We start from the raw sequence: 50,097 nt of genomic DNA, 5'->3' as shown, positions 1-50,097 counted from the left end.
CGGCCCCACTTATTTACATTACTGCTCATCAGCCCCTTCAACAATAACTTTCAGCTGCGTTTTGACGTCAATCCATTGAGACATGTACTGCGTACTTTTATGATGATGATGATTAAGCATGCTACCAATAAAGTTGGCTTGTCTGTGTGAAGTTAACGTATCGGTTAGTTGACTAATACACTGTGACAATGCGCTATTGATACTTTCTTGTTGATACATAAATTTTGCATTTTTAGGGCCTAAATCACTCACCGTTTTCCAAATACTTTCCTCTTGGTACAATTTTACCGCAGCATCTGCAATTGCTTGTGGATCATTCGCTATTGCGCCCGCCCAGGGGCGTTCAGTTTGCATGCTTTCAGCGCCAATATCTGTTGTTACTGACGGGGTTGCACAGTACATCGCTTCGGCTAGTTTTCCCTTCATGCCGGCACCAAAACGTAATGGTGCTAAACACACCTTTGCGCTTTGCATAGCAAGTACTGCATCATCTACCCAACCTTTGACTAAAAACCCTGACTTTTCATCATGTAAGTCGGTCGCCTTCGGCGGCGGATACGCACCATAAATATTCAGTACTACGTTAGGTAACTGTTTACGGATAAGTGGCCATATTTGTTGTTTTAGCCACAACACGGCGTCCCAATTAGGGGCATGCCTAAAATTACCAATAACCATAAAGTCTTGTCGTTGTTGATAATGAGGGTTTACTTGTGTTAATTGCGCTTCATTGAGCATGAATGGGCAATAGTGCAATAATTTGGCATCGACTTTAAACAGTCGCTGTAATAACTCAATCTCGACGTTTGAAATCATTAAGCTGATGTCTGAACGAAATATGGCTGCAACTTCGCGTTTGGCTAAATCGCTCGTTAGTAGGTTTTCGTCGGTGATACTGCGCTTTTCTTTATACGCTTGATGCCGTGCATGGCGTAAACAAAAGAGATCTTCAGTATCTAGAATACGTAATGCTTGCGGACAATGCTCACTGACTCGCCAACCGAATTGCTCTTCCATCATAAAGCGATCAAACATCACCGCATCTGGTGCTAATTTGACAATAAAATCGTTGAAACTGGTGCAATTAAGATTGATATTTTCAACTGCGATATTCAGAGCGTTTAAATCAGCCATGTGCTCCGTTTGTTGTGCGGGGCTGGCAAAAGTAATTTGATAGTGTTGCAGTTGAAAAGAGTTAATTAACTGCATCATACGACTACCTGCTGCAGAAGAGTTAGGCTCTGGCCAAACATAACCAATAATTAGAAGTTTTTTCATGATATATAACCGAAGAATTTAGAGTTGTAGGGTATGGCGTTATTAGTTTAGCGACCATAAAACGGTATTATACCATGGTACAAGTGCCATTCGTGCCAGGTCTTTAATCTTGAATTTCCGTTAACGGTAAGATTATATCCTAACTCGGTTTGTGCCCCTTTGCGACTCAGAAAGCTAAGGCGCAAACGCCCCCATAGCGCATTAGAATAGAGACAAATTATTCTGTATTACAACAAAAAATATTGAAGATATTGTTTTAAGTCGCTTTGAGCAACGTCAGGTGATGTTTCTATATATTGATTTTCACCAAAATTAGGGGAACAAGTTGTCTTGCTTCGATCATCGGGTTAAACCAAACAAGTGACAGGCTTATGAGTAATGGCATGTCACACACGTAAAGGATGGCATCCCCCTAACAACAACTTTTTGCTTCTGAGAAAACTTACTTAGCCCTGACTCATTTCAATCAGGCGACTATACGTGCGGCGAAATTCAAATATCAGTGCGCCTTCTAAATAAAGTTCGGCCAATGGCACATCACAGATTAAATAGGGCCTTACTTTTTGGTCATATAACTCATCAATTAGGCTGATAAAACGCCGGGCCATATCGTCATTAGCCGCATAAGATAATATACGCTCACCGGTGCTGGCAGCCTGGTTGTCACCTATGCCATCTTCGGTGCCACGGGCCTTAATCCATCCCCGTACCTGGCCACCTAATTGCGGTACACCACTTATCATCACAGTATTAAAGCGAGTGGCAATTTCCATGTAGTCGAGTTGCGAACGGGGGCCATCACACAAAGCGTAAAAGTCGAACCACACAATTGAGTTTGGAATATTACTGTCAGTGGCGCAAACCACAGTGATCTCACGGTGGCAGATGTTGATGCTGCTATGGTTGGTTTTTGCCGAGGGAGTGGCTTGCGTTAGTTCAGAAAAAATAGCCGAAAAATCCATTTCCCCGGTCATGCCCACATGCCTGGATAGGGTGATAAACCGGGTTTCATTTTGTTGTGCATCTAGTTGATGTAAACGGTGATCTTGTTTACCGTCCAGATGCAACATTTGCGTATGTTGTTGTAGCAGGGCAATACAGGGTAAAAATTTATGCCGGGCTAAGCCATTTTCATATAAACGCTCGATGGGTATATTCGACGTGGCGACTAACACCACCCCTTGTTTAAACAAAGATGCAAACAAACCTGCCAGTATCATGGCATCGCCAATGTCGGAAACAAAAAACTCATCAAAACACAATATATGGCATTCTTTAGCCAGGTCTTTGGCAATGAGCACCAAGGGATCTTGTTGACCTGCGTGCTCATTGAGGGCGTGATGAATGCGTGCCATAAAATGATGAAAGTGCAGTCTCAGTTTGCCTTCCTGTGGCAAGCAATCATAAAACAAGTCCATTAAAAATGTTTTACCCCGTCCCACGTCACCCCACAGGTAAAGCCCTTTAATGGGCCCAGGTGACGTTGTACTTTGCTGACTTAATTGGCTAAACAGTGCATCCAGAGCCGTTATTGCTTGTAGTTGTGAGGGATCGTCAACAAGCTTGCTACCCAATTGCGCTTGATATACGCCAAGGGGGGAGTTAACTGTCAGTGTACTGCTTGACCCATCAGGCATAGTGAACATTTCCAACCAATAACTAAATTCAGACGCGAACTATAGCTGTTTTTAGCGCCGCAGCCAAATGTGATTTACTGTTGTCGCACGCTGTATAAGTAATCGCCCAAAATAATCACGGAATAAACGTCTGTAAAGCAGGATGCGACTATGCGCAGCCCTGTTTTCTGCAAAACAAGTATCCCCCTGCGGTTGTGTAAATCTGTTATTTTGATAGGTAGTGACTTGATGGGCCCCCAATTAAAAGATCCACATAAACGATAAAATCGGGCATGATTTTAACGTTATGTGGGTAGCATAATGAAAGTAAAACGCTTTTCTGTAGAGCAAATAGTCGCTGCCATTAAACTCAGGCCATTTTTTTGCAATCTGATTAGCCACTTTTGCCAGAGTAAGTGTTTTACCAACACAAACGGGTTTCTTTTCATACTGCCTGGCGGATTTTTTATTTTTTGAGCGTGAAGCACTAAATCAGGTATCGCTTCATTACAGTTTAAGAAAGATTCATCAATGGAGGAAATATACAGTGAAGGGCCAAACCGCCCTATTACTTGCATCATTTTATGGGATAAATCTGCGTATATTTCGTAATTTGAAGAGCAAGCAATCAAACCCTGAGACGTTTTAATAAGCCCTCTGTATAAGACCAATCCACATAAATATCTGACCTATCTTACTTGTTAAAATTAATGCTAGCTTCGTTGTTTTCAATCTCAATAGCCAGCTATTACTCAATTAAACGTCTTGCTATCATTATTTTTTCCTGCGCAATTTTAGACCATTTACTTATGCGGATTGGTCTAATTGATGACTCATCTCAGATAGCTGCTATATAATTATTTTAATAATTAGCCAGAAGGAGGGATTAAAGCAATATTTACAATGAGTTACACTGTGACTTTTTGTAAATCAGTAAATGTAAAGGCACATAACTGTGTCGTTAATAGCTTATAAAAGCTTAGGCAATACACCCTTTATCAGAAACCTGTCGATATCAAATGATATCGGTGTACTTTCATGTGCATTAAAACTGATTTTTTTAGCGGTTGTGTGACAAATCCAGTTAATATTATTTTCTGGTTTCTTTGAAATAATCACCTCTGGCTTGGAAACCGCAATGTTAATACCTTTATTTTCGTTTGCTCTGGCAGAATAAAATCTTAATGCTGTAGCGCCACCTTTCTCTGTTAAATATTTTCCTAACTGTTGTGTGAAAATATAGTTTACGGGGGAAGCAAGTGCGGCGACAATATCCTTTGATTCGACTTTGGTTAAATCAGCCGTTGCTAGCGCATCTATATTTACACTAAATGACATATGCTCTGATTTAATTGGTTTGTTGTATGGTACAGACATATCATCAAGAAAAACAAAGCGATAAAACGCGCATTCCGATAAAGCGGTTTTTACATCTTCACTGGCGTAAAAATAGCTGGGCATGGTTACATCGCCAAACCGAGAACCATGTTTCAGTGGTGGGTATCTAAAAGGTGTGGATATTAGATAATGCAGGCACTCCGCTCCCTTCCGGTGATTGGGCTTAACTTCATCGAGCAGTTCTTCTAATAATGATTGCTCGTCTAAATCATCAACGAGACTTGTTGTTGCTGCATATTCTTGTGTCTCAACGATGCGAGTCACATCAGCATTGAACCGTTGTAACTCACCAATTTCTAACAGTACACGCTCTATCATAGTTAAACTTTACCTCGCATAGCGTCTAAATATTGATTGGTTCTAAATAGACCGTCTATTTTCAAAATAATCGCTGCCGGCACGCCATTTAAAGCCGTGTTGTCCGTCTGAAACCAATGATACATAAACGCTGAATCTCCACCTGCAATGGCATATAATGAACGATAAAGTCTAATAAAGTGAAGCTGAAGCTCCCATGTTTTTGACTCTGGAGAAAACCCACGCTGAGCATGACGATTTAAAGTCGCTCTGTTTACACCCAGTAATTGAGATCTTTCTTTAATACCCAGTTTTAAAGCGTCGCAAGCATTGTTAAAAGCTTTCATTAACACTTCTGACTGGTTAGGTTTAAGTAATGCATTCATAAAAAGATCTCCATTTTTAATATAATTATAATTTAAGCTTAGCATTTAGCGGTGCAAATGCAATAAAACACAATCTAAAGCCGCATTTGCCTCATATTTTTTGCCGTTATATTAACATTAGCGCAAAAAGGCAGGACGCTCATACCCGGTTTTGATACAACCTTGCCTTGCTTGTATCAAAGAAGGTGGCGTTATTAATTGTCGCTCACCAATGCCGCTGTTTACATCATGCGTTAAACATAATCGTAACTTTATAAATAGCTGCCCTGCTTGTGGCCATCTATTCGCCTGGCAAACATTTATCTTCGATGGGTGTAGAAGATGTGGACTATTATAGAGTGACCTTGATAATGAAAATGTGAATATCGCTTCTTAACTTGAGAAAAATATGTGCTTTGAAGTGATTAAACCTTCGAAAAAAACGCAGAAAGTATCCTATATTATTGAAAAAATTTTTGCCATAGTACTGCCCTTTGATATGTTTCCTGACAGGTTTTATACTTTACCTGCTTGCTTTGCAATCAATCATTATATTCGACAGGCTTACTCTGTATTGGAATATCAAAACGAGTATAAATCATAGGCAACGGCTTGTTTTGAAAACCGGTCATCTTAACAACGCTGTTCTCGCCCTGATCCTAAAACTAGAAAACCGCCTGTCTTTTTTTAATCTGGGGAGCAAGATAGAAAGCAGCAGCACCTATAACAACTCCTCCACCAAACGAAATGAATTCATCGAGTCTTATGATTTTATTCGCCCCTCTCGTGTGACAATTTTGTCTTCTTGTGAAGATAAATCTGCAAGATATCACGTAAATCGTAAGCAGCTCGAATCATTTCTAGGCTTCAAAGACAAAGACTTACTTTGTTCAATTCAGTTAAATACCTTACATGCGGCTAATGGATCCGCTATCGCCCGAGAGCAAATATTTAACCTCAAATGCTGTACTAAATCAAATAGCGAGTACAGCCGGTGATAAGCCTCTCCTAAAAGAGGATGGGGCAACCGCGAGTGCTGCACCTAGATATAAAAAACCAGCCAATTGGAATGGGGTTAATCCAGCCAAAAACCACTTACTTGCGGGGGTAGCGGCTCCAAATAGAGCCGCAGAAAGTAAGGCAAAAAAAATCGTGTGCTTATACATGCAGAAGGCTAATCTTATGAGAGAGATCCCCCCAAGCGACCACTAATCCCCAAAAAGCGAGTTAAGATCAACATTTTTCCTGCACGAGTAAAATATTTAATATAACCTTCCTAGATACTTAAATTAGTGCATTACTTTTTCATCAAATAACGCGTTTACTTGATGCCTATAATTTTATAGTTCCCTTCAATTTCCAGTGCTATCGTAATAGGCGAACTCCCGTTGTTCTTCCAATACCAGCCATGTGCGCCATCAAAGGGAGCTGTCAGTGAACCTTTGATAGCATCGGTGGTACTTACCGTATAGCTTTCAAAATAACCGGTCGTATCACCTTTGGGTTCACCGTGAAAATCAAAAAAGAGTTTTCCACCTGACGATTTCCAGGAATAACGAATGGCATTACCTTTCAGCAGACTGAGCTTATATTCCAAGCCCGCTCCAGCGGGGACCGTAATTTCAGTATTATGCTCTTGAAATTCAGCCGCCTGCCCTGACATTGTCTGTTTAATGGGATTAACCGACGCCGCATTTGCCAACTTGGTTAACCCCAAAGCGGCCCCTATACCCGTCGGGTCAATATCATATTCGGCAGGTAATATTGCTACCATTAATATGAGCGCCCCAAAAAGTCCGGCAAAGGCACTTACTTTTACTAACGTTTGAGTTGATTGCACGGAGTGCTGTGGCTCATGCTGAGCACTTCCTTTCTGTTCTAGTTGAGACATATATTCACCTTAAACCGTTGTAAAAAAACCTGTGAGTTGAAAGCCAACCAGCATCACCCCGCTACTCATAAGCAGCGCGTTCGTTGCCGTTGAAAAACGTAAGAAACTGGGATACTTTCGCCAAAAACTGAGTGCTAAGAGAACTAAGATCAAGGCTGAAAATTGGCCTAGTTCAACACCGACGTTAAAGGCAATAAGGTTTTCTATTAAGCCAGCCTGTGGAATGTCGAACTCCTGTATTTTGGTCGCTAAACCAAATCCATGAAACAAGCCAAAAATCATCACCGCCGCTTTAGTATTAGGCTGAAAGCCAAATATCCGTTTAAAACCGCCCAGATTATCAAAGCCTTTATAGATGATAGAGAATCCAATAATTGCATCGATCAAATAGGGATTTACCGACATATTATACAAGACACCGAACATCAGCGTTAAACTATGACCAATAGTAAAGAGTGTCACATAGACCATGACGTCTTTTGCTCTATAGAGGAAAAAGATAACCCCTACGAGAAACAGTAAATGATCGTAACCGGTCACCATGTGCTTAGCGCCAATATACATATATGGGATGATCGAAACGCCCTCATTCACCAGTAAAAACTGTTTGGTACTCTCGTCTACACCGTGGGCAAAAAGCGTTGCCGAAAAGCTGCAAGCAAAGAGCAGCAAGAGGAGGCGAATTGGTGATATTGACTTAAACAGCATAGCGGTTAGTTTCCTTATCGTCTTTAATGGTGATAGCTAAAGAAAATGTCAGTGCTATAATTTTTCAAATTTCCCATTAAAATTTACTCCCATATAAGTGCCTTTACTATTCAATAGGATATAGAGTGTTTTTTTCTCAACAGTATTTGTAAAAGCAACGATATAGTATCTTAATGATTTTTCCTGAATTTTTTTATCAGTTACCTCTTTCCAGCTTTCGTTCAATGCTTGACCTTCCACTAGTTCAGACTTATTAACAATGGTGGATAAATCCTGAAACGCTTTTGATATTATTTGTTCATTGCTAGGGGCGGTTGAAGGGCCGTGGCTATGACCTGCACTGCTGTAGGCGGCAGTCGATAGAAACATGGTGATCGTAATAACAACGGTTGTAATAATACTTTTAAACATGGTATAAGTTTCCTCGTAAATCTTATCGTTAGTATTTATATCAACACGAATGTGTTGTATTCATAATTTAGCGAAGGGAGTATGTCCTAATAAAAACCGAGCGTCGATAGGTTTTTATTAGGGCATGTAGAAAGCGAACAGCATGTTTATAATGTGATTAAGGCCTCAATGGTATTGTGAAGGGGAGCTGATCCACAAACAGTGAGAGCAAAAAAGGAAATTAAACCCCATAGAATAGAGTGCCTGGGTAAAGAATTGCCAGGTGCTTGTTCTAATAGAGAGTGAACACGTTGCTCGAGATCAGAATCTAAGAATTGACATAGCGATTCTTCGTCGCAGGCAGAACCCATGAGCTGTTTCACTCGGACAATCGTTTCCGCAACGATAATATTACTTTGGGCCGAGTTGGCAACTTGCTGATCTGCCGGTTGCTCCAATGAAAGGCAGATATAAACCTCAAAGCCCACTTATAGAACCCATCTCTATACTGTGCATGCACCTCTTCATGAAGACATACTATATGTAATTGTTGGGAGGAAATATTTTTGGCAAGCCCTGTTGATAGTACCGAGATAGGTTTAAAAATGACTAACGAAAATGCCAACAGCAATTCAGTTTCAATCAGCCTAGCGTTCGACGCCAATAGGGAATGTGAAGTAGCATTAATACGCCTAAGTAGTTTGTTAGAACGCCACCATTGCACGACGGCAGATAGGAACGCCCATAAAAAAACATAATATAATGCCAATGATAGCTAATTCGCCTAGGTTCACCATATGAGGTTGTAATATAACCTCAACGATTCGTTGGTGTTGTCTCGGTCGTTTGTTTACCAGAGCTTAATAACACCACATAAAAAATAAACTAATGATGATTTCGTTATGGCAAGGCTTTCAGAAGTTACTGAAGAAGAGATAATTAGTGCAGGCCTAGAAATTGAACAATTAGGCAAGGCTGTAAACCCGGGTTCAATAAGAACCAAGCTGGGTGACCGAGGTGGTATCCAAGGATCCGGACTGTGTGGAATAAATATAAAAAAGGATCTGCCTCTAATGGCGAAGACGAACATGAAATAGTATTACCGACTGAGATTGAAGATTATTTAGATCGACTTAGTAAACAAGTCATCACTCACTTAACTCAATAACTAAATCAAGTTATGACATTGCCCAGCAGCTAGCTGAAAAAAGGGTTTCTTCAACAATTGATGAATATAAATACAGAATTTGAATAATTCGAACAAGATGCAAGTGATTCGATTAAAAATCGTGAAAGTAAAATCGATAAATTACAAGAAATGAATGCTATTCAAGAGCAACAGCTCAATGACTTAAAAACTGAAGACATAAAGGTTCAAGCTAAACTAGAATTTTCAAAAGTACAGATTAATAAATTAGAAAAGAAAAAAGAAGAGCTCGATAGCTTGCAACGAGAGCACGCAAAACTGCAAGGTAAATATAAAATTCTGTCACAAACAGGATAATAAATAGCCTAACTATTTTAAATTCGTAAAAGTTAAATTTTTCATCCTTTAGAATAGGAAGACATAGCGCGAAGGTCAGCTAACAGGTCGATTAAGTCGCAAGATATTAGCGCATGTATTGGGCATGCTTGCCAATATCTTACTTAAAAAATAAGCCACTGCAACTCGAACATGTAATTTGTATTTAAAGTTGCGCATGGCGTTAAGCTAAGCTATTCGGGCCCTAAAATCGATGATAACACAGCGGTAATAGTTAAAATCACCACTGCAATTAGCATTTCATTCTTTATTGATTTTTGTAGTTTTTTGATACCTGCTTGTTGTTGTATTTCTTCTACAAGTCGGAATTTATGGTAAGCGGCAATTAACAAAATACTACCGACAAAAATCAGTTTTAGGAGCATGGCCAGACCATAGGTTGTGGTCAATAACGCCAGTGGATTTTCTAAAAATAAATATAACAAACCTATGCCACAAGCGATTAAAATGCCCACCATAAACATCGCAATTTTACCAAATAAGCACATCAACTTATACAGCGCAGGTGGCTGCAATAATTTGCAACTAAGCCATAAAGGGTATAGTGCACCTACCCACCAAGACACAGTGATAATATGAAAAGCCAGCAACCACTTTGCGGCGCCACCTATAACGGCACTATGGCCTATAAAGGTAAATGAATATGCAAAGCTAACAATAGCCGCCACATATAAAAATGTGAAAGTTGCATCTTTGAAGCTAAAGGTTCCGTATTTTGCATTAAGATTGTCCCACAATAATGCAAAGCCTAAAACGGTAAAGGCGAGCAAACGCCATAAAACAGAATCACCCACCGCACTTTGCCAAAGAAAGCTTATCAATCCAGCATCAAACATACCTGATAAGCCAGTTTCAGAAAAGGCACCAACCTGAATGAAAAAGTTTATGATGACTGCGGCAAAACCTAACACACTACTTATCACAATATAATTAAGAAGTGACTTTTTATTAACGGGGGTATTTATTAAAGCAGCAATAAAAGGGCCGCCAATCGCGGCGGCTATCCCAATATACATCAACCACTTGGATATTATATTACTATAATCCCAAAGAGTAATTTCCATCATAGACACTCTAACTAAGTCTCATTGTCTGCGTCTGAAATAGCAGGTATTTTTGCCATACCAGCGTCCTTAACCGTGAAGGGAATGTTTCCTTGCAGTTTATGAGCATCTTTCCCCATCGCCAACCACTTAACCTTATAAGTGCCCGTCTCAAGTACAGGCAATGCGATACTAAATGCAGCTTTAAAGTCGTTACTTGGTTTAGCGTTAAGTTTAATTGAATTTCCAGATTGATCTATTAATTGCAATCTGACCAATTTAACTTGTGTAGTAAATTCAAGGGTCAAGTCTTCAGGAGGCTGAATTAACATAGCGCCATTTTCTGGTGTTGAGTGTTTCAGCCCTGAATGAGCGCTCACTAAATTACTGACTACAACCAAACTTAATATGGCTATCATTTTAAATATTTTCATTTTTATCTCATTACTCTTTTAGTTAAAAACAAGTTGATCATTCTAGAACCCACTGTGTTTGTGTATTTCTTGCCCCTGGCATAGCAGCACTGTTGCCCAAATTTTTCCAGCCGTTAATCCCCAATGCTCAGGTAAAGACCTCACTGAAAAAGAATGAATCATATTAAAGGCATGACTGTAACATAATAAAACACACTATTAATCTTTCGCGCTTTATGTTGGCTGTTTATGCTTTATTTATGACTATATTAACAACATTTTAAATAAATCCTCTGCATATGGAGATAGACAATGGCAATAACGGGAACGACTACTAAAAGTAGTTAAGACCCTAGCACCGAAAAGTCCTGTGCTGAAATATATTGACATAGGCGCCCTTTTTTCACTCCTCAAACGGTTCCCAATCGCTAGTGGCACATTTTGAAAGCCCCTCATAGCAATTTTCGTCATGAAAATTGCTATGAGGTTTTCTCCCTATTCTATGTGCACTTGACTGCACTTCTTCTTTTTTAAATAGCTTTAATGTGCAAAATTCTTGAGCAGTACGGTCTTTTTTGGGTATGATATGATTGACTTTAACTTGGAGAGTTATGCACAAGGCATGAGCCTCTGAAGAATCGGCTGTGCTAAATTGACAGACATTAATAAACGAGGGCGCAGGCGTCTGCCGTTCAACAAATTTAATTAACGAAAGATTCGCTTTGACTGACATTCAATAATCAAAAAATAGGGAAAAATCATGAACAAAGTTATTTTATTCGCGCTTATTTCCACCTTGAGTGCTTCACCGGTATGGGCTGAGCATTTTAAGGGGCATGTTGACGTCAAAGTAGGGGAATTGTCACCGCGTGCGGCGGCAGGACAGCAGATTTTTAATGAAAGCTGCGGTGCCTGCCACGGCATCGACGGTCAAGGAACACACTCTGGGCCACCGTTGATTCATCAGACTTATAACTCTGGTCATCATGGTAATGGCGCTTTTTCCAGAGCGGTAACCAAGGGTGTTCAGCAACATCATTGGCCATACGGAAATATGCCAGCACAACCTGAGATTGGATTCTCAGATATGCCTCGAATTGTATCTTTCATCAGAGAGGTTCAGAAGCAAAATGGCATCGTAAAGAAAGTGCACAATATGTAATTGGGGTCACAGCGTTAGAAACCGCGCTGTCACCTGCCTTGAATCACTGCTCAGCCAGGCGGCTATTTTTGGCAGTCAGCCGCTCTGCCGGGTGGTAACCGGGTGAAAATCAACGCTGGATTTCCGGTGACATTGAACTGTTGGCCTAACTGATACTACTTGGCAATCGGATTATCACACGCCTTGGATTCTACCGGGTGGCCAAGCTCTGCATCGGTCATCCCCTTTTGAGGTTAAATATAATGACAGACCTGATCAATACGAAATTGAAGTCAACCTTATGATACCCATGGGAACCATTATTACCGCCTGCATGATCGTAGGTTTAATCGTCGCAGCACCACCGCTGGCAAAAGCATGCCCTCGGCCCATTCGCTATACCATTGGGGTTATTCTGCTTGCAGCGGGGTTGTGGAATATATTCTGGTACGCGAGCCAGCACTTCAGAGAATTTTGGGGGATTGCGGCGTTCTGTTCCGGTGTGTTAATGGTACTGACTGCGAGCTATATCCTGAAAGCAAACTGGCTACCGGTATTTTTACGTCAGGCAAAACCCGTTGTGCTGTTGATGCTGCTAGGTTTTGCAGCGCTCTACGCAATAACGATTTATCGCCTGTAACCTGTTTTTTCGATACCAATCAAAGCCTGCATTTATAACGACTAATCAGGATGAAGTACCATCGATAAATGACAAGAAATGAATGCTCTTCAGGAGCAACAGAATAATGACTTAAAAACTGAAAACATAAAGATTTAAACGGAACTAGCGTTTTCAAAAGAATACATTGTTAAATTAGAAAAAAAGAAGAGTTCGATAGCTTGCAACGAGAGCACGCAAAACTGCAAGGTAAATATGAAATTCTGTCACAAGCAGAATAATAAATACCCTAAACTATTTTAATTTTTTCAAGGTTATTTGTCATCTACTAGAATGGAGATACATTATGAGATAACTGGCCTTGAGAGCAATCTTTACATTTTCTAATAAGGTCTGTTGCCTCTGTTCAATAAAAAATTGGCAAAGATCGTCGCCATCGCGGTAAGTTTCAATTAATTTTTCCGTGCTCGTTCCGACTTGTGCTAATCTTTTTTGGTTGATAGATCAGATTTTGTAACAAGCAATCAGTACCCTTCTTATTGAATATTCTTATCCAAAACTGAGGTTAATAATAACTTAACAGAATAGAGATAAGTTTTATTAACCATCCCTTTATAAACAATTTCGCCTATATGTAGAATACTGCCGCAGGAAAATAGAATTGTTAATAAAATAACTTTGTGTATTTAGTTATTCTCTGGTTCGATTATTTTAAATTCATCTTCTTGAACAGCATGTTTAGTGTGTATCCAAAACAATTCATCGACAGAAGTGATACTCACTAAACCTTCGTCTTCTGTATTGGTATATGCCGCATTAATAATTATCTTGGCTACTTTAGCGGCGTATTTATCACTGGTGTAAATGTCCATTTGAATATGAGGAGAAAGTTTATTTTTATTGTAGGTATCAACATAAGCGCCTCGCCCCTCTGTTTTATGAATGGTGTATCCTATTATTGAGTGCTTACGCAGAGTATCCTCTACATTACTCAGTCTTAATTCATCAAAAATTGCTGTTACTTTTTTTAATGACATTAGTTATCCTCTCAATTTTTAAAGTACAGGGATATATTTTACACGTTGCTGAAATGGTTATAGTGACGCGGCCAACTAAATTAACACACTCTACTTAAGCTACTTTTTTCAAATGCCGTTCATCATTTAAAAATCATTTGGACTACAATATTCCAAGAAATAGTGAAGTCGATCACCGTTGTACTACATGGTTATGTCATTCAATATATCTTGTTGTGCATCGTAGCTGTTCCAGTACACTCTTTTTTCTTGCTTCAGGGGGAAAAAAGCTTTCTGCTACTACGTTATCCCAACAACAGCTTTTTTACTCATACTCCCAATGAGCTCGTAAGTATTAAAATTTGAGGGGATATTTGAGGCCGTAACCTTAAATAAAAGAATCAATCAAATTTCACCTCGCCCTTAATTTGCAAATTCATCAATAATTGGACAGTTTGGCTTGTCATTTCCACAACATTTTAGGGTGATGTTTTTTAAACTCTTTAGTAGTGCTTGTTCCCTCTTTATTTTTATTTGTAATTCTTCAATTTTTTGAGACAGAAGTGCTTTGACATCGGCACTTCTTCTTCCACTATTTTCAGCTAATGCTAATAATTTTTTACTTTCTTTTAAACTAAAACCTGCGTCTTTGGTTTTTTTTATAAAATGCAGTCGTTTGATTAAAGCACTTGGATAATAGCGGTAATCATTTTCACCACGAGGAGGTGGATAGGTTAAACCTATCTGTTCGTAATAACGGATAGATTTTACAGATAAACCCGTTTCTTTGGCTGCTTGGCTGATAGTTAGCATGACTGGGCTCCTTTATATTGTTGTTTTTTAACTATCGATTTTTTAGATCGTTAACGAAACACAATTAACTTATTCGCTATTTGTGTTTCGTGCTTCCAGGCGGTGGTCGACTGCAACAAGATGGCTTATGTTTGATATTGTCCTTCATATTTTGATCGACGAAATTATAATATCCTTCTTTAAAATGGTTCCACCACCCCTCAGAGAACGCTGCACCATGCTTAACTACGACGAGTTTTATTGCATCTAAATTTATATGAGTCACATCATAAGCTATGTGCAGTAGGCCGTCTTTAATATCAAGCGTTACGCTCTCAATGCCAACAGTTTGATCTATTTCAGAGATGATTTTAGCTAGGTTAAATTCAGTTAGCCCTTTTAGTTGAAGTTTTCGAATAACTAAATTAACTTCTGTCACACCTACTCGGTGCTCGAAATCATTCATGATTTCCTCCTTCTCTTTTATGTTTTACTTAGAAAATGGTGAAAATATTTTCTATTTATTATCTTTATTATGATGGCCTCCATGCATAAACAGGTGCATGACAGGACATAATATTGACATACTCCCCTACTAAATTTACTCGCTTCTGCTCGCAAGACTTAGATGGAGTACTTCGCCCGATGGATAGAATTGCAAAAGGTAAATACTCGAAAAAATGCTGATTATGTTTAGTCAGTAAATAGTAAACAAGGCTTATTACTGCCGTTAAAATTAGCCAGCCTTTAGGCGTGGATAAAAATATCTTAAATTTATTGATCATAGTAATTACCTCAATATTTATGTTGACCGCATTTAAAAAACATTGGCAATTTTATTTATTCAACTATTAGATAACCTTTGTACATTTGCATTTGACAGTGAAATACATATTTCCCTTTTTTCATCATAGGGAGTGAAATTTCAATGGTTTTGTTTAAGGGTAATTCCTCACTTATTTCAAAATCAGGAAAGATGACCGTTGCTGCACAGGGGCTGGGATCTTTACGTGTAAATTTAAGTGTCGTGCCAGTGCTCGTGCTTAGTGCTATTGTTGATGGTTGATAAACACCATCTTGCACAACAATACTGATCTCTCCATTGGTTTTATTTGCTGACATTTTTTGCTCGTTCTTCGAAGAGTAAAGCCAAAACCACCAGACTATTAAAAGAATTAAACCAATTCCAACCAAGTTAATAATGAACATAATTTTCTCCTAATGATCTTGTGGTTTAAAAAACCGTAAACGGTTAGCATTACTGACCACGGTTAAAGATGAAAATGCCATTGCCGCGCCTGCAATAACAGGATTAAGTAACAGTCCAAAGAAGGGGAATAAAATTCCCGCGGCGAGCGGTACACCTGCCGCGTTATAAATAAAGGCACCCACTAGATTTTGTTTAATATTACGCAAGGTGGCTTTACTCACGGAAATGGCATCGGCAAGGCCATGTAAAGAGCCGCGCATTAATGTTATATCTGCACTTTCTATTGCCACATCGGTCCCTGTACCAATTGCAAAACCAACATTAGCCAGCGCAAGTGCCGGCGCATCGTTAATGCCGTCGCCTGTCATACCGACTATTTCACCTTGAGCTTGTAATTCAGCCACTTTTTTTGATTTTTCATCCGGTAGTACTTCAGCAAAAAAATCTGTTATACCTACTTTTTGTGCCACCGCTTTTGCCGTCGCCTGATTATCTCCGGTGAGCATAACCACCCGAATACCATTTTTTTGTAAGCGTTTGATAGCCGAAATAGAATCTTCTTTGATCGGATCGGCAACGGCGATAACCGCGGCTAACTCACCATCAATAGCGAAAAACATGGGGGTTTTAGCCTCGCCTGCCATTTTCAGGCTCACATCCTGAGCTTCTTTATTAACACTGATACCTTGCTCAACCATTAGTTTTTGATTGCCAAAAAATAAACCTTTATCGCCAACGATCCCCTCTACGCCTTGGCCAGCAATGGCGTTAAAATGTTCGACTTTATCTGTTTGTAAACCTCGTTCATTTGCGGATTCCACAATGGCTTCTGCCAGTGGATGTTCAGAGCCGATTTCTAAACTTGCGACTAATTGCAAGATCTGGTTTTCGTCCATTGAATTAACGCGATAAATATCCGTTACTTTAGGCTGACCTAAGGTAATAGTGCCGGTTTTATCCAGGATCATAGTGGTGATTTTTGAAGCATTTTGTAGGGCTTCGCCATTGCGAATAAGGACGCCAGCTTCCGCGGCTTTACCCACCCCAACCATCACCGACATAGGTGTTGCCAGCCCTAATGCACATGGACAGGCAATAATAAGTATTGTTGTTGCTGATACAACGGCAAAAGCAATACTGGGTTCCGGGCCAAAGTTTAACCAGACCAATGCACTGGTAATTGAAATAATCATAATAACGGGGACAAAATAAGAAGCGATAATATCAGCTAATCGTCCGATCGGCGGTTTAGAGTTTTGTGCTCGTTTAACCATCTTAATTATTTGTGCGAGCGCTGTATCTTTACCGACGCGAGTGGCCTTAAAAATAATAGATCCACTTTTATTGATGGAGCCGGCAACAATCTCATCACCTTGTGATTTTTTGACCGGCATTGGCTCGCCAGTTAGCATCGACTCATCAATGGTTGTTTTTCCTTCGTTAACTATGCCATCAACAGGGATACATTCACCGGGGCGAACGCGAACCAGATCATTTAATAAGACTTGTTCAATGGCTATATCAATATCGTTGCCATCACGAATAACGCGTGCTGTTTTTGGCTGTAAGCCAATTAATCGCTGTATCGCTTCGCTAGTACGACCACGTGCTTTGACTTCAAGCGCTAGACCTAAATTAATTAAACCAATGATCATTGCGGTCGCTTCAAAATAGACATGTCTTGCCATTTCAGGTAAAGCCAGCGGATAAATAACGACAATCATTGAATATAACCATGCAGTGCCAGTCCCTAACGCAATTAAAGTATCCATATTCGCATTGTGATTAACAAAAGATTTCCATGCACCGAGATAAAAATGTTTACCTGCAAAATACATTACGGCCGCACAGATAAGGCCTATGACCAACCAAACACCCCGCTCTATAGGTGAATTGACTGTCATCGGTCCTCCTAAAAGACCATACGCCATTAATGGGATCCCTAAACCTAAACCGATCCACACCTGTAATATTAGTTGTCGATAATACTTTTGATCGGCTTTCTCTTTTTCATCGAGTAGCGTCTCGTCACTGGCATTGTCTGTACTTTTAGCATTATACCCAGCCGCTTCAATGGTTTTTATTAGCGTTTCTGTCTCAACATCACCGGTAATAGAGGCGGTTCTGAGAGCAAAGTTTATTTGCGCCTGTTGAACATCAGGCAGTGCATTTAAGGCTTTTTCTATTTTGCTGACGCAGCTTGCGCAGGTCACCCCCTCTAAAAGTAACTCTTGTGTTTTTGTTTGGGAGTCATGAGGCGCTTTATTTGTCGGAGAGGGGGCGACTGACTGACTGTTATTCAATACATCGTCTTCCGGTGAAGATGCTGTTTTGTAGCCTTTTTGTTCAATCAACATCAGAATAGATTTTAAAGTGCCATCATAATCGACACTGCCATCAATAGTGAATTCTGCACTCTTGGCTGCAAAACTCACTTCAGCATTAATTCCTTCTATTGCATTGAGTGCGGTTTGTAATCGACTCGCACAACCCGTGCAGGTCATCCCCTCTATAGGTAATTTTAAGCTTGCGGATAAAGACATACAACCTCCTTAATTCAGTTTCGACTGTCACCTTAAGAACAAGCTTAGTCATTACTCTTAGGGGAAGGTCAAGCTGAGAAGATAATATTTAAATTATTTATAACGTTTTTTTTAATTTGTCTAAATGGCAAAATTTTTCTAAAAATAAATTCACAGAGTCGCCTATCGTTATTGTTTGGGCTTTATAAATTATCTTTTTCAGCCAATAAATTTGATACTAATTTAAAAAAAAATTCCAGCGTCTCTTTGTGTTGATAGTCAAAATCATATGAACCGTGAAACATGAGCGTGACAGTCAAATCTCGATAGGCTAACCAGCAGGTATATCCGTCGAAATCATAAGATGCACGTACACCTGAAAGCTCATAAACGCCATCAGTCTTACTGCCCTTAGTGCTGACTAAATTAAATATGTGTAACAGGTTTTGTTTTTTTTCTTGATCTAAATACATAACGCCCTCCTTAATTCAGTTTCGACTGTAATCTTAAAAACAAGCTTAGTCATTACTCTTAGGGGAAGGTCAAGCTGAGAATGAAATATTAATAGTGAATTATGGTTATTAGAGTGCCTAGATACAAGCGACAAAGCATAAGGGGAATTGATCGGGAAGTGACAAATTTGTCAGGAACAAATTTGAACGTTGGAATTTACGACAATGACCTGACAGGCGTAGGAAAGGACGCCCTGAGTCATTTACGGCAGTTCAATGTTATGAACGGGCTAAGTTCTGCGTGCCCTCTCCAGTGCACATTTCGCATAGCAGCTCAGTGCCTAAAAACACAAAAATACCACTGTTAAGTGGCACGCCAAATTGGAATCCCGCCTTCAGGCGGGCAAAAGCGAGACTAGTGGTAATCGACATAAGTCCTAGAAATTAGCAAGCGCCGAACCCGAAGGCCCAGTTCCGAAAATACGTCAGGCACGCTTAGCCCCGACAAAACACCTCGATGATGACGGATAATAGGGCCGCGTTATTTCTAAATAACCCGATCTCAGGTTACTTATTAAAGCTAAAGTTAATATTGCTACAATTTTAAAAAATTTCATTGTTTCGCATATCTGCTTTTATATCTCATTCACTTAAACCTTTTAGTGAGAGTGAGCGAAATAAAAAGCAGCTGTTAAATAGAGACCTTCAGGATTAATTACAATCTCAAGCGAATAATTATTGATTCTTTTTAAGCTGCGCTTTAACTTTACCCAAAATAAATTTGATTTCAGTTTTATCCTGCGCTTTCTCTAACTGCTTAAACAGATCATTAAGCCCGGCAATACCCTGCATATAGAGCATATGCTGATGTTGTGCAGGACTCATGCCTTCCATAGTCGACATATCATGGGAGGCACCGTCCATTTTCATATCGCTATCAGCCATATTAGAATGATCCATCGCCATATCGCTATCAGTCATATTAGAATGATCCATGCCCATATCATCCTGACCCATATTGGCATGCTCCATTTCAGACATCCCCATCTGCTCATGACCCATACTTGCAGCAGGCATGTTGTTCATTTTATCTGCTGTTTGATTAGCTGGCATTGTACTTAAGGTTAAGAGCTTATTAAGATGCTGCTGCATTTTCTGCGCATCATCACTTTTAACTCCTTTTACATAACCGCGCAGTTCACTTTTAATAAACTCCATAGTGTCTCCCCTCTGCGCCACTTTAACGTCATTGTGATTTTGATCAGCCAATGCGCTTGAAAGCGGCACAGATAAAAATAATAAAGCACCCAGTGCTAATGCTATTTTACTTTTTTTAATGTTCATCTTTGTTTTCCTTTTAAATTATTTTTTTTGTAGTGTTAATGATTGATAAGATGAATCACCCTTTTTGATAAAAGATGATTCAACATATTACTGTTATTTCATATTAAATTGCTTACGCAGACTGATTTTTTTCCATTGGAAATACACCGCAGGTAAAATAAGCAGGGTCAAAATAATGGCACTGATCATACCGCCGATCATAGGTGTCGCTATCCGCTGCATGACCGATGATCCAGTACCATCGCCATACATAATAGGGACTAAGCCCATTACTACTACGGCCACTGTCATCATCACCGGCCGTACACGTAACCCGGCACCTTCAATTACTGCTTCTTTTAAATCATTAACATTAAAATGCTCAAGACATTGAAGTTTTTTAGCTTCTAATGATTGGTTTAAATACAAAAGCATAATCACGCCAATTTCTATCGACACCCCTGCCAGTGCGATAAATCCCACCCCGACTGCAACGGAAAAGTTAAAACCAAGGAAGAACATCAACCAAATCCCCCCCATTAATGCAAAGGGCAATGTGGATAAAATCAGCAAGACTTCTCCGACTCGGCGGAAGGCCATATACAGCAGAATAACGATAATAACCAGCGTCACAGGAATGACTTTTGCCAAACGCGCATTGGCCTTTTCCATATATTCATATTGTCCGGACCAAACCAGTGAATATCCTCCCGGTAAGATTACTTGCTCATTCACAATCCGCTGTGCATCTTTAACGTATGAGCCCAAATCAACATTTTCTATATCGACAAAAATCCAACCATTAAGACGCGCATTTTCTGTTTTAATCATAGGCGCCCCCGCCTCTATATAAACATTAGCCACGTCGCTTAAGCTGATATTCATTTTGCTTGGGGTCACAATCGGCAGGCGTTTTAGTGCACTGAGCGAATCGCGATAATCATTCGGGTAACGTAAGTTAACCGGATAACGCTCTAACCCTTCAATGGTTTCGGTGATATTTTTACCACCAATAGCCACGGCAACTAGCTGTTGTATTTCAGCAATGTTAAGCCCATAACGTCCAGCCTTTTGACGGTCTATATCCACTTTGACATAACGCCCTCCCGTTACCCGCTCTGCGTACACCGATGCAGTGCCTTCGACATCTTTTAGAATAGTCTCAATCTGCTTGCCAATTTTTTCAATCTCACCTAAATCTGCACCGGCTATTTTGATGCCAATCGGTGTTTTAATGCCCGTGGCCAACATATCGATACGCGTTTTAATCGGCATTACCCAAGCGTTGGTTAAACCGGGGAACTGAATCAGGCTATCCAGCTCATCGATGATCATTTTTTTTGTCATGCCCGCGCGCCATTGATCTTTAGGTATAAATTGGATAGTCGTTTCAATCATGGTTAAGGGCGCTGGATCGGTCGCAGTTTCCGCTCGTCCTATTTTCCCCCACACGGTTTTCACTTCCGGCACAGTTTTAATCAGCTTGTTGGTTTGCTGTAATAACTCGCGCGCTTTACCGATAGAAATACCCGGATAAGTGGTCGGCATATACATGAGATCGCCTTCATCAAGCGGTGGAATAAACTCGCTGCCAATTTTACTCACCGGATAGAATCCAACCAATAACACCAGAAATGCAAAGCTGATTGCTAATAACGGAAAGCGTAAACTAAAGGCCAACACAGGTTTATATAAAGCCACCAGAAAACGGTTTAAGGGGTTTTTGTGTTCAGGTAATACTTTACCGCGAATGAAATAGCCCATTAATACTGGAATTAAAGTGATTGCTAAACCTGCAGAAGCGGCCATCGCATAGGTTTTGGTGAATGCCAATGGTGAGAACATCTTGCCCGACTGTCCCTCTAAGGCAAAAACGGGTAAGAAACTAAAAGTAATAATCAGCAATGAGAAAAACAGCGCCGGGCCAACCTCAAGTGTCGCTTTGCTGATAACCTGCCAGCGATTTTCATCGGTCAGCTCGGTTTTTTCCATGTGTTTATGCACGTTTTCGATCATTACAATGGCGCCATCCACCATTGCGCCAATGGCAATCGCTATTCCCCCTAATGACATGATATTGGCGTTAATGCCCTGCCACGACATAATAATAAAGGCGACAAAGATCCCCACCGGTAGGCTTAACAGCACCACTAATGATGAACGAAAGTGAAACAAGAAAGCGGCACAAACCAGAATCACCACAATAAACTCTTCGAGTAATTTATAGTAAAGGTTCTGTACTGCACTATTAATTAATTCAGAACGATCATAGGTAGGTATAATTTCCACCCCCTCCGGCAAACTTTTTTGCAGCGTTTTGAGTTTGTCTTTAACCGCTGCAATGACGCCTTGTGCATTTTCGCCAAAGCGCATCACAATCACGCCACTGACTACTTCACCTTCACCGTTCAGTTCGGTAATACCGCGGCGCATTTGCGGACCTAAATTGATGGTCGCCACATCACCTAATAAAAGTGGTGTACCTTGTGCATTTACTTGTAACGGAATAGCTTTAAGATCAGCAATGGATGAAATATAACCGGAAGTGCGCACCATATACTCAGCTTCCCCCATCTCAATGACACTGGCGCCACTTTCCTGGTTGGCTTGCTGAATGGCACTAGTGATTTTGTTAAGGGGCAGGTTATAAGCACGTAATTTATTAGGATCAACACGTACTTGATACTGCTTGACCATACCACCGACGGTCGCCACTTCCGAGACACCAGGGACAGTCTGTAGCTCAAACTTTAAAAACCAATTCTGTAAACTAGTTAGTTCACTTAAATCATGTTTTCCGCTTTTATCAACTAACACATAACTAAATACCCAGCCCACGCCTGTGGCATCAGGCCCTAACGCTGAGCGTGCCGCCTCAGGCAAATCTGGCGCAACTTGCGACAAATATTCCAAAACACGTGAACGCGCCCAATACATGTCGGTATTATCATCAAAGATGATATAGACGTAAGAGTCACCAAAAAATGAATAACCACGCACGGTTTTTGCGCCCGGCACCGATAACATAGCAGTCGTTAACGGGTAAGTAACCTGATCTTCAACCACCTGCGGCGCTTGTCCGGGATAGCTGGTTTTAATAATAACCTGCACATCACTAAGATCCGGAATGGCGTCAATCGGTGTTTTCTGAACAGAGAACACCCCGTAAGCGACAATCGCTGCGGTTATCAATAAAACCAGAATACGGTTTTTAATTGACCAATTTATAATTTTACCAATCATAATGTCACCTTCCGAGCAACGGGTCCTGAAGTGTTGTTTCCTGATAAACCGAAATCAGACTGCTCACCTAAATCGAGCCAATCTAAATCATCATCTTCATTGCTTGAATCGGACTCAGGCTGACTTTTTTTGTTTTTATCAAGCTCTAACATTCGCCCAAAATCTGCACTGATGCTGGATTCTGAATCTAATAGAAATTGCGCCGAGGTAACTATTTCCTGCCCTTCACTTAAACCCGACAAAACTTCCACGGATTGTTTGTTTTCCAGCCCTAAATTAACCAGCACAGACTTAAAATTACCCTCACCTAAGGCTAATACGACGCGATTCATGTTACCGGCATAAATTACCGCTTCCCGAGGAATTTGCAGTGTTCTTTGCTTCATTTGCGGGATCAGCGTGACACTGGCAAACATATTCAGTTTTAATAACGCAGTGGGATTATCAAATTGCAGACGAACCCTCAGGGTACGATTACTGGCGTTCATTTCAGGGTAGATAAAATCAACCTGCCCTTCCCATTTCTGCCCCGGAAAATAATCTAAGGTCATAGAGGCTAAATCGCCGAGCTTAACTAATGATACTTGTGCGGCAAACACTTCAACGTCCACCCAAACCGTATCTAAATTAACCGCGGTGATAACCACAGTAGAAGGCGAAATAAACGCTCCTTCATTTAATTTAAGCTTCGAAATAGTGCCTTTTTGCGGTGCGAAAACGGTGATATTTTGTAATACTTTTTTATTTTTTATTATATTTTCAATTTGATCTTTATTTACCCCTAATGCCTGTAAACGCGCTTTTGACGAAGTAATTAAATTGTTACGATTTAAGTTCATCGCATTAAATAATGATTCCTGTGCTTTCACCAACTCCGGGGAATAAAGATCAAACAGGGGCTGCCCTTTTTTAACTTCAACGCCCACGGATTTAACATACAGTTTTTCAATCCATCCCGAGACTCGGCTATTGATTTGCCACAGCCCATTCTCATTGGCCTGCACTGTCCCTAATGTATTGATGGAGATATTTAACGGTGCATTAACTACCTTTCCTGTACGTACGCCAAGATTATTTTCAACCGCCGGTGAGATTTTAACTAAGCCCGCTTCAGACTCGCCGCCTGCTTCCTCGTAGACAGGGACTAAGTCCATGCCCATCGGGGACTTACCCGGTTTATCTCGCTGATAATTCGCATCCATCGGGGCAACCCAATATAAAATTTTAGGCTCAGCTTTTTCAGCTTCTGCATAAACAGGCACTAAATCCATGCCCATCGGCGATTTACCCGGTTTGTCACGCTGATAATTGGCATCCATCGGGGCAACCCAATACAAAACTTCTGGCTCTGCTGTTTTTTGTGTTGTACTAAACAAACTATTGATTTGCTGATTCTTGGTCGCGACGATCCCCAAAAATAAACCAACAATTAAGACTAATAAATAACGCATAATATTTTCCTATTAAAGTGCCTGGAAATAACGGATGTTAGACAGGCTTTTAAGGCCATCGAAATACAGTTGTTGATATTCTAAGGTCAGATTCTGCTCATGGATGTAGGCATCAATAACCTCTTTGAAAGGACGCGTATTAGATTGATAACTTTGCTCTAACAGTCTGGCATGCAGTTTAGCCTGTTTCAGAAGACTATCCTGGTAACGGATTTGACGCGATTGAAGTTGCTGATAATTACTGATTTCAGCATTTAATAACGCATTAAGCTGGCGCAATAACAAACGATGTTCAGCTTGCTTCTGCCCTTTGTTATATTGCGCAGAGATAAGTTTTTGATCTTGGCGTTTATCGGTAAATAACGGAATATCCATAGACACAAAAGCGCTCAATAGATCCGATCTTGGTTTTCCCATATCAGTCTCACTTAAGCGATGTCCGTAACCCACTTCCAGTTTAAAACCGGGTTTGTAATTCTGCTCAGCAAGTTCGATGCCGTTATCCGCCAGTGTTATACTCTGCACTAACATTTGGGCTTTCGGGTGATTGCTAAGCAATTCATAATGCTCGGTATTTTTGGCATTAACGGCCTTTACATAGGACAGGGTTTGTGGCCATTGCGGTATTGCACTCGGCAGTGGCTGATAGGCATATTCGCCGATATGCTCACTTAACAAACTGCGATAATTAAGTGATTGTTGATTTAACGCAGCAAGTTTTTCATCAAATTTACTGATCTCAATTTCTGCTAAAATTAAATCTTCGTGCTCAGTAAGTCCTAAAGAAAATTTCGCCTGCAAATCTCGGTAAAAACCTGAAAATAGTTTTTTATTTTCTTTTACTATTCGTAATGATTTATCGATAAACAGAATTTTAAGCCACAGCTCACGCACGCTTTTTTTAACATTTAACTGGCGATCTAAGCCTAAAGAAACCGTCATATCAGCGCGTTGATTAAAGCCTTCCTGAGTCAATTCACGTTGCGAACCACGACTAAATTGTTGTGATAAGCCAACGCTGATTTGGGTCATAGGATCTTGATCTAATTGAAAACTATCCGTCGGCACGTTAGCCATGCCCAGCTTTACCATAGGGTCGGCCAGCGTAGAGCCGGCAATGCCCTGTGCAATCAATGCAGCTTGTTGGGATTGATAGATTTGCTGTGCGGGGTCGGATTTAATCGCCATCTGCTCAGCATCATGAAGACTAATGCCCTGTGCAAAAAGATTAAAACTAAACAAAAACGTTAAACTAAACAGGCTGTTAAATAGTGTATTAACAGCAAAATGGTTTTTTAATAAAACATATGAGGTGATTTTCATCATCACTTTCCTTTATTACAAACTCCTTTTTATTGCCAACTCATCTCTTTTTTCAAAAAAAGAACAACAAGAAGCTTTAAATACAGGAGTTCGGTAAAAATAAATCAATCTGTTTTTTGATAAAGAGGCGAATTAACGCACTAAAAATCAAAACCTTGATTCAGCTAAAAACTGAACAAAAAAACAGTTAACCTATAAAGGGAGGACGATATAAGGGCTCAGGAAGGTAATAAGGGGTGCCAGAAATGCGCGTTTGGTAAGGAAGTTGTAACTCTGGTTGATTAACCAAGGGATCATGTCCGATAAAATGAATCTCAGAGGTTACACAATAGCTTTGGCAATCCATGCTATTAGGCATTCCATCACCACCACAATCTGTTTGACTCATCTCCATTTTTGGTTCGTTTAGACCCGCAGACATTGTGCAATTCATCATCGAAACCATTTCACTTTCTAATAGAGGTGCAAACGCCGTGACTTTCTGGGTGAAAGCTATCAGTGCTGTGAGCATCAATATTAATGTGACAAATCGCTTCATATTCAAATCGATAGGTGAAAAATGGAAAAGCATTAGGCCATTATCCATTGGGGAAATCAATCATTAATTAGCTTTTTTTTATTATACGAAAAAATTTACTCTTGGTACTGATGATTGTAGTACAGGATAAAAGTGACAAAAGACATTTCCTCACTAAATTATAGCAATACCCTGAATTTGTTACGCCATCGTAACTATAAAGAATAGACGGACTACACTGAAATTAGTTAACTTACCTTCGGCGAGCCGGAAGCTCATTTGATTACACTATCTAAGGGTTATAGTAATGTTCACATCGATAGTGGACGTATTATCCAAAATTAAAGTATCCAGTTCAATTAGAGCAGAATAATTCGCTTATTCTGGTGAACCTGGTCAACCGCATGCCTCCCCCAGAGTGCGTTAAGTGCTCACGAACAGATCATCAGCGCAGCTCAAATCAGGCTACGCCCTATCGTTTTGACCTCTATCACTACCGTGGCTGGTTTGTTACCAATGGCCTATGGTCTTGGTGGTGCCGATCCATTTTCGGCACCTATGGCGCTGGTGATGGGTTATGGCATTTTGTTCGCGACTCCAATCACTCTGGTGTTGATTCCTTGTTTGTTGGCGGTGATGGATGATGTCCATTCGATATCCGGCAGGTTTGGTAAAATCCTTGACGATGCGTAAATATGCTATGAAGGACCAAACTGCCTATTCCTTCCATTGAATGGCCACCAGCTTTATCAATGAACGTGGCGCTAATAGTTCATCGAAGCTCAAAGGTAATTGTAAATATTTAGATATCAATAAGCACAAGTTAAATTGAGATTATTGATGTGGGCGTTCAATTTATTTAGACAATATTCAAATTTACTCTTCGTCAGCGTCCTATTTCGCGAATGCCTTCGTTATCTATTGCAGGAATTTTGAATTATAGAAAGGTAGTCTTCCATTCTATAAAACCATTAAGGTTGCTATCAGCCACCAGCTTTTTTCTCTTAAATGAAAAAACCCAAAGGTAACAACTTGGATTATGATTATTGAAGTCCATAAGGGGGAATAGGTAATTCAAGCAATAAATTAATGTCATTATATTCAAACGGGTAGTTTCGATTTACCGTTCTATTTCTTTAAAAACAATTTTGTCTCTATCCATTCAATAATTGCAGCCCATAACTCCTCTTATTAGAATCAAAGAATCATTTTTTTTAAAATATTTTATCGTCTTAAAAAATAGTAGCGTTACATCTGTTTTATTGATCACTCTCTATTTTATTTAAAGTATTTTTAATTTACGAACGTTTTTATTAGTATCTTCTAAATTTTTTTGAGCGACAGCAATTAAAGCTCATTCAAAATGAGCATCTGCATTTATAAAAATTGATAACTTAAAAATATTAGATTATTCCGTTGTTTTCCCATAAGAAATAACATCCTCTTTAGCTGCTGTTATCAGAATAATATTTTTTTATTTTTAAGCTGTAAAAATATCTAGTTTAAATGTGTTTTTAACTGCAGAGGCAGTCTTAGGGTCAAGATCCGCATGAAATAAAAATAGTATCGCTTTAAGATTTTCACTTTTAACGCTCGTTGTCTTTTCCGTTAATTTTTTATTTGTAGGTTCCTCTCGTTTAAGTAAATCATCATGATTTTGATTAGCCTAACAAGCACAATTAAAATTTTTAGAATTATATTAAATAAACTATTTGTTCTTATTTTCTCTTTTTATATTTGTAAAATAATCTCCTTCTAATAAATAAATCTTATTACCTCTTCATTGGTGATATTGAGAGTGAGCGGGTGAATATTCTTTATAAAGCTCTTTTACTACCGTCTAATACAAAAGCGTATAAATCACTTTTTTTAATTTTATTGCAGCGTTTATATTTGAAAAATAATACTTCTACAATAACGATTAATATCATTAAATATATTTAAAAAGTTAATTAACACACTTTGGAGTATCTGATATTTCAAATCAAAAATCTGTCTCTATATACCTTACGCAAAATTGTTAATAATGAGTATGACCATTGGCATAATCTGAAATATTAAGAGTAAATAAGTTTGAATAATGTGCTTTATACCGTGAAGCCTTGCTAGCAGGTTTATAAGCAAATAGACGATAAATTTTATAGGGATTTTTTCGAGTAATAGCCCATGGAGGTAATTCAGCCCGTTTGAATTTAACCGTCTTTACTAATAGAGGATTTTAATAACGATTGAAGTATTTTGCAGAAGCAGAATTTAAACGATAATTTAACTTAACTTATTAAACTTATCCTTTATTAATCTAATTTAGAAAAAATGTGCCTTGTTAAGAGCAAAAATCATTATCATATGGGTGCAAGTCAATTAATGCGTTAGTCATTTGTTTCAAAATTAAAATTTACAAAGGTAAAACTCGATTCATTGCATTTTAATGTAATCCTTTATCTTTTTTTTAATAGCGGAGATTGGCTGAGCTCTCTTTTAATTTCATCATCATCTAATACAGTAATATCTTAACTGGCGAATATTTATGCCATCTCAATGACAGATTTGATCTAATCTAATACATCATAGTCGCCCCGTTTAGCTTCGTGCGGATATAAAATCTATGCCTCTATGTCTATATGTAATAATAGGTATTTGCTCAAATTTACCTGGCATATTTTCACTCCATTTTAATCTCTATAATCGTTTTATTATTATGCTTCCTGCCATTAAAATAACTCCCGCATAATTGGCTTTATTAATGTAATGAAAATTACACTCATCCCCAAAATTTGTTGTACTTTCAGCGGCCAGGCACACTTCATAGGCAACTAAGGGGTTATCTGCTTTTGCGGCATTGTAATCAACACAAACAACCGACTGTGATTTTTTTGCAGGGCGTCCGTTTAAGGTATAGTGGCCGATTAAAACGGGTTTCGCATTTGTTTGTCGATGATAGTCATGCCATCACTCATTTTGAGACCGCTTTTTACCTGTATTATCGACAAAAAACTGCCCCGTTGGCGTGGTCTGCTCAGGCCCTTTTAATTTTGATGACCACCAGCTATCACCACACGATCAGAAAACCAGACTTGTTGTATATCAAACTGTTCAATATCCTTTAGTGGTAAATGATAATGATACTTGTGCTGTCGAGTTCAACATTTACCTCGCCCTCTAGTAACTTATGCCACCATTTAGTAAATCCACTTACATATCTTTCCATCAATAACAATATTTAACTCTATCCAAAGAATCACCGCGATAGAATTCAAATACCGTTATTTAACTATAAATACGAGTAGTTTCATGATCACCTTCTAGCCTCGATTAAGTTGTCGCTATAAAATAAAACTTTTATATTATATTTATATTGAAAATATGATTTTAATATTGCACGCTATACAATTTAACCATCAATAACAAGTTGTTAGTAATATGTCAGATAACAACTTGGTGTTGATGTTATTTTATTTAGAGTGAAGCTTAGGGAGGAACATGGAAAGTTTTAAAAAAATAATAATCAATATTGATTGGTACTTTGCTCGTATTCTTAGATGGATGTTTGAAACAAGTATATATGTGGCTTTGATATTTATCGGCGCGATGGTTTTAATATTGGTTTTTCAAAGCTTAATTGAATATGGAGAAGGACTGTCCGACCTTTCAATGTCCGAATTACTTTTTTGCGGATTATTATTAATATTAATTCTACGATATATCTTCATCATAAAACGTACCAGTGTTAAATGGTATAACGCTATTACCAAACCGTTTATTGTTATAGCGTCATTCGCCGTTATTACTTCCCTGTTTATAGGCGTAATCGCAATCCCAGATATTATGAAGGGTAGCTCGGTAATTCGAAGCTTAACGCAAACAGAGGTAAATATACTACAAGTGATATCGTTTTCGATTGTATTACTTAGTTTCTATATTGCCGTGCCAAGCCCTAGTTTAAGATTAGATAAGGAATTAAATACTTCTAAGTCTGATAATGAGAAATACGCAACGACCCATGTATCTTCATCAAACACTGAGAATAATGAAGATACAGCCTCACAATCAACAAAATCCGTGGATGAAATAAAATCATGAAATACAGAACTGCCCTTTTTTTATTGTTAATGCCGATATTAATAAATACCTCTGTAATGGCCAAACAATTACCTCTTATTGATAGCTGCGTAGAATTAGTCAATATTTATGATTCTCGTAATGAACAGAAATTTCTTGCGGCACAAACCACTTCTCTTTCGGAAGGACTAAGAGCGGGATATTGCTTAGGCGTACTGCAGGAAAATGCTAAAAATGAATACCGCTGTTCAAATGATTGGTTTAAGCGTGCGAAATTCATTGCGGCACAACAAGGTTTTAAAAGGCCATTTTCTGAAAACAAGTTATTGGATAAATCTTGTGAACAATAAAGGCATTCAGATACCACGGGCTATTCATAAACTTTTTGGAGTGGAAATAGCAAAGTACAAATCATTTAAAGATCTTATTTATCCCTTGGTTAGAAGTGGATTTATCAGCCATTATAAAGAGCCAATTCAGAACAGTGATAAAAATACAATTTTTATCACTTATGACCAGCTAGATAAATTGTATAACGCGGTACTACTACAAAGTATTTTCCCCGACAGTAAAACTATAAAATCAATTTTTGAAAATAAAACTGTTCGAGCGGATAAAGCGAAAGCAATACGATTGTTACTGCAAGACAGACAATCGATTGCTGGAATTGGGCTACTTAGCGCTGAAGTGGAACGCTTTGTTACAATGCTTGAATCGGATAGTTGCCTTAGCCAAAAAAGGTTACCTAATCCCTATGTTGAATTACCGCAATTGTCTTTCACAGGGATAACAAATTTAATGCAAGCACTTCTGGTACAGAGTGCTGCATTATCAGTGACGGACAGTATGCTGGCACACTACTTATCAGGTAATTTAGAAAAATCATGGGAACTCTCAAAAAATATTGAACCAATCCTGCCTATTATTCAAGACTACAAAATGAAGATAGATAAAGAATATAAAGAAGCACTTGAGTTCGATAAATTATTAGACGATTTAATTTCATAAAATTGTTGTGAGTGCACTGCACTCAAACAAACTAGCTTCGAAGTCAAAAAAAGGAGCTATTTATGACATCAATTAATCAACTAATCCAACCGCACAATTTGCATCTTCCTGAATGCTATCAACAAAAAGCAAAATCTATTGAGTTAGCGTTATCTAATGGGGAATCTTTTTCTGCCTTAGGTGGTAAACGTATTCACTGTTGCCCTAATGTTATTCGCTTTAAACTCAGTAAACACTGGCGTTTATTATGCCTGCAAACAAATAAACATATAGAGCCATTCAGAATTATTACCCGACAAAAATTTGAAACCGAAATAAAACGAAGGCACAAATAAGTGCATCTATATTTATTTCGGAGAAAAATATGAAACAGGTAGAAAATATTCAGAAGCAGATGGGTATCTTAAATGAGAAGGTTTCTGCGTTAGACTTTGAGCGTTTAAAGCATAAATTTACTGATACTGACGAGGCTGAAATGGCTGTCGAAGAATGGGATGCAGGTCAACTAGAGTATCAACGTTTTTTAACGTTAAAAATGCTCTATCCTTCAGAAGTACTCGTACCCAGTAAACTGGTTGATAAGGTTTGGCATGCCCATATTCTTGATACCCGTGCTTATCGTGAAGATTGTGAAAAATTGTTTGGACGTTTTATTGATCATTACCCGTATTTTGGGGTTTATGGTAAAGATGACCAAAAACTATTAGAACAATCATTTGATAAAACCATTGATCTATATGAAAAACATTTTGACGTTTCTATGGCCAAATCATGGGAAAAAGCGTCACGTTGTGAGGGCCATGCTTGTCACGCCCCGAGTGCATGCGCCTGCCGTGTACCTGGTGCTTGTAAATAAAGATAAGGAAACAATAATGAAGAAGAAAATAAGTCCTAAAGATAATGCAGCTAACATTCCCAACAGTAACAAAGGGATACCTGGAACAAATCGTCAACATGACCAAAATCAGGGGAATCGTGGTAAACAGTTAAACCCAAATCAAAAAGGGAATAAATAATAGTAAAATATGGGCTCCCTAGTAGAGCCCATTTTTTATGAAGAACATCGACATATTCTATTTTGTCTTTAACGAACCAGCATATAGACAAGATCAATTATATTGATAAAAATACCATTAAATCAATATATTACAATTATAATGGTTGATATTTAGATGTCTTAGCTAAGGTTTAAATATCACATATAGGGGTTATTAACTTATTTTTTGATAACTAGCTTTATACAAAGTTAAAGTGTTCTGATTCAATATTTTTAAAAAACCTATTGCCTATTGATGAATAAATAGAAAATAGGAATCCAGAAAACTAAAGTTTATACCCGACGTTTTCAAAAGTAGGTTTATTAATTCGGAATCTACTTTTTACTTTTTGAGGTTTAACAATTAATTTAATCCTCAGTTCTAGTTTGCTCAATAAGACGTCTTAACTCGAAGACTTCATTTTTCAGTGCAGACAACTCTTTTTCTAATTGTTCAATGCGATCCTCACGTGGCACGATTTCCGATACCGGCGCTATTGGAATGCTAACCTCAGACAGATCAACTTGCCCACTAAATTGATGCATATAGCGGCTTTCGCGCTTGCCGGCTTCGCGAGGTAATTTCACAACCAGTGAATCCTGAGCTAATTTATCCAGGACGGCTTCAACCTCTTTTACATCAATAAACTGGCATAATCTATTGGATCTTGTTCTTAGCTCTCCCGGAGTTTGCGCCCCTCTTAGCAGCATGCAGCAGACAACACCTTTTTCTTGCTCTGTAAATTGAAAATTGCCAAATTCGGTATTACAAAAACGGTGCCGGTACTTAGTCACACGGCCATGCAAACCACTTTCATCATTTATTAAACGTTTTTTGATTAAAGCATCCACTGCATCTAATACTTGCGCTTCAGAAAGTGACATTACCGGATCGCGGTTGCTTTTCTGGTTACATGCATTTGTTAAACTATTTAAGGTAAGAGGATATAAATCAGGGGTTGTTATCTCTTTTTCCATTAGGCAGCCAATAACCCGGGCTTCAATATTTGAAAATTCGATATTCATACTCGTTTCCTTTTTATTATTGTCTTGAGTCAGTCGAACCGCTTAGAGGTAATATACCAGCAGCCTCTTCAAATGACTTGAAACCACCACTCTAACAGGAAATATGCGGAATCTTGTGCCGTTCGTTGTATATTGCGAGATTAATAATTCGCAGTGCATTGACCATTGTTCATCTATGCCTTGAGCTATAAAAATACACTGTCACTACTATTGAGAGAATACATTCGGTTCAAATTAATCTGTTTTTTGGTAAAGGGCTTTTATTCTTCCTATACTCTCAGATAAATTTTCTATCGGTACCTTCCGATGCTTACAGAGAAATATGACATGGCAGAAAATAATTTAAACAAATTAGTTAGCACCCTTTCTTTATTACTCACTGCATTGGTTTTCACATCGCCCGTTATGGCTGAGACGGTACGAGTGCCAATCCAACTCGATTATCCGGTTCTACGGCAACTGATGTTAAGCCAGCTGTTTAATGGCTCCGACAACAGCGCTGATAAAAAAGTAGAAATCCTGCACGATGCGGCCGGTTGCAGCACTGTTTTCTTGTCTAATCCCCGCCTGCATGAGTATCAGAAAAAACTGGAAATTATCACTCACGTAAAGGCTAATATAGCGACGGTAGCTTTTGGCAACTGTACACCGCTGTTCAACTGGGAAGGTGACGCCAGATTTCTCACTGACCCTATTATTAAGCCGGGAGCCAGATCTATCGGGCTAAAGATCCTTCGCAGCCAGTTCTATAATCCGCAAGGCCAGTTGATCACCGGACAAATATGGGAACTGGCTAGCGGGCGGCTGCTTTCTTTTATGAACCGCTATGAAATAGACCTCGCACCAACCATCAATCAGCTCAACAAACTGCTACCGGATATATTAGACAAACGATCCGCTTTGCAGATCAGTAAAATCTCAGACAGCCTTAAATTAGGCGCAATATCAATCGAGTCTGATGGCATCGATGTTGCTGTTGCTCTCCAGATAGACAGGCTTCCCGCCACACAGGAGCCGGTAGCAACACTCTCCTTCGAGGAGATACAAAAACTGGAGGCGAACTGGCAGATGATGGATGCGATGATTACATTTGCAGTCAAGCGTTATGCCAACGCGACGAATCAACAGGAATTGCGTGATACTCTGGCGGAAATTTTTCTGGATGCCCGTTATCGCCTGGTTGACGCATTGACTATGCCGGTCTCAGCAACGAATGATCCGGTTCGCCACTGGTTTATTGACAGCTGGCAAAAATTGGGACCAATACTGCGCCAGATAAGTCTGGAAAACCCCGGTCAGGAGCCCATGCTGATAAGTTTATTGGCCGCGACTGATGCCCTTGCTGTTCTCGATCGGTTAGGTCCTTCAATCGGTCTTGATATTTCCGTAAATGGTCTGCGCCGCTTGGGACGAATGCTTATCGATCAGCCGGGCACTAATCCTTTGTTTTACGATAATGCCGTTGATCCGGAACTGCGCCATCTTTTTCGGCTTTCACCCTTTATGAAGTTAAATGCGCCATCGGGATTCAACTTTAGCTTCTGGCCAATCAGCTCTGCCTGGGCAACATCATCAAATGAGCGCCTAGCGCTCTGGGTTCCCACCAAAAGCGAGTTGCCTGAGTATCTGCCGATCGTTCGTGATCTACTTGAGGATAGCGCCGGCGACACTATAGAGCCGGGGCTGAATGCTGCTACGAAAAAGCTCTTTCAAAATCTGGTGCTGACGACGGCCTGGCAGGAGAGCTGCTGGCGGCAATATGTGCTAAAAAATAGAGAGATTGTGACACTGCATTCAAGCACGGGCGATACCGGCCTGATGCAGATCAATGAGCGGGTTTGGCGTGGATTATATAACACTCAAAAACTGCGCTGGGATATTGCTTACAATGCCCGTGCGGGGACAGAGATTCTGCTCAACTATCTGCTCAAATATTCCCTTAAAAGAGGCGAACACAAACTGCGAGGCGGACTGGACAATTTGGCGAGATCCGCCTATTCAGCATACAACGGAGGTCCGAGCAAGACGTCACGTTATCGGGATCCGCAAGCTATTTTACCCCATCAGAAAATCGACGCCGCATTCTGGACGAAATATCAGGCAGTCAAACAAGGCAATGAGTTGCAGGTCGTACAATGCCTGGGAGGTAAAGCATTACCGACCCACCAGCAGTCAGCCAAGAATGTGCCTATTAAGCCAGATAAACAGCCCTCCGCTGTTTCCAGAAATGACCTGGGTAAAACCTGGATATTAGCGCAGGACAAGCACCACTATACCCTGCAGCTGGCTGTTTTCAGTTCATTAAAGGCGGCACAAAAATTTACCGAGGACACGCAGTTTAAGGGCTCGGTCGCTATTGCTCCACTGGGCAAGGAGAAAGAGGGCCAGTTTGTGGTGATAAAAGGTAGCTTTAAAGAAAAAGCAGCGGCGCAGGCATTGAAACAGCAATATAAGAATATCAAACCCTGGCTGCGTCAAATTAAAGATATACATTCATCTATAAAGCGATAATGACGTTTCAAAAGTACAACATAGAACTCTTTAATCAGTTGAAAGGCAGAAATACGAACAAGAGCATATTGCATAGCCACTTTATTGCTTTTTGCTTTGTAGATGATTAACTTCATTTTTTTTCAGAAAACAGCTTGGATTGAGACTGTCAGATCCGATTATATGTCCTACAATTTTATTAACTCTGAGGTGACTCGCCGCCTTTCTTTTTGTTGAATTAAGCTGTCAATGCCTAGGCCAATTTTAGCCTATGCGGAATGCCCTCTAAGTTATGTAGGCATTAGTTATGTGAGTTATGCAGGCGTTAGATTTCAGTTTATCAATGAGCAGTAGTAAAAAGGATGTTGAACAATGAGAATTACAATTGCCTATAATCTTCGCATGGATGATACGGAAGCGACAGCTGAACTCCTTACTCAGGCGGACATAAGCCGGATATCCGCTGCCATTAATAGTCTTCATCATACGGTCACGGAAGTTGAGGTGTCGGGTAAACCCAATAATGTCATTGATCGCCTTATCGAAAGTGAACCTGATCTTATCTTTAATCTGGCGGAGGGCACGATCGGCAGCTCCCGTGAGGCTTTTTATCCCGGGTTATACGAGCAAATGGGCATTCCCTTTACCGGTGGAAACGCATCACTGCTGCACCTTAATCTTGATAAGCATCTTGCTAAAACCGTTTTGGCATCGCACGGAATTAATATTCCAAAAGGTGTTTTGATTACCGAAAAAGAAAAAAATCTTCCCGATAATTTACAATACCCCCTGATCATCAAACCGAATTATGAAGGGTCGAGTAAAGGTATTACACAGGATTCAGTTGTTGAATCACATGACCAGGCCCAGAGCAGAATAAACAAATTATTAGGACATTATCCGGCAGGTCTTGTTGTTGAGGAATTTATAGCTGGCCGGGAGCTCAGTATTCCCTTCCTTGAAAGCTTTCCCGGTAAATTGCTTGATGTCGTTGAACACACTTTTGACATGGACAAGATCGACGGCAAATACAATGTCTATGATTACGACATGAAACAAGGCGGAGAAGCTGCAAAATCAGTTAATATTGTTTGTCCTGCTAATCTTAACGCCCAGGAGAAAACCGCTGCCGTAAACATGGCCCGTGCGGTTTTTGATATCATGTCCTGTCCTGATTTTGGCCGAGTAGATATTCGCTTACATACAAACGGGCAACCTTATTTTATTGAACTTAATCCGCTGCCAAGTTTCCATCCAAATGCATCCCTTATAACGGCAGCTAAATCCTGCGGACTCGAATTTAAGGATGTGATGCGCCTGATCATTCGCTCTGCAGCTCGCCGATACGGTTTGGCGATCAGATCGACGAAGCAGCCTAAAAAAAGTCAAATTATATCGGGTGTCTCACGACCGACCGCCAGAGAGCTGGGGATTCAAATTGGCCGAATGCGGCCTGGCATTAATAATGCAATTACCGATATTAAGGGCGTTCGTGTTGGCCACTTTTCTAGAATAGAAGATGGCGTTCCAATTCCGGAAGGCACCGGGGTCACCTGCATACGTACCGGTATTACAGCAATTATGCCCGCTGCCGGACAGTCTTATGACAATAGGATTGTCGCCGGCGGTTTTATCCTTAACGGTGTTGGAGAGATGGCCGGACTTACCCAAGTAATGGAAACAGGTTGGCTTGAAACCCCTATTCTTCTCACAAATTCGCATTCAGTTGGTCGGGTACATGATGGTGTGGTCAATAAAATGCTTAAAAAGCACCCTCTTATTGGCACCGAAACCGATGTGGTTCTCCCTGTTGTTGGCGAAGCCGACGATTCTTTTCTAAACGATATAAGAGTTGGAACCTGCTCAGCACAAGACACTATGAAGGCCATCAAGGCGGCATCATCGGGACCTGTATTGCAAGGCTCGGTCGGGGCTGGCACAGGCATGACAACCTTTGACTTTGCCGGAGGAATAGGGACTTCATCAAGAATATTAGAACTTCCTGAAAACGAGTCATATACCCTTGGCGTGCTGGTACTTTCAAATGTCGGGAAAATGCAGAATCTTACCGTCGATGGCGCGGTTGTCGGCAGAGAACTGAATGGGGAATTCGACCAGACCGAGCGCCGTGAGAAATCAGAAGGGTCAATCATCGTTGTGGTTGCCACGGATCTTCCTCTTATTACCAGTCAGCTTAATCGTGTGGCCAAACGGGCCGCTCTTGGTCTTGGGCGAACTGGCTCTTATGCAGCCTCCACCAGCGGTGAAATCATCCTTGCTTTTAGTACCGGTAACCGTAAGCCTCGGCACCCCACCAGCAAGCGTAATTTTTTAACCTTAAAATGTATTTCCGATGCGCATATCAACGTGGTTTATGAAGCGGTAATCGAAGCCACGGAAGAGGCCGTATTAAATGCAATGTTCTGCTCTAATGGAATGAATGGACGTGAGCAACGCTGGTGTCCACCAGTGCCACATGAACGCATTATCGAACTATTGAAAAATGGAAGAACAATCCATGAAAGCAATTAAATGGACGTGAGCAACGCTGGTGTCACTCAATGCCACATGAACGTATTATCGAACTATTGAAAAATGGAAGAACAATCCATGAAAGCAATTAAATGGACGTGAGCAACGCTGGTGTCACTCAATGCCACATGAACGTATTATCGAACTATTGTTAAAAAATGGAAGAACAATCCATGAAAGTAATTAAATGGACGTGAGCAACGCTGGTGTCACTCAATGCCACATGAACGTATTATCGAACTATTGTTAAAAAATGGAAGGACAATCCATGAAAGTAATTGAGAAATATAACGACAGTCAGCACAATCCATCTTGGAAGTATCAACTTGGACCTGATGTCTACGAAGTAAAAGACACTCCCTTACGTGTTGAAGCCATTAAGAAATCCCTTCAGGCCGATCAACAGTTTGAATTTCTGACGGCAAAGCCCTTTCCGGAAAGACTGATCACTCGGCTGCATCCCTATCACGATTATATTAAGAACACCGCATTGAGTTTACAAAACGATGAACAGGAATTTTATCCCGATCTTTTCCCCGGCGAAGGAGCCCATTGCAAAAAAAGATCGGATTCTCCCCTCTGGGGAGGAATATGGTGTACCGATGCAGTAACACCCATTAAAAGGAAAACCTATGAAGTTGCACGTGCCTCTGCTGAAACTGCATTAACCGGTGCTGAATTAATCCGGGATGGTCATGAAAAAACAGTCTATGCCCTGTGCCGTCCCTCCGGACATCATGCCGGACCGCGGGTCTTTGGCGGCTATTGCTACTTTAATAATGTAGCCGTCGCCGCTGAGTATTTATTACCTGAAGGAAAAGTTGCGATTGTAGATATAGATTATCATCATGGCAACGGAACACAGGAATTTTTTGATAATATAAAGTCTGTCTTTACGGCCTCTATTCATGGCGATCCCGATGATGAATATCCCTACTTTTGGGGCTATGCCGACGAAAAAGGCCAAGGTCAGGCTAGGGGGACAAACCATAATGAACCTTTGCCCAAAGGGACTCAATTGGCACAATACAGCAAAGCGTTAGCGCGCATACTTGATAAAGTTCGCAAGTTTAAGCCTGCATACCTTATTATTTCCGCAGGTTTTGATACCCATGAGACTGATCCTATTGGTGGTTTTAAGCTGCGCACGGAAGATTATTTTGCAATAGGCAAACAGTTCCAGTCTATGGGAATACCGACATTAGTCTGCCAGGAAGGAGGCTACAACATTGATGTGTTAGGAGAATGTGTGAAGAATTTCCTGCTTGGACTGAGCTACCACAAGTGCTGCTGATGAAAGAAAAAACAGAACGTCAAAAGGGCCACCTCAGGAGTCATATCTTTTCGGTCTTTAGGTGAGCAGAACAAATCACGGTACTGTATTTTTGCTGCACTCCGTAAAAATCGGCTGGCTAAATCGTTAGTCAGAAACAGTAAAAGTAAATGATGATTTTTCCAAAGCACCAAAAGGATGTCGTTAAACAAATTGATGCCGACTGGGGTGATTGGAAATGGAAGATGAAACAGTGCATCACTGCCTTAGATGCTCTGCTGGGAATACTTAATACAAATCGATAGGAATCAATAAGCTTTTATCGGATAATGATCAAACAATTACACTTGTCCCAGATGGGACCGAATGAATCGGGAAGCTATATTAATGGATTCTAAAAATATCATTGAGAAATTTGAAGGCAGCATGATTCAGCACGGAAGCTATAATGATCGCATTTATTTAATCAAATTAGCCGATGAAGCCCCCTCAACCACGCCATACAGCCTAATTGATTTGGCCAGAAAAAATAATTATTCAAAAATATTTGCCAAAGTTCCAGAATGCCACTCGGCACTATTTTTAGCCGCAGGATTTGAGGAAGAGGCCCGTGTCTCTGCGTTCTATAACGGAAAAATTGAGGCTGTCTTTCTAGGGTTCTATCTAAATGCTGAATGTGCCGCAGAGCCGGACCTTGGTAAAATGGATGAAATTCTCAAAATTGCGCTTAAAAAACAAGCATCCAAATCAAAATGCCATCTAAACGATAATCTTACCTTGAGAATTTGTAATGAAGCGGATGTCATTACTATTGCTGATATTTATAAGAACACATTTCAATCCTATCCTTTCCCCATCGATGATCCTGCCTATATTCTTAACACCATGAAAAGTCATATTGATTATTTTGGGATAGAATATAATGGTCGACTTGTCGCTGTTTCATCGGCAGATATGGACAAACAATCTTCCAATGCTGAAATGACCGACTTTGCCACACTCCCTGAATGGCAAGGTAATGGATTTGCTCAATGTCTCCTTCTTGAAATGGAAAATGCCATGAAGAACAAGGGAATAAAAACGGCCTATACCATAGCCCGTGCGATGTCTGCGGGAATGAACATTACATTTAGAAAGGCAGGTTACAAATTTGGCGGAAGACTGAAAAACAACACTAATATTTCCGGAAATATTGAAAGTATGAATGTCTGGTATAAACATTTAATCAGCTAATAGCAAATGCATTAATAAAGTGATCATAAATTTAATGGCGGTCTTATTTGAACGCCAACTATGACAACAAACGCATAGCTCATAGGGTGGATTCTATGCACCCTACCGATAACATCATACGAAATGCATTATCAGATTTACTCTTCAAAATCATCCCGGTGGCTTTGTGAGCGTAAATCTTTCCAGAATTGACATCGAATAGCAAGATTGTTTACCTATTAACTCGTAACGCTTTATTTTTACTGATATCGATAGCACTGATTAAGCATTTTAAAGCGCTGATCTTTTGTTGTGTTAGTATTTCCAAGTTGAGCTCGATAAACGGTAGTATGTACATTTTACTGCCGACATACTGAAATGAGCAACACCGCCATTCTTTGTTAACTGACATATGTAATTAATACATTTGGTATAAATAATAGCGAAAGCCCATACCCCTATAGAAACAAAAGGACAGTAAATGTTATTAGTGATTGCCATGGCCGATGCTTACGGTGCCGGGTTTGAGTTTACAGAGGATGAATACATTAAAGAAAACCACTGCCTTACAAAGTACCATCAGGCCTGCGCCGGTTGTTATACCGATGACACTCAGATGTCGATAGCTATTGCTGAATTAATAATTAATGAGCCAGGCCCATGGAACGAATATCTGGTCGCTGAATACTTTTTAAAAGCATTTAAACGCGATCCCCGCCAATCTTATTCCGACGGTTTTTATGATTTTTTAGTGAATACCGACACACCAGCTGAGTTTGTTGAAAATATTTATGCCGACAGTATTAGAAATGGTTCGGCGATGCGGTCAGTTCCCTTAGGCCTGATTAAAGATAAAACAGAGATGCTTGAGAAAGCGCGAATTCAGGCTTCTGTTACTCATAATAGTCATGAAGGGGTTGTTGCCTCACAAGCCGTTGCTTTAGCTGTATATTATTTTGTAAATAAATTAGGCAAAAAAGAGGGGGTATTTGATTATGTTTGCCAACAAACAAACGAGATATTCAAAAATGACAAAGTGACCCGAACAGAATGTGAGGCCATTGATACTACTGATGCCGTTTTAACTGTGTTGTCTCAGTCTGACTCTATCACTGAGGTGCTTGATAAATCGGTTAATCTTGGTGGAGATACCGATAGCGTGGCATCTATTGCTTGCGGTATTGCCTTTTTCTCTGATGAGTATGTTAAAAATTTACCTGACTTTCTTGAGCGCGATATTGAAAACGGAGCTTATGGTAAAGATTATCTTATTAAACTGAGTGAACAACTTTCCTGCTTATAATGCGATTTTAATTTACGCAGTGCACACTCCGGGCAGAGTTCTGTATATGTACCTACATCGCACCGACAACCCCCCCCCCAGTAAGGACACGGCAGTTCAGGGGTAAGCTCTAGGTGCTCTTTCCAGTGCTTTGTGAGCGTAAGCATAAATTTATTGTTTTTGGTGTTATTACCTAACAGCAAAGCTTAGTTGTTATTTTTCAAGATCTTTTTTCTTTTGCTCGAATTCCTCTTTATCTATTTTACCGCTAGCGTATCTTTTTTTGATTATCTCTATTGGGCTTTCTTCTTTTTCCATCGTTACGGATGATTGAGACGTATATAATTTAACTAATAAAACGAAGACAATGATCAGAATAATCCAAAAAGCAATCATGCCTATGCCTCCTCCCCAGCCCATCATATCTTGATATCCATACATCATTTTATTTCTCCTCGCTTTTTTTACCGTCTAACAACGTAGGATCAGCTGCTGAAGTATTTCAGCTAAGGCTTCAGCAACCTGCTTGTTATACTCTATTTCCAGTTCTTAAAGGGATTGTCCAATAGACTTGAATTATAGTACTTTGGATCGCCACTCACTTCAGTGGTTATCCAGTGCGGTAATTCAAATTTTTCCTGCTCACTTTCAAGCTCAATTTCGGCTACGACTAAGCCGTCATTATCTCCGTGAAAAATATCAACTTCCCAAGTGTGACCAGAATGAGCGATTAAATATCGTGTTTTTTCTACTACCGGTCCATTACATAACTCAGATATTATTTGCTGCGCATCATTGAGCGGTATTTCATATTCAAACTCAGTACGAGTGACCCCTGTATTTTTACCTTTAAGTGTAATATAAGCTCTATTTCCTGCCACTCTGGCGCGTACAACGGTTTTATCTATTGTTGTGATATAGCCTTGTTTGATTAAAGTTCCGCTATCAAGCGAGCCTAATTTAGTTAGATCAAGTAGAAACTTTCTCTCTATTTCTTTCGCCATGGGTCTCTCTTCCTGTTAATAAATATAACGCTGCAATAAAATTTATGCGCCCGCATTTAATCACTTTGCCTGGGATTTACAACCCTTTTGTATCCAGATCCTGTGCATCTGTTTTATCAAACAGAGTAAGCACAATAAAAATCATATGTTCATAAGTCACTGCGTTAAATTTTTTCTTCTATTTATACCAAAAGAAATAATTAGGTGATCAGATTTTCCATTCCCTTTGGCAGAGTGTTTTTACTGGTTCTACCTGACGCCTAAAATCATTCCATCCTTGGCTAACCTTATCAACTAGCACTGTCCATGATAACAACCGCATAGCTCGTAGGGTGCGCTCCGATTATCGTTGCCTGCGGTGCATAGAACGCACCCCGCAAATAACAAAGAAAAGTCATTTGTTTATAGGCTGATTTTGTAAAAATAAGTTTATAAACAACAGGCATGTTGCAGCATATTCACTGCGGTTATCTAATGCTATGGAGAATATGCAAAAAATAAAAAGCATAATTAATTTAATGACACCTCAACTTGATTATTGAAAGCCTGAATACTAGTCTTTTATGGATTGTATTAAATCGTTTTTAGTACCTTTTATAAATTTTTTATTAGATTCAATACCCCCCAAAAAAACGTTATTTTTAACACATACAACTTCAACCGCTTTTTTAAATCGCTGATATTTCTCAGGTAAATAATAAAAGGAAGAGTGAAATGAGAAAAATAGGACAAATAAAAAACTTAATAATTGATACTGATATGGGCTGGGACGATGTACTGGCTATCTTGCTGTTAATCAAAAATCCTAATTATAATATTTTAGGCATTACGGTTACCGGTTGTGGCGAAACTCACCTGGATAAAGGCGTAGAATTAGCATTACAACTTGTTACTTTAGGCAATAAACCTGACATATGTGTTTGTGCTGGAGCTGATAAACCAGGGCAATATGACCATAAATTTCCTACGTCTTTTAGGGATATGATGGATGACGCTTGTGGTTTAAAAGATGATCTACCTGTGGCAATTGGCATCAAGGACAAACGCAATGCATGGGAATTTATCAAATATTGTTTAAAGGAACAAGAAAACCAAATCATTATTTTATCATTAGGAGGTTTAACAAATATTCAGAAATTAATAGAAATGCAACCTTCCCCAGCGCTTGAAAATATAGAACGTATTGTTGTTATGGGAGGTGCTATTAATGTTGATGGCAACGTAGCTGCGCTAAATAATTCAAATACAGATTGGGATCAGGGAACAGAGTACGCTTCAAATACTTATGCTGAATGGAATATTTTCTTAGATCCTAAAGCTGCTCAAGTTGCTTTTCATTCAGGAATTCCTATTAAATTAGTCCCGTTAGATGCCTGTGATTACGCTATTTTGGATAAAACATACTACGACTTGGTTACCGCAAAAGATGCTGTTGCAAACTTTGTTGGCAAGCTTTTATACCAAAAAACCGAGGGTTCAGCGCAAGAAAGTATTCCTTTGCCCGTCTTCGATCCTTTAGCGGCAATAGAAATGACCAATGATTTAGTAAAATCAAAATATGAAAAAATGCGTATAAGTGTTAAAAAAAGCGAAACAAAAAAAGATAATATCTGTGGCCAAACCTACGTTACAAGCGATAAATCTGTACCAGAAATTGAAGTAGTAACCAATATTTCTTCAAATGAGTTTAAAAATATATTTCAAGAATCGGTCAACTCGCCTTTATGTCCGCTACCAAATGAAAATATAAGTAAAAACATCGCTATTTTGATCTATGATCAGATCGAAATTCAGGATTTTGCCGGTGCTTTTGAAGTTTTTTCAGCAGCTCGCAATGATGATAATTCACCGGTATTCAATGTCTTTACCGTTGCAGAAAATAAGGCTCCGATAACATGTAATTCAGGTGTTACACCCGCAGGTCAAAAAAGTAGTTCCTTTAAAATAACAGCAGATCACACTTTATGTTGTCACCCGAAAATTGATGCCTTATATATTATTGGCGGTCCGGGCATTGATGCTTTACTTGACAAAGAAGAGCAACAACAATTCCTGACTGAATGGATCGCTATAACGTCTCAGGACGCCGATTATGTTGCAGGGACTTGCTCCGGTGCATTGCTTCTGGTGCTTTCTAAACAATTAAAAAATATGAATGTTACAACTCATCACTCTCGTTTTGATAAAATGAACGCGTTGAGTGAAAAATACAGTTTAAATCTTAATGTGTTAGATACACGTAATGGCGAGCAATACATTCATAATCCAGGATCAAAATTTATGACCTCAGGAGGGGTCACATGTGGTCTTGCTCTTTCTCTTCATATCGTTGAGCTATATCAGGGGCTAGCAAGAAAAGAGTCGCTGGCAAAGGATGTTCTAGAATATACAATTCCCCTAGGGGTCGCACATCCGGAATTCTACAGTGCCTCACATATGGATCCTGCTAATTTTGTGCTTGGTTTTTCACATCTGAATATTATTGTTTCGGACTTAGCTATGATGGATGATGCAACTAACTTTTATAAAAGAACCTTAGGTTTTAGAGAGGCATGGAGTGTTTGGTTGTCCCCGGAATCTTGTGAACACTTTGCAAGAGATGCTGGCTTTGCCGATGGTAAAGGAAAAGTAATGGTTCGTTTTCTGATCCATCCTAATGCTCAATTACATTTAGAGTTAATGTACTATCAATACCCTAAGGGAAAGCAGGAAATAAGCTTCCATAAAACAAATGATGTAGGTGGCATTAGGCATGTGGCTTTAGAAGTAAATAATATTCTGAAAGTATATGCTTGGTTAAAAAATCAGGAAGGAGTAAAAATGTTATCGGACACCCCTCCTGAAAAATTAACACCTGATCCTCAAACATTTTTCTATTGGATTGATCCATACGGAGTGCAATGGGAAATGGAAGAAGGGAGACCCATGGCCAGAGTTATTAATGGTACCGTTGGCTAACTTATTATAGATCTGCAATAAATAACTAAAAAAAGCACAATATTTACATTAAAAAGGGTAACAACATCATTAGTTGTTACCCTTTTTATTCATTTAATTTTTAGAGATCATGCCTATGATTTTCTTTCTTTTGTGTATCTAAAAAACATAAAATCCAATCTTTTAAAATAATTACTTCACTTTTAATTAAAAGACAAGCCCCTAAAATCCGGATACAACTGCTATCAATAAAAGCCTTTAATTTCTGTATGTTATGGATATTTTCCAATAATAAAATACAGTTAATCAAACCACTTAAAAATACAAATCATAATAAAAATTTGACTTAATAATCACTCTGTTATTATCTATATTAGTGTAATATAGATTTTATTATTCATATTATATTGAGCATAAAACGCACAACATACTTATCTATATTTAGGTTGATAGTCGTTTCTTTAGCGATTATTTAGATAAATTAACCTGTTATTGGTCATTTAAACTTTTTATAAGCTTATTCTCATTCGTGTGTTTTTTAATAGCCCACTTTAATCCCTTGCTATTAATGCGCTAGAGACTAATGGGCTTAAAACTCAAGCGAATTCACGTGAAATCTGTGAAGACGTTAAGGTGCTTCCTCAGACAACAAATTTTATAACCTATAAATAATTTTCGGGTGAAAAATAAATTTATTTATGAACCATAGAGAGAACTATATACATGCCGACCGAACAAATAAAAAATCGTTTTTCTTTGCACTTCTATATAACAACGCTTTTTTCTGTATTAATTCTACTTTGTGGTTTATTAATCGGCTGGTATAGCTACACACAATTAACTCAGTCAATATTAAATTCAGGAAAAAGAATTTTTACACAGACCAGTCTGCAGGTTGAAAATAAAATATATCATGAAGCTGAACATGTTATAACAATCCTTAATATTATGGCATCTACCCCATTAACTAAAGGTATAGATACAAAAGAAATAGAATCAATTCTACCGATATTAAAAGCGAGTATAGATGCTACAAAGCATATAGATTCTTTATTTATTGCTTATCCAAAGAATGACTTTTTCCTGTTTACTAAATTACTACCGGGACAATCCTTCTATCACTTTAATGTGCCGGCGCAAAGCCACTATATTATGACGGTAAGTAATAGCGGTAAAGTGAGTCATTCTTTTTATAATCAGGCACTGCAGCTAATATTAAAAGAAAATGATCCTGATTATAAATTTAATACAATCGCCCGTCCCTGGTATAAGCAAGCCAAAGAATCATCCGAGATGATTATCACTAAGCCTTATATATTTTATGAACGCCAAGAGTTGGGAACGACTATGGCAAAATTTGATCCAAAGAACAATGTGGTTATCGGTGCTGACTATATATTGAACGATCTATCTGAACTATTAAACTCCTTCGACTCATACCCAAATTCTGAGCGCATTATTATTAATCAGCTGGGAAAAGTTATCGCCTATCAGGATCCTCTCGAACTGCTCTCCAAACAGGGTAAATTTGACCGTTTAAAATTAATTTCAGAAATGCAGCATCCAATTTTGCAATATATGTTTAGCCAGTATAAAAATAAGACTGGTGATATACAATTTAACTATGCCGGGCAACAATGGTTAGGAAAAATATCAACGCTACAGAAAAATAATTCACTAACTTTAGTACAACTGGTTCCTGTTGATGAATTACTCGTTGATGCATATCGGTTACGCAGCGACTTGGTCTTAATTACTCTATTCATTATTTTATTAACATTGCCTATTGCCTGGTTATTTTCAAAACGATTAACCTCACCAATCAGTAAGCTAACGTTAGAACTACAGCATATTAAGGAATTTAATTTTTCCAGACCAATCAATACCCGCTCCGCTATTAAAGAGATAAATGAATTAATGGTCGTAACCAGTGGTATGAAAGAAACGATTAACCACTTTCAGGATTTATCTTCGTCGCTGGTAGGAAAACAAAGTTTTCAAGAACTGCTACAAAAAATAACGCTGGAAACAAATAAATTAAGTCATTCTCTCGGCTCTATGATTTTTTTAACGGATAAATATAAACAGCTAAATATTGCTATCACTCAGTTTCAGTCATTGACTGAGTTACAAAATGAAAATATAAAAATAAAATTAAAAGCACAGTCTCTTAACGAAGCCGACACCCTAAAGCTAATTGCCGAACAGAAGATAAAAGCAACCTCACTTGCTTTGCCGAAACAATTTGAAATTCTTATCAAAGAACATCTTCCAGAAAATAAATCCTTAACTTGGCAATTACTGCCGCTATTAAATAGATCCGGAAAATTACTGGGTGTCTTAGCTGTCATCAATAATACTCAGAAATTAAATTTACAAGGAACCCAAAGTTTTATTCGAGCCATTGCCCACTTTTCCGCATTAGCACTAGAAGGACAAATATTACTTTCCGAGCAAAAGAACTTATTAGAAAGTTTTATTCAGCTTATTGCCGATGCGATTGATAGAAAGTCTCCCTATACCGGAAGTCATTGCACCCGCGTACCCGAATTAACTAAAATGTTATGCCAAGCTGCCTGTGAGCAACAGGATGATTTTAAAGAATTTAACCTGAATCAGGAACAATGGGAAGAATTGCATATAGCTGCCTGGCTGCATGATTGCGGAAAAATAGTCACACCTGAATATGTCATTGATAAAGCCACTAAATTAGAAACTATTTATAATCGCATCCATGAATTAAGGATGCGTTTTGAGCTGATCAAAGAACATGCTCATAGTGATTATTGGAAGGCAGTTTCCGAAGGAGGAAATAAGAATATTTTGGCGGGACTGCGTGATCAGTTGCTCACAACATTAGATCAAGAGTTTTCCTTTGTTGCAGAGTGTAATATTGGCGGAGAATATATGTCCGATGAAAAAATCACACTACTGAATAAAATAGCGAAACGCACCTGGTCGCGTACCTTAGATAATCAGTTAGGTATCAGCCTGCAAGAAAAAAAACAGCACAGCGAACAAAAAATATCATTACCCGTACAAGAGCCCTTATTAGCCAATAAAAAAGAACATCTCATCAAGCGGGAACAGACAGAATTAACTGATCCAGGTAATGATTGGGGGTTTAATATGGAAACACCTGAGCACCGTTTCAATAAAGGTGAATTGTATAACCTTGGAATTAAACGCGGTACATTATCAGCTGAAGAAAGATTTATTATCAATGGTCATTCGGCACATTCTATTGTGATGTTATCTAAATTGCCTTTTCCAGATCACCTGAAAAATGTGGCCCTTATTGCAGGTGGGCACCATGAAAAAATGGATGGTTCCGGTTATCCCCGTGCTATAGCGGCAGAAGAATTACCAATAACTGCGCGTATGTTGGTGATAGCAGATATATTTGAAGCGCTCACTGCATCGGATCGCCCCTATAAAAAACGAAAAACACTCAGCCAATCAATAAAAATAATGGATTTTATGGTTAAAGATAATCATATTGACCCCGCAATATTCAAACTATTTTTAAGCTCAGGCGTCTATTTACAGTATGCTAAAAAATACCTTCTTGCGGATCAGATTGACGAATTAGATATTTCAATTTATCTCTAAATCTAACATCAGATGTCGGCTATCAGTTGTCGGCTATCAGTTGTCGGCTATCAGTTGTCGGCTATCAGTTGTCGG

43 protein-coding genes and 4 pseudogenes are annotated in these 50,097 nt (G+C 39.2%); 20 read left to right on the top strand and 27 right to left on the bottom strand.

The window, feature by feature from the left end; genetic code table 11:
- Window positions 1–18 precede the first annotated feature (18 nt).
- The 4 genes from CXF72_RS13495 to CXF72_RS13475 all read right to left on the bottom strand — a co-directional run bounded on the left by CXF72_RS13495 (window position 19) and on the right by CXF72_RS13475 (window position 4,975).
- Window positions 19–1,278 (bottom strand): glycosyltransferase, encoded by a 1,260-nt coding sequence (locus CXF72_RS13495; RefSeq protein WP_101039567.1) that lies wholly within the window; start codon window positions 1,276–1,278, stop codon window positions 19–21.
- Window positions 1,279–1,724: 446 nt separating this feature from the next.
- On the bottom strand, window positions 1,725–2,915 hold the full coding sequence (gene zapE, locus CXF72_RS13490; protein WP_101039564.1) for a cell division protein ZapE: 1,191 nt from the start codon (window positions 2,913–2,915) through the stop codon (window positions 1,725–1,727).
- A gap of 948 nt (window positions 2,916–3,863) precedes the next feature.
- Window positions 3,864–4,610 carry an RES family NAD+ phosphorylase gene (locus CXF72_RS13480; protein ID WP_101039560.1) on the bottom strand — a complete coding sequence of 249 codons (747 nt, stop codon included), beginning with the start codon at window positions 4,608–4,610 and terminating at the stop codon, window positions 3,864–3,866.
- Between the two features lie 2 nt (window positions 4,611–4,612).
- Window positions 4,613–4,975: an MbcA/ParS/Xre antitoxin family protein gene (locus CXF72_RS13475; RefSeq protein ID WP_101039558.1), complete on the bottom strand. Its 363-nt coding sequence runs from the start codon at window positions 4,973–4,975 to the stop codon at window positions 4,613–4,615.
- Window positions 4,976–5,571: 596 nt separating this feature from the next.
- On the opposite strand from CXF72_RS13475, the gene CXF72_RS19415 reads away from it, so the two are divergent.
- On the top strand, window positions 5,572–5,952 hold the full coding sequence (locus CXF72_RS19415) for a hypothetical protein (protein WP_157823263.1): 381 nt from the start codon (window positions 5,572–5,574) through the stop codon (window positions 5,950–5,952).
- 323 nt (window positions 5,953–6,275) lie between these two features.
- Here the strand turns inward: CXF72_RS19415 and CXF72_RS13460 are convergent, their stop codons facing one another.
- The 3 genes from CXF72_RS13460 to CXF72_RS13450 are packed head-to-tail and all read right to left on the bottom strand — an operon-like array spanning window position 6,276 to window position 7,964.
- The gene (locus CXF72_RS13460; protein WP_101039552.1) at window positions 6,276–6,845 is read right to left on the bottom strand and encodes a hypothetical protein; all 570 of its coding nucleotides are present in this window, start codon (window positions 6,843–6,845) and stop codon (window positions 6,276–6,278) included.
- Window positions 6,846–6,854: 9 nt separating this feature from the next.
- Window positions 6,855–7,553, bottom strand: a complete 699-nt coding sequence (locus CXF72_RS13455; RefSeq protein WP_101039550.1) for a HupE/UreJ family protein — start codon at window positions 7,551–7,553, stop codon at window positions 6,855–6,857.
- A 54-nt stretch (window positions 7,554–7,607) separates the two neighbouring features.
- Entirely contained in the window at window positions 7,608–7,964 is a 357-nt protein-coding gene (locus CXF72_RS13450; protein ID WP_101039548.1) for a DUF6488 family protein, read from the bottom strand.
- Window positions 7,965–8,982: 1,018 nt separating this feature from the next.
- Here CXF72_RS13450 and CXF72_RS20065 point away from each other — a divergent pair.
- The 3 genes and pseudogenes from CXF72_RS20065 to CXF72_RS20300 all read left to right on the top strand — a co-directional run.
- Window positions 8,983–9,111, top strand: a complete 129-nt coding sequence (locus tag CXF72_RS20065; protein ID WP_269801189.1) for a hypothetical protein — start codon at window positions 8,983–8,985, stop codon at window positions 9,109–9,111.
- 150 nt (window positions 9,112–9,261) lie between these two features.
- Entirely contained in the window at window positions 9,262–9,447 is a 186-nt protein-coding gene (locus CXF72_RS13435; protein ID WP_101039542.1) for a hypothetical protein, read from the top strand.
- 79 nt (window positions 9,448–9,526) lie between these two features.
- Window positions 9,527–9,635, top strand: a pseudogene (locus CXF72_RS20300) (IS982 family transposase); the annotation flags it as partial.
- A 24-nt stretch (window positions 9,636–9,659) separates the two neighbouring features.
- On the opposite strand, the gene CXF72_RS13430 reads toward CXF72_RS20300, so the two are convergent.
- Together CXF72_RS13430 and CXF72_RS13425 are read right to left on the bottom strand one after the other, a co-directional pair.
- Window positions 9,660–10,553: a copper resistance D family protein gene (locus CXF72_RS13430; RefSeq protein ID WP_101039540.1), complete on the bottom strand. Its 894-nt coding sequence runs from the start codon at window positions 10,551–10,553 to the stop codon at window positions 9,660–9,662.
- A gap of 11 nt (window positions 10,554–10,564) precedes the next feature.
- A complete protein-coding gene (locus CXF72_RS13425) occupies window positions 10,565–10,963 on the bottom strand; it encodes a copper resistance CopC family protein (RefSeq protein ID WP_101039539.1) in 399 nt (132 codons plus the stop codon).
- A 739-nt stretch (window positions 10,964–11,702) separates the two neighbouring features.
- Here CXF72_RS13425 and CXF72_RS13415 point away from each other — a divergent pair.
- Both CXF72_RS13415 and CXF72_RS13410 read left to right on the top strand, forming a co-directional pair.
- Window positions 11,703–12,104, top strand: a complete 402-nt coding sequence (locus CXF72_RS13415; RefSeq protein WP_101039535.1) for a c-type cytochrome — start codon at window positions 11,703–11,705, stop codon at window positions 12,102–12,104.
- A gap of 289 nt (window positions 12,105–12,393) precedes the next feature.
- Window positions 12,394–12,723, top strand: coding sequence for a hypothetical protein (locus CXF72_RS13410; RefSeq protein ID WP_101039533.1), 330 nt, complete (start codon window positions 12,394–12,396; stop codon window positions 12,721–12,723).
- Window positions 12,724–13,388: 665 nt separating this feature from the next.
- On the opposite strand, the gene CXF72_RS13405 is transcribed toward CXF72_RS13410, so the two are convergent.
- The 14 genes and pseudogenes from CXF72_RS13405 to CXF72_RS13350 form a co-directional block, all read right to left on the bottom strand.
- Window positions 13,389–13,739 (bottom strand): P-II family nitrogen regulator, encoded by a 351-nt coding sequence (locus CXF72_RS13405; RefSeq protein WP_101039531.1) that lies wholly within the window; start codon window positions 13,737–13,739, stop codon window positions 13,389–13,391.
- A 402-nt stretch (window positions 13,740–14,141) separates the two neighbouring features.
- Complete coding sequence (locus CXF72_RS13400) at window positions 14,142–14,531, bottom strand: MerR family transcriptional regulator (RefSeq protein ID WP_101039529.1); 390 nt, start codon at window positions 14,529–14,531, stop codon at window positions 14,142–14,144.
- Window positions 14,532–14,607: 76 nt separating this feature from the next.
- Complete coding sequence (locus tag CXF72_RS13395) at window positions 14,608–14,976, bottom strand: hypothetical protein (protein ID WP_101039527.1); 369 nt, start codon at window positions 14,974–14,976, stop codon at window positions 14,608–14,610.
- A 51-nt stretch (window positions 14,977–15,027) separates the two neighbouring features.
- Entirely contained in the window at window positions 15,028–15,096 is a 69-nt protein-coding gene (locus tag CXF72_RS20295; protein WP_442966047.1) for a DUF2933 domain-containing protein, read from the bottom strand.
- A gap of 76 nt (window positions 15,097–15,172) precedes the next feature.
- Window positions 15,173–15,295 (bottom strand): annotated as a pseudogene (locus CXF72_RS20290) (DUF2933 domain-containing protein); the annotation flags it as partial.
- Window positions 15,296–15,350: 55 nt separating this feature from the next.
- A complete protein-coding gene (locus CXF72_RS13385) occupies window positions 15,351–15,719 on the bottom strand; it encodes a cupredoxin domain-containing protein (protein ID WP_101039523.1) in 369 nt (122 codons plus the stop codon).
- Between the two features lie 9 nt (window positions 15,720–15,728).
- Window positions 15,729–18,263 (bottom strand): heavy metal translocating P-type ATPase, encoded by a 2,535-nt coding sequence (locus CXF72_RS13380; protein ID WP_101039521.1) that lies wholly within the window; start codon window positions 18,261–18,263, stop codon window positions 15,729–15,731.
- 182 nt (window positions 18,264–18,445) lie between these two features.
- A complete protein-coding gene (locus CXF72_RS13375) occupies window positions 18,446–18,715 on the bottom strand; it encodes a DUF3081 domain-containing protein (protein ID WP_101039519.1) in 270 nt (89 codons plus the stop codon).
- Window positions 18,716–18,973: 258 nt separating this feature from the next.
- The gene (locus CXF72_RS19410) at window positions 18,974–19,126 is read right to left on the bottom strand and encodes a hypothetical protein (RefSeq protein ID WP_157823262.1); all 153 of its coding nucleotides are present in this window, start codon (window positions 19,124–19,126) and stop codon (window positions 18,974–18,976) included.
- A gap of 303 nt (window positions 19,127–19,429) precedes the next feature.
- Complete coding sequence (locus CXF72_RS13370) at window positions 19,430–20,038, bottom strand: hypothetical protein (RefSeq protein WP_101039517.1); 609 nt, start codon at window positions 20,036–20,038, stop codon at window positions 19,430–19,432.
- Between the two features lie 93 nt (window positions 20,039–20,131).
- Window positions 20,132–23,260, bottom strand: a complete 3,129-nt coding sequence (locus CXF72_RS13365) for an efflux RND transporter permease subunit (RefSeq protein ID WP_101039515.1) — start codon at window positions 23,258–23,260, stop codon at window positions 20,132–20,134.
- Entirely contained in the window at window positions 23,257–24,711 is a 1,455-nt protein-coding gene (locus CXF72_RS13360) for an efflux RND transporter periplasmic adaptor subunit (protein WP_101039513.1), read from the bottom strand. The genes CXF72_RS13365 and CXF72_RS13360 overlap by 4 nt, the downstream gene beginning before the upstream one ends.
- 12 nt (window positions 24,712–24,723) lie before the next feature.
- On the bottom strand, window positions 24,724–26,037 hold the full coding sequence (locus CXF72_RS13355) for a TolC family protein (RefSeq protein WP_101039511.1): 1,314 nt from the start codon (window positions 26,035–26,037) through the stop codon (window positions 24,724–24,726).
- A gap of 184 nt (window positions 26,038–26,221) precedes the next feature.
- Window positions 26,222–26,620, bottom strand: a complete 399-nt coding sequence (locus CXF72_RS13350) for a hypothetical protein (RefSeq protein WP_157823261.1) — start codon at window positions 26,618–26,620, stop codon at window positions 26,222–26,224.
- A 360-nt stretch (window positions 26,621–26,980) separates the two neighbouring features.
- On the opposite strand from CXF72_RS13350, the pseudogene CXF72_RS19405 reads away from it, so the two are divergent.
- From CXF72_RS19405 to CXF72_RS19630, 7 genes and pseudogenes are all read left to right on the top strand, one after another.
- Window positions 26,981–27,244, top strand: a pseudogene (locus CXF72_RS19405) (efflux RND transporter permease subunit); the annotation flags it as partial.
- Between the two features lie 2,787 nt (window positions 27,245–30,031).
- Window positions 30,032–30,631, top strand: coding sequence for a hypothetical protein (locus tag CXF72_RS13345; RefSeq protein WP_101039506.1), 600 nt, complete (start codon window positions 30,032–30,034; stop codon window positions 30,629–30,631).
- The gene (locus tag CXF72_RS13340; protein ID WP_101039504.1) at window positions 30,628–30,960 is read left to right on the top strand and encodes a hypothetical protein; all 333 of its coding nucleotides are present in this window, start codon (window positions 30,628–30,630) and stop codon (window positions 30,958–30,960) included. Before CXF72_RS13345 ends, CXF72_RS13340 begins: the two co-directional genes overlap by 4 nt.
- Entirely contained in the window at window positions 30,950–31,618 is a 669-nt protein-coding gene (locus CXF72_RS13335; RefSeq protein WP_101039502.1) for a hypothetical protein, read from the top strand. Before CXF72_RS13340 ends, CXF72_RS13335 begins: the two co-directional genes overlap by 11 nt.
- Window positions 31,619–31,680: 62 nt before the next feature.
- The gene (locus CXF72_RS13330; protein WP_101039500.1) at window positions 31,681–31,953 is read left to right on the top strand and encodes a ParE family toxin-like protein; all 273 of its coding nucleotides are present in this window, start codon (window positions 31,681–31,683) and stop codon (window positions 31,951–31,953) included.
- A gap of 29 nt (window positions 31,954–31,982) precedes the next feature.
- Window positions 31,983–32,474 carry a glycine-rich domain-containing protein gene (locus tag CXF72_RS13325; protein WP_198552604.1) on the top strand — a complete coding sequence of 164 codons (492 nt, stop codon included), beginning with the start codon at window positions 31,983–31,985 and terminating at the stop codon, window positions 32,472–32,474.
- Between the two features lie 16 nt (window positions 32,475–32,490).
- Window positions 32,491–32,634: a hypothetical protein gene (locus CXF72_RS19630; protein WP_198552603.1), complete on the top strand. Its 144-nt coding sequence runs from the start codon at window positions 32,491–32,493 to the stop codon at window positions 32,632–32,634.
- A gap of 263 nt (window positions 32,635–32,897) precedes the next feature.
- On the opposite strand, the pseudogene CXF72_RS20285 reads toward CXF72_RS19630, so the two are convergent.
- Together CXF72_RS20285 and CXF72_RS13320 are read right to left on the bottom strand one after the other, a co-directional pair.
- Window positions 32,898–32,945 (bottom strand): annotated as a pseudogene (locus CXF72_RS20285) (cytochrome c oxidase subunit 2A); the annotation flags it as partial.
- Window positions 32,946–33,023: 78 nt separating this feature from the next.
- The gene (locus CXF72_RS13320) at window positions 33,024–33,680 is read right to left on the bottom strand and encodes a YceH family protein (RefSeq protein WP_101039498.1); all 657 of its coding nucleotides are present in this window, start codon (window positions 33,678–33,680) and stop codon (window positions 33,024–33,026) included.
- Between the two features lie 327 nt (window positions 33,681–34,007).
- On the opposite strand from CXF72_RS13320, the gene CXF72_RS13315 reads away from it, so the two are divergent.
- The 5 genes from CXF72_RS13315 (at window position 34,008) to CXF72_RS13295 (ending at window position 42,490) form a co-directional block, all read left to right on the top strand.
- Complete coding sequence (locus tag CXF72_RS13315) at window positions 34,008–36,191, top strand: lytic transglycosylase domain-containing protein (protein ID WP_198552602.1); 2,184 nt, start codon at window positions 34,008–34,010, stop codon at window positions 36,189–36,191.
- A gap of 351 nt (window positions 36,192–36,542) precedes the next feature.
- Entirely contained in the window at window positions 36,543–38,702 is a 2,160-nt protein-coding gene (locus tag CXF72_RS19625) for a P1 family peptidase (RefSeq protein WP_198552601.1), read from the top strand.
- Window positions 38,703–38,970: 268 nt separating this feature from the next.
- The gene (locus tag CXF72_RS13305) at window positions 38,971–39,996 is read left to right on the top strand and encodes a histone deacetylase family protein (RefSeq protein WP_157823260.1); all 1,026 of its coding nucleotides are present in this window, start codon (window positions 38,971–38,973) and stop codon (window positions 39,994–39,996) included.
- Between the two features lie 366 nt (window positions 39,997–40,362).
- Window positions 40,363–41,208 (top strand): putative beta-lysine N-acetyltransferase, encoded by an 846-nt coding sequence (ablB, locus tag CXF72_RS13300; RefSeq protein ID WP_101039571.1) that lies wholly within the window; start codon window positions 40,363–40,365, stop codon window positions 41,206–41,208.
- 460 nt (window positions 41,209–41,668) lie between these two features.
- Window positions 41,669–42,490, top strand: coding sequence for an ADP-ribosylglycohydrolase family protein (locus CXF72_RS13295; protein WP_101039492.1), 822 nt, complete (start codon window positions 41,669–41,671; stop codon window positions 42,488–42,490).
- A gap of 192 nt (window positions 42,491–42,682) precedes the next feature.
- Here the strand turns inward: CXF72_RS13295 and CXF72_RS13290 are convergent, their stop codons facing one another.
- Both CXF72_RS13290 and CXF72_RS13285 read right to left on the bottom strand, forming a co-directional pair.
- Window positions 42,683–42,913: an SHOCT domain-containing protein gene (locus tag CXF72_RS13290; RefSeq protein ID WP_198552600.1), complete on the bottom strand. Its 231-nt coding sequence runs from the start codon at window positions 42,911–42,913 to the stop codon at window positions 42,683–42,685.
- A 92-nt stretch (window positions 42,914–43,005) separates the two neighbouring features.
- The gene (locus tag CXF72_RS13285; RefSeq protein ID WP_101039490.1) at window positions 43,006–43,473 is read right to left on the bottom strand and encodes a CYTH domain-containing protein; all 468 of its coding nucleotides are present in this window, start codon (window positions 43,471–43,473) and stop codon (window positions 43,006–43,008) included.
- A gap of 714 nt (window positions 43,474–44,187) precedes the next feature.
- On the opposite strand from CXF72_RS13285, the gene CXF72_RS13280 reads away from it, so the two are divergent.
- Together CXF72_RS13280 and CXF72_RS13275 are read left to right on the top strand one after the other, a co-directional pair.
- A complete protein-coding gene (locus tag CXF72_RS13280) occupies window positions 44,188–46,431 on the top strand; it encodes a nucleoside hydrolase (protein WP_101039489.1) in 2,244 nt (747 codons plus the stop codon).
- Window positions 46,432–47,133: 702 nt separating this feature from the next.
- The gene (locus CXF72_RS13275; RefSeq protein ID WP_101039488.1) at window positions 47,134–50,022 is read left to right on the top strand and encodes an HD domain-containing phosphohydrolase; all 2,889 of its coding nucleotides are present in this window, start codon (window positions 47,134–47,136) and stop codon (window positions 50,020–50,022) included.
- Window positions 50,023–50,097: the final 75 nt, after the last annotated feature.

It is taken from the genome of Psychromonas sp. MB-3u-54 (genome assembly GCF_002836415.1).
GTDB lineage: Bacteria > Pseudomonadota > Gammaproteobacteria > Enterobacterales > Psychromonadaceae > Psychromonas.
The sequence above is the reverse complement of the archived record's forward strand: the minus strand, read 5'-3'. Positions and strand labels throughout refer to the sequence as shown.

Bases quoted from the DNA above. Each gene is read 5' to 3' on its own strand.
- CXF72_RS13295 (WP_101039492.1), top strand. From the start codon at position 41,669: ATGTTATTAGTGATTGCCATGGCCGATGCTTACGGTGCCGGGTTTGAG.
- CXF72_RS13355 (WP_101039511.1), bottom strand. From the start codon at position 26,037: ATGATGAAAATCACCTCATATGTTTTATTAAAAAACCATTTTGCTGTT.
- CXF72_RS13350 (WP_157823261.1), bottom strand. From the start codon at position 26,620: ATGGATAATGGCCTAATGCTTTTCCATTTTTCACCTATCGATTTGAAT.
- CXF72_RS13325 (WP_198552604.1), top strand. From the start codon at position 31,983: ATGAAACAGGTAGAAAATATTCAGAAGCAGATGGGTATCTTAAATGAG.
- CXF72_RS13345 (WP_101039506.1), top strand. From the start codon at position 30,032: ATGGAAAGTTTTAAAAAAATAATAATCAATATTGATTGGTACTTTGCT.
- CXF72_RS13280 (WP_101039489.1), top strand. From the start codon at position 44,188: ATGAGAAAAATAGGACAAATAAAAAACTTAATAATTGATACTGATATG.
- CXF72_RS13290 (WP_198552600.1), bottom strand. From the start codon at position 42,913: ATGATGTATGGATATCAAGATATGATGGGCTGGGGAGGAGGCATAGGC.
- CXF72_RS13305 (WP_157823260.1), top strand. From the start codon at position 38,971: ATGAAAGTAATTGAGAAATATAACGACAGTCAGCACAATCCATCTTGG.
- CXF72_RS13275 (WP_101039488.1), top strand. From the start codon at position 47,134: ATGCCGACCGAACAAATAAAAAATCGTTTTTCTTTGCACTTCTATATA.
- CXF72_RS13320 (WP_101039498.1), bottom strand. From the start codon at position 33,680: ATGAATATCGAATTTTCAAATATTGAAGCCCGGGTTATTGGCTGCCTA.
- CXF72_RS13400 (WP_101039529.1), bottom strand. From the start codon at position 14,531: ATGCTAACTATCAGCCAAGCAGCCAAAGAAACGGGTTTATCTGTAAAA.
- CXF72_RS13415 (WP_101039535.1), top strand. From the start codon at position 11,703: ATGAACAAAGTTATTTTATTCGCGCTTATTTCCACCTTGAGTGCTTCA.
- CXF72_RS13285 (WP_101039490.1), bottom strand. From the start codon at position 43,473: ATGGCGAAAGAAATAGAGAGAAAGTTTCTACTTGATCTAACTAAATTA.
- CXF72_RS13365 (WP_101039515.1), bottom strand. From the start codon at position 23,260: ATGATTGGTAAAATTATAAATTGGTCAATTAAAAACCGTATTCTGGTT.
- CXF72_RS13425 (WP_101039539.1), bottom strand. From the start codon at position 10,963: ATGAAAATATTTAAAATGATAGCCATATTAAGTTTGGTTGTAGTCAGT.
- CXF72_RS13370 (WP_101039517.1), bottom strand. From the start codon at position 20,038: ATGAACATTAAAAAAAGTAAAATAGCATTAGCACTGGGTGCTTTATTA.
- CXF72_RS13360 (WP_101039513.1), bottom strand. From the start codon at position 24,711: ATGCGTTATTTATTAGTCTTAATTGTTGGTTTATTTTTGGGGATCGTC.
- CXF72_RS13340 (WP_101039504.1), top strand. From the start codon at position 30,628: ATGAAATACAGAACTGCCCTTTTTTTATTGTTAATGCCGATATTAATA.
- CXF72_RS13455 (WP_101039550.1), bottom strand. From the start codon at position 7,553: ATGCTGTTTAAGTCAATATCACCAATTCGCCTCCTCTTGCTGCTCTTT.
- CXF72_RS13330 (WP_101039500.1), top strand. From the start codon at position 31,681: ATGACATCAATTAATCAACTAATCCAACCGCACAATTTGCATCTTCCT.
- CXF72_RS13475 (WP_101039558.1), bottom strand. From the start codon at position 4,975: ATGAATGCATTACTTAAACCTAACCAGTCAGAAGTGTTAATGAAAGCT.
- CXF72_RS13460 (WP_101039552.1), bottom strand. From the start codon at position 6,845: ATGTCTCAACTAGAACAGAAAGGAAGTGCTCAGCATGAGCCACAGCAC.
- CXF72_RS13395 (WP_101039527.1), bottom strand. From the start codon at position 14,976: ATGAATGATTTCGAGCACCGAGTAGGTGTGACAGAAGTTAATTTAGTT.
- CXF72_RS13435 (WP_101039542.1), top strand. From the start codon at position 9,262: ATGAATGCTATTCAAGAGCAACAGCTCAATGACTTAAAAACTGAAGAC.
- CXF72_RS13315 (WP_198552602.1), top strand. From the start codon at position 34,008: ATGGCAGAAAATAATTTAAACAAATTAGTTAGCACCCTTTCTTTATTA.
- CXF72_RS13495 (WP_101039567.1), bottom strand. From the start codon at position 1,278: ATGAAAAAACTTCTAATTATTGGTTATGTTTGGCCAGAGCCTAACTCT.
- CXF72_RS19630 (WP_198552603.1), top strand. From the start codon at position 32,491: ATGAAGAAGAAAATAAGTCCTAAAGATAATGCAGCTAACATTCCCAAC.
- CXF72_RS13410 (WP_101039533.1), top strand. From the start codon at position 12,394: ATGGGAACCATTATTACCGCCTGCATGATCGTAGGTTTAATCGTCGCA.
- CXF72_RS13430 (WP_101039540.1), bottom strand. From the start codon at position 10,553: ATGATGGAAATTACTCTTTGGGATTATAGTAATATAATATCCAAGTGG.
- CXF72_RS19410 (WP_157823262.1), bottom strand. From the start codon at position 19,126: ATGTCGATTACCACTAGTCTCGCTTTTGCCCGCCTGAAGGCGGGATTC.
- CXF72_RS13450 (WP_101039548.1), bottom strand. From the start codon at position 7,964: ATGTTTAAAAGTATTATTACAACCGTTGTTATTACGATCACCATGTTT.
- CXF72_RS13380 (WP_101039521.1), bottom strand. From the start codon at position 18,263: ATGTCTTTATCCGCAAGCTTAAAATTACCTATAGAGGGGATGACCTGC.
- CXF72_RS13405 (WP_101039531.1), bottom strand. From the start codon at position 13,739: ATGTCATTAAAAAAAGTAACAGCAATTTTTGATGAATTAAGACTGAGT.
- CXF72_RS19625 (WP_198552601.1), top strand. From the start codon at position 36,543: ATGAGAATTACAATTGCCTATAATCTTCGCATGGATGATACGGAAGCG.
- CXF72_RS13480 (WP_101039560.1), bottom strand. From the start codon at position 4,610: ATGATAGAGCGTGTACTGTTAGAAATTGGTGAGTTACAACGGTTCAAT.
- CXF72_RS13385 (WP_101039523.1), bottom strand. From the start codon at position 15,719: ATGTTCATTATTAACTTGGTTGGAATTGGTTTAATTCTTTTAATAGTC.
- CXF72_RS13375 (WP_101039519.1), bottom strand. From the start codon at position 18,715: ATGTATTTAGATCAAGAAAAAAAACAAAACCTGTTACACATATTTAAT.
- zapE (WP_101039564.1), bottom strand. From the start codon at position 2,915: ATGCCTGATGGGTCAAGCAGTACACTGACAGTTAACTCCCCCCTTGGC.
- ablB (WP_101039571.1), top strand. From the start codon at position 40,363: ATGGATTCTAAAAATATCATTGAGAAATTTGAAGGCAGCATGATTCAG.